Origin of the sequence: Halomonas sp. YLGW01, assembly GCF_014840935.1 — a bacterium.
Taxonomy (GTDB): domain Bacteria; phylum Pseudomonadota; class Gammaproteobacteria; order Pseudomonadales; family Halomonadaceae; genus Onishia.
In genome coordinates, this window is the sequence record NZ_CP062005.1 from 2776661 (window position 1) to 2830781 (window position 54121).

The 54121-nt window shown below is 66.5% G+C and carries 56 protein-coding genes (1 of these 56 only partly in view); 20 read left to right on the plus strand and 36 right to left on the minus strand.

The genetic code is table 11. The annotated features are described in order from the left end of the window. On the minus strand, positions 1-329 hold the 5' end (the start) of the coding sequence (locus tag IEJ03_RS12680) for an S-(hydroxymethyl)glutathione dehydrogenase/class III alcohol dehydrogenase (RefSeq protein WP_192035203.1). Its footprint begins 781 nt before the window's first position; the window shows 329 of its 1110 coding nt (coding positions 1-329); the start codon lies at positions 327-329; the stop codon falls past the left edge of the window. Between the two features lie 165 nt (positions 330-494). Between IEJ03_RS12680 and IEJ03_RS12685 the strand changes: the two genes are divergently transcribed. Then, entirely contained in the window at positions 495-1385 is an 891-nt protein-coding gene (locus tag IEJ03_RS12685; RefSeq protein WP_192035204.1) for a LysR family transcriptional regulator, read from the plus strand. A 109-nt stretch (positions 1386-1494) separates the two neighbouring features. Here IEJ03_RS12685 and IEJ03_RS12690 read toward each other — a convergent pair whose 3' ends face one another. Next, positions 1495-2874 (minus strand): L-serine ammonia-lyase, encoded by a 1380-nt coding sequence (locus tag IEJ03_RS12690; RefSeq protein WP_192035205.1) that lies wholly within the window; start codon positions 2872-2874, stop codon positions 1495-1497. Positions 2875-3037: 163 nt separating this feature from the next. On the opposite strand from IEJ03_RS12690, the gene IEJ03_RS12695 reads away from it, so the two are divergent. Both IEJ03_RS12695 and IEJ03_RS12700 read left to right on the plus strand, forming a co-directional pair. Then, entirely contained in the window at positions 3038-3961 is a 924-nt protein-coding gene (locus IEJ03_RS12695) for a LysR substrate-binding domain-containing protein (RefSeq protein ID WP_192035206.1), read from the plus strand. A 113-nt stretch (positions 3962-4074) separates the two neighbouring features. Beyond that, positions 4075-4719 carry a hypothetical protein gene (locus tag IEJ03_RS12700; RefSeq protein WP_192035207.1) on the plus strand — a complete coding sequence of 215 codons (645 nt, stop codon included), beginning with the start codon at positions 4075-4077 and terminating at the stop codon, positions 4717-4719. Positions 4720-4830: 111 nt separating this feature from the next. Here the strand turns inward: IEJ03_RS12700 and rpoD are convergent, their stop codons facing one another. The 3 genes from rpoD to rpsU all read right to left on the minus strand — a co-directional run bounded on the left by rpoD (position 4831) and on the right by rpsU (position 9107). Next, the gene (gene rpoD, locus IEJ03_RS12705; protein WP_192035208.1) at positions 4831-6675 is read right to left on the minus strand and encodes an RNA polymerase sigma factor RpoD; all 1845 of its coding nucleotides are present in this window, start codon (positions 6673-6675) and stop codon (positions 4831-4833) included. A gap of 233 nt (positions 6676-6908) precedes the next feature. Beyond that, entirely contained in the window at positions 6909-8756 is a 1848-nt protein-coding gene (gene dnaG / locus IEJ03_RS12710) for a DNA primase (protein WP_242457969.1), read from the minus strand. Positions 8757-8891: 135 nt separating this feature from the next. Next, positions 8892-9107, minus strand: a complete 216-nt coding sequence (rpsU, locus tag IEJ03_RS12715) for a 30S ribosomal protein S21 (RefSeq protein WP_016416934.1) — start codon at positions 9105-9107, stop codon at positions 8892-8894. A gap of 295 nt (positions 9108-9402) precedes the next feature. On the opposite strand from rpsU, the gene tsaD reads away from it, so the two are divergent. Beyond that, complete coding sequence (gene tsaD / locus IEJ03_RS12720; protein ID WP_192035209.1) at positions 9403-10434, plus strand: tRNA (adenosine(37)-N6)-threonylcarbamoyltransferase complex transferase subunit TsaD; 1032 nt, start codon at positions 9403-9405, stop codon at positions 10432-10434. A 281-nt stretch (positions 10435-10715) separates the two neighbouring features. On the opposite strand, the gene plsY is transcribed toward tsaD, so the two are convergent. Next, positions 10716-11336, minus strand: a complete 621-nt coding sequence (gene plsY, locus IEJ03_RS12725) for a glycerol-3-phosphate 1-O-acyltransferase PlsY (protein ID WP_242457970.1) — start codon at positions 11334-11336, stop codon at positions 10716-10718. 106 nt (positions 11337-11442) lie between these two features. Here plsY and folB point away from each other — a divergent pair, with 106 nt between their 5' ends. Genes folB through IEJ03_RS12740 form a run of 3 tightly spaced genes read left to right on the plus strand, consistent with a single transcriptional unit; the run spans position 11443 to position 13274 of the window. Further along, positions 11443-11799, plus strand: coding sequence for a dihydroneopterin aldolase (folB, locus tag IEJ03_RS12730; RefSeq protein ID WP_192035210.1), 357 nt, complete (start codon positions 11443-11445; stop codon positions 11797-11799). Continuing rightward, positions 11796-12299 carry a 2-amino-4-hydroxy-6-hydroxymethyldihydropteridine diphosphokinase gene (gene folK / locus IEJ03_RS12735; RefSeq protein ID WP_192035211.1) on the plus strand — a complete coding sequence of 168 codons (504 nt, stop codon included), beginning with the start codon at positions 11796-11798 and terminating at the stop codon, positions 12297-12299. Before folB ends, folK begins: the two co-directional genes overlap by 4 nt. Before the next feature lie 45 nt (positions 12300-12344). Next, the gene (locus IEJ03_RS12740) at positions 12345-13274 is read left to right on the plus strand and encodes an exopolyphosphatase (protein ID WP_192035212.1); all 930 of its coding nucleotides are present in this window, start codon (positions 12345-12347) and stop codon (positions 13272-13274) included. A 32-nt stretch (positions 13275-13306) separates the two neighbouring features. Here the strand turns inward: IEJ03_RS12740 and IEJ03_RS12745 are convergent, their stop codons facing one another. From IEJ03_RS12745 to IEJ03_RS12780, 8 genes are all read right to left on the minus strand, one after another. Beyond that, positions 13307-14467, minus strand: a complete 1161-nt coding sequence (locus tag IEJ03_RS12745; RefSeq protein ID WP_192035213.1) for a polynucleotide adenylyltransferase — start codon at positions 14465-14467, stop codon at positions 13307-13309. After that, positions 14464-14802 (minus strand): thiosulfate sulfurtransferase GlpE, encoded by a 339-nt coding sequence (gene glpE / locus IEJ03_RS12750; RefSeq protein WP_192035214.1) that lies wholly within the window; start codon positions 14800-14802, stop codon positions 14464-14466. Before glpE ends, IEJ03_RS12745 begins: the two co-directional genes overlap by 4 nt. A gap of 71 nt (positions 14803-14873) precedes the next feature. Next, on the minus strand, positions 14874-15731 hold the full coding sequence (locus tag IEJ03_RS12755; RefSeq protein ID WP_192035215.1) for a symmetrical bis(5'-nucleosyl)-tetraphosphatase: 858 nt from the start codon (positions 15729-15731) through the stop codon (positions 14874-14876). A gap of 133 nt (positions 15732-15864) precedes the next feature. Beyond that, positions 15865-16263, minus strand: coding sequence for a Co2+/Mg2+ efflux protein ApaG (gene apaG, locus IEJ03_RS12760; RefSeq protein ID WP_192035216.1), 399 nt, complete (start codon positions 16261-16263; stop codon positions 15865-15867). Then, positions 16260-17066: a 16S rRNA (adenine(1518)-N(6)/adenine(1519)-N(6))-dimethyltransferase RsmA gene (gene rsmA / locus IEJ03_RS12765; RefSeq protein WP_192035217.1), complete on the minus strand. Its 807-nt coding sequence runs from the start codon at positions 17064-17066 to the stop codon at positions 16260-16262. Before rsmA ends, apaG begins: the two co-directional genes overlap by 4 nt. 113 nt (positions 17067-17179) lie before the next feature. After that, positions 17180-18217: a 4-hydroxythreonine-4-phosphate dehydrogenase PdxA gene (pdxA, locus tag IEJ03_RS12770; protein ID WP_192035218.1), complete on the minus strand. Its 1038-nt coding sequence runs from the start codon at positions 18215-18217 to the stop codon at positions 17180-17182. Continuing rightward, entirely contained in the window at positions 18214-19206 is a 993-nt protein-coding gene (locus IEJ03_RS12775; RefSeq protein WP_192035219.1) for a peptidylprolyl isomerase, read from the minus strand. Before IEJ03_RS12775 ends, pdxA begins: the two co-directional genes overlap by 4 nt. 67 nt (positions 19207-19273) lie before the next feature. Next, on the minus strand, positions 19274-21706 hold the full coding sequence (locus IEJ03_RS12780; protein WP_192035220.1) for an LPS-assembly protein LptD: 2433 nt from the start codon (positions 21704-21706) through the stop codon (positions 19274-19276). Between the two features lie 189 nt (positions 21707-21895). Here IEJ03_RS12780 and IEJ03_RS12785 point away from each other — a divergent pair, with 189 nt between their 5' ends. The 4 genes from IEJ03_RS12785 (at position 21896) to speD (ending at position 25121) form a co-directional block, all read left to right on the plus strand. After that, positions 21896-22957, plus strand: a complete 1062-nt coding sequence (locus IEJ03_RS12785; RefSeq protein WP_192035221.1) for a phosphotransferase — start codon at positions 21896-21898, stop codon at positions 22955-22957. Continuing rightward, entirely contained in the window at positions 22954-23625 is a 672-nt protein-coding gene (murU, locus tag IEJ03_RS12790; protein WP_192035222.1) for an N-acetylmuramate alpha-1-phosphate uridylyltransferase MurU, read from the plus strand. Before IEJ03_RS12785 ends, murU begins: the two co-directional genes overlap by 4 nt. A gap of 122 nt (positions 23626-23747) precedes the next feature. Then, on the plus strand, positions 23748-24167 hold the full coding sequence (locus IEJ03_RS12795) for an OsmC family protein (protein ID WP_192035223.1): 420 nt from the start codon (positions 23748-23750) through the stop codon (positions 24165-24167). A 159-nt stretch (positions 24168-24326) separates the two neighbouring features. Continuing rightward, positions 24327-25121, plus strand: coding sequence for an adenosylmethionine decarboxylase (speD, locus tag IEJ03_RS12800; protein ID WP_192035224.1), 795 nt, complete (start codon positions 24327-24329; stop codon positions 25119-25121). Positions 25122-25208: 87 nt separating this feature from the next. Here the strand turns inward: speD and coq7 are convergent, their stop codons facing one another. The 6 genes from coq7 to phaR form a co-directional block, all read right to left on the minus strand. Then, positions 25209-25850 carry a 2-polyprenyl-3-methyl-6-methoxy-1,4-benzoquinone monooxygenase gene (gene coq7, locus IEJ03_RS12805; protein WP_192035225.1) on the minus strand — a complete coding sequence of 214 codons (642 nt, stop codon included), beginning with the start codon at positions 25848-25850 and terminating at the stop codon, positions 25209-25211. 261 nt (positions 25851-26111) lie between these two features. Next, positions 26112-26453 (minus strand): histidine triad nucleotide-binding protein, encoded by a 342-nt coding sequence (locus IEJ03_RS12810; RefSeq protein WP_192035226.1) that lies wholly within the window; start codon positions 26451-26453, stop codon positions 26112-26114. A 40-nt stretch (positions 26454-26493) separates the two neighbouring features. Then, positions 26494-27366 (minus strand): phosphoribulokinase, encoded by an 873-nt coding sequence (locus IEJ03_RS12815; protein ID WP_192035227.1) that lies wholly within the window; start codon positions 27364-27366, stop codon positions 26494-26496. Continuing rightward, positions 27366-27821: a thioesterase family protein gene (locus IEJ03_RS12820; protein WP_192035228.1), complete on the minus strand. Its 456-nt coding sequence runs from the start codon at positions 27819-27821 to the stop codon at positions 27366-27368. Before IEJ03_RS12820 ends, IEJ03_RS12815 begins: the two co-directional genes overlap by 1 nt. 55 nt (positions 27822-27876) lie before the next feature. Further along, on the minus strand, positions 27877-29163 hold the full coding sequence (gene purD, locus IEJ03_RS12825) for a phosphoribosylamine--glycine ligase (protein ID WP_192035229.1): 1287 nt from the start codon (positions 29161-29163) through the stop codon (positions 27877-27879). Positions 29164-29250: 87 nt separating this feature from the next. Continuing rightward, the gene (phaR, locus tag IEJ03_RS12830; RefSeq protein WP_192035230.1) at positions 29251-29721 is read right to left on the minus strand and encodes a polyhydroxyalkanoate synthesis repressor PhaR; all 471 of its coding nucleotides are present in this window, start codon (positions 29719-29721) and stop codon (positions 29251-29253) included. 104 nt (positions 29722-29825) lie between these two features. Between phaR and IEJ03_RS12835 the strand changes: the two genes are divergently transcribed. Then, positions 29826-30539 carry a 16S rRNA (uracil(1498)-N(3))-methyltransferase gene (locus tag IEJ03_RS12835; protein WP_192035231.1) on the plus strand — a complete coding sequence of 238 codons (714 nt, stop codon included), beginning with the start codon at positions 29826-29828 and terminating at the stop codon, positions 30537-30539. Positions 30540-30616: 77 nt separating this feature from the next. Here IEJ03_RS12835 and IEJ03_RS12840 read toward each other — a convergent pair whose 3' ends face one another. From IEJ03_RS12840 to IEJ03_RS12890, 11 genes are all read right to left on the minus strand, one after another. Next, complete coding sequence (locus IEJ03_RS12840; RefSeq protein ID WP_192035232.1) at positions 30617-31915, minus strand: lytic murein transglycosylase; 1299 nt, start codon at positions 31913-31915, stop codon at positions 30617-30619. 144 nt (positions 31916-32059) lie between these two features. Next, on the minus strand, positions 32060-32527 hold the full coding sequence (locus IEJ03_RS12845; protein ID WP_192035233.1) for a DUF3429 domain-containing protein: 468 nt from the start codon (positions 32525-32527) through the stop codon (positions 32060-32062). Beyond that, positions 32527-33966 (minus strand): DASH family cryptochrome, encoded by a 1440-nt coding sequence (locus tag IEJ03_RS12850; RefSeq protein WP_192035234.1) that lies wholly within the window; start codon positions 33964-33966, stop codon positions 32527-32529. The genes IEJ03_RS12845 and IEJ03_RS12850 overlap by 1 nt, the downstream gene beginning before the upstream one ends. After that, positions 33963-34115: a DUF2256 domain-containing protein gene (locus IEJ03_RS12855; RefSeq protein ID WP_192035235.1), complete on the minus strand. Its 153-nt coding sequence runs from the start codon at positions 34113-34115 to the stop codon at positions 33963-33965. The genes IEJ03_RS12850 and IEJ03_RS12855 overlap by 4 nt, the downstream gene beginning before the upstream one ends. A gap of 159 nt (positions 34116-34274) precedes the next feature. After that, complete coding sequence (gene mnhG, locus IEJ03_RS12860; RefSeq protein WP_192035236.1) at positions 34275-34682, minus strand: monovalent cation/H(+) antiporter subunit G; 408 nt, start codon at positions 34680-34682, stop codon at positions 34275-34277. Further along, positions 34675-34944: a monovalent cation/H+ antiporter complex subunit F gene (locus tag IEJ03_RS12865; protein WP_192035237.1), complete on the minus strand. Its 270-nt coding sequence runs from the start codon at positions 34942-34944 to the stop codon at positions 34675-34677. The genes mnhG and IEJ03_RS12865 overlap by 8 nt, the downstream gene beginning before the upstream one ends. An 18-nt stretch (positions 34945-34962) precedes the next feature. Next, positions 34963-35436 (minus strand): Na+/H+ antiporter subunit E, encoded by a 474-nt coding sequence (locus tag IEJ03_RS12870; RefSeq protein WP_192035238.1) that lies wholly within the window; start codon positions 35434-35436, stop codon positions 34963-34965. Further along, positions 35433-36950, minus strand: a complete 1518-nt coding sequence (locus tag IEJ03_RS12875; RefSeq protein WP_192035239.1) for a Na+/H+ antiporter subunit D — start codon at positions 36948-36950, stop codon at positions 35433-35435. The genes IEJ03_RS12870 and IEJ03_RS12875 overlap by 4 nt, the downstream gene beginning before the upstream one ends. Next, positions 36947-37294 (minus strand): Na+/H+ antiporter subunit C, encoded by a 348-nt coding sequence (locus IEJ03_RS12880; protein ID WP_192035240.1) that lies wholly within the window; start codon positions 37292-37294, stop codon positions 36947-36949. Before IEJ03_RS12880 ends, IEJ03_RS12875 begins: the two co-directional genes overlap by 4 nt. A gap of 9 nt (positions 37295-37303) precedes the next feature. Further along, complete coding sequence (locus IEJ03_RS12885) at positions 37304-37768, minus strand: Na+/H+ antiporter subunit B (RefSeq protein ID WP_192035241.1); 465 nt, start codon at positions 37766-37768, stop codon at positions 37304-37306. Next, the gene (locus tag IEJ03_RS12890; protein WP_192035242.1) at positions 37761-40106 is read right to left on the minus strand and encodes a putative monovalent cation/H+ antiporter subunit A; all 2346 of its coding nucleotides are present in this window, start codon (positions 40104-40106) and stop codon (positions 37761-37763) included. Before IEJ03_RS12890 ends, IEJ03_RS12885 begins: the two co-directional genes overlap by 8 nt. A gap of 248 nt (positions 40107-40354) precedes the next feature. Between IEJ03_RS12890 and IEJ03_RS12895 the strand changes: the two genes are divergently transcribed. From IEJ03_RS12895 to IEJ03_RS12920, 6 genes are read left to right on the plus strand one after another with little or no spacing between them, the layout of a single operon-like run. Beyond that, positions 40355-43189: a monovalent cation/H+ antiporter subunit A gene (locus IEJ03_RS12895; RefSeq protein ID WP_192035243.1), complete on the plus strand. Its 2835-nt coding sequence runs from the start codon at positions 40355-40357 to the stop codon at positions 43187-43189. After that, a complete protein-coding gene (locus IEJ03_RS12900) occupies positions 43189-43533 on the plus strand; it encodes a Na+/H+ antiporter subunit C (protein WP_192035244.1) in 345 nt (114 codons plus the stop codon). The genes IEJ03_RS12895 and IEJ03_RS12900 overlap by 1 nt, the downstream gene beginning before the upstream one ends. Then, positions 43530-45041, plus strand: a complete 1512-nt coding sequence (locus tag IEJ03_RS12905) for a monovalent cation/H+ antiporter subunit D (RefSeq protein WP_192035245.1) — start codon at positions 43530-43532, stop codon at positions 45039-45041. Before IEJ03_RS12900 ends, IEJ03_RS12905 begins: the two co-directional genes overlap by 4 nt. Further along, positions 45038-45535, plus strand: a complete 498-nt coding sequence (locus IEJ03_RS12910) for a Na+/H+ antiporter subunit E (RefSeq protein WP_192035246.1) — start codon at positions 45038-45040, stop codon at positions 45533-45535. Before IEJ03_RS12905 ends, IEJ03_RS12910 begins: the two co-directional genes overlap by 4 nt. Further along, the gene (locus IEJ03_RS12915; protein WP_192035247.1) at positions 45529-45798 is read left to right on the plus strand and encodes a K+/H+ antiporter subunit F; all 270 of its coding nucleotides are present in this window, start codon (positions 45529-45531) and stop codon (positions 45796-45798) included. Before IEJ03_RS12910 ends, IEJ03_RS12915 begins: the two co-directional genes overlap by 7 nt. 8 nt (positions 45799-45806) lie before the next feature. After that, positions 45807-46199, plus strand: coding sequence for a Na+/H+ antiporter subunit G (locus IEJ03_RS12920; protein ID WP_192035248.1), 393 nt, complete (start codon positions 45807-45809; stop codon positions 46197-46199). A gap of 159 nt (positions 46200-46358) precedes the next feature. Here IEJ03_RS12920 and hemH read toward each other — a convergent pair whose 3' ends face one another. Next, positions 46359-47459 carry a ferrochelatase gene (hemH, locus tag IEJ03_RS12925; RefSeq protein ID WP_192035249.1) on the minus strand — a complete coding sequence of 367 codons (1101 nt, stop codon included), beginning with the start codon at positions 47457-47459 and terminating at the stop codon, positions 46359-46361. Between the two features lie 113 nt (positions 47460-47572). Here hemH and IEJ03_RS12930 point away from each other — a divergent pair, with 113 nt between their 5' ends. Beyond that, a complete protein-coding gene (locus IEJ03_RS12930) occupies positions 47573-49225 on the plus strand; it encodes a cryptochrome/photolyase family protein (protein ID WP_192035250.1) in 1653 nt (550 codons plus the stop codon). Beyond that, positions 49225-49650 (plus strand): DUF393 domain-containing protein, encoded by a 426-nt coding sequence (locus IEJ03_RS12935; protein ID WP_192035251.1) that lies wholly within the window; start codon positions 49225-49227, stop codon positions 49648-49650. Before IEJ03_RS12930 ends, IEJ03_RS12935 begins: the two co-directional genes overlap by 1 nt. A 136-nt stretch (positions 49651-49786) precedes the next feature. Here IEJ03_RS12935 and IEJ03_RS12940 read toward each other — a convergent pair whose 3' ends face one another. The 4 genes from IEJ03_RS12940 to IEJ03_RS12955 all read right to left on the minus strand — a co-directional run bounded on the left by IEJ03_RS12940 (position 49787) and on the right by IEJ03_RS12955 (position 53848). After that, positions 49787-50089: a DUF6482 family protein gene (locus tag IEJ03_RS12940; protein ID WP_192035252.1), complete on the minus strand. Its 303-nt coding sequence runs from the start codon at positions 50087-50089 to the stop codon at positions 49787-49789. A 248-nt stretch (positions 50090-50337) separates the two neighbouring features. Continuing rightward, entirely contained in the window at positions 50338-50631 is a 294-nt protein-coding gene (locus IEJ03_RS12945; protein ID WP_192035253.1) for a hypothetical protein, read from the minus strand. Positions 50632-50759: 128 nt separating this feature from the next. Further along, on the minus strand, positions 50760-52148 hold the full coding sequence (dnaB, locus tag IEJ03_RS12950) for a replicative DNA helicase (protein ID WP_192035254.1): 1389 nt from the start codon (positions 52146-52148) through the stop codon (positions 50760-50762). 221 nt (positions 52149-52369) lie between these two features. Next, complete coding sequence (locus IEJ03_RS12955; protein ID WP_192035255.1) at positions 52370-53848, minus strand: carbohydrate porin; 1479 nt, start codon at positions 53846-53848, stop codon at positions 52370-52372. Positions 53849-54121: the final 273 nt, after the last annotated feature.

Genomic DNA, 54121 nt, shown 5'->3' on the forward strand with positions numbered 1-54121 from the left:
CGCACAGAACTGCACAGGTTGGTCTTGCCGGAGAGGCAGAACTTGCACTTGCCGCACTCGGCGGTATAGAGCGGAATGACATGATCACCCGGCGCAAGGCCGGTCACGCCCTCGCCGACCTCCTCGACGATGCCCGCGCCTTCATGGCCGAGCACCGAGGGGAAGAGGCCTTCCGGGTCGGCGCCGGACAGGGTGTAGGCATCGGTGTGGCAAACGCTGGTGGCGACCATGCGCACCAGCACCTCGCCGGCCTTCGGGCCCTGGACGTCGATTTCGGCAAGCTCCAGCGGCTTGCCGGCTTCCAGCGCAATGGCGGCACGAGATTTCATGGCGACTCCTGACAATGGATGAGCGGACATTCGGCGGCCAGGCAGACAAGGCCCTTGTCCGGCGAAAGTGAAACCAGTCTAGGCGACAGCGCCTGTCGCGATAAACTGGGTGGGCCGCACAAGATTGTTGTCACTCAGCAAAGATCAGGGAGCGCCGTCTACTACATGCAACGCTGGGATCGTATCGAAGCCTTCGTCGAGGTGGTCCGCCTGGGCAGCTTTTCCGCCGCGGCGCGAGCGCTCAAGGTCTCGACCTCGCACGTCAGCCGGCTGGTCGGCCAGCTCGAGAATCAGCTCGGCACCACCCTGCTCTACCGCACCACGCGGCAACTGCACCTGACCGACGCGGGCACCCTCTACTTCGAGCATTGCCGCCACCTGTTCGACGGCTTCCAGGAAGCCGAAGCAGCGGTTCACGACTTCCACTCGCGCCCCAAGGGGGTGCTCAAGCTGACCTCCTCGACCACCTTCGGCGAGCGCTTCATCGCCCCGCTGGTCAACGACTTTCAGCGCCTTCACCCCCAGCTCGAGGTGCACCTGCACTTCACCAATCGCCGGGTCGAGCTGATCGACGAGGGCTATGACGTGGCGATTCGCATGGGCGTGCTCAAGGATTCGACGCTGATCGCGAGACGCCTGTGCGAGCGCCGCGAGTACGTGGTCGGCTCACGGGACTACTTCGCCCAGGTCTCCCGGCCGCATTCACTGGCGGAGCTGTCCACTCATGCCTGCCTGCTCGGCTCCCGAGATCAGTGGCTGTTCGAGGTCGACGGCATGCGCCGCGAGGTGCGCGTCGGCGGCCGCTGGCAGGCCAACTCGGGGCCCGCCCTGCTCGATGCCGCCCTGAAGGGGCTGGGACTCGCCCAGCTGCCGGACTACTACGTCGAGGAGCACCTGGCGAGCGGCGCGCTGGTCTCGGTGCTCGATCACTTCCGCCACCGCGACACCGCGGTGTGGGCGGTCTATCCGCGCCACCGCCACCTGTCGCCCAAGGTCCGCCAGTTCGTCGACTACCTGGTCGCGCATATCCCCGAGGTGCTGCCGGTGCGGCGCTGAGCCGGGTGAAAGAAGCAGGAAACAGCGCACGGAAAAAACGCAAAAAAAAGGCGCCCAGCGGGCGCCCAAAGGGTTGATCGACGGCGGGACTAAACCTGGCCCGCCGGCATCAGCATTCGATGGCATTCACGGCCAGGCCGCCGCGGGAGGTTTCCTTGTACTTGTCCTGCATGTCGCGGCCGGTGTCGCGCATGGTGCGGATCGCCTTGTCCAGCGAGATGAAGTGCTCGCCGTCACCACGCAGGGCCATCTGGGCGGCGTTGATCGCCTTCACCGAGGCGATGGCGTTGCGCTCGATGCAGGGCACCTGCACCAGCCCCCCGACCGGGTCGCAGGTCAGGCCCAGGTTGTGTTCGAGGCCGATCTCGGCGGCATTCTCCACCTGGCCGATGCTGCCCCCCATAACCTCGGCGAGCCCGGCGGCGGCCATCGCGCAGGCCGAACCGACCTCGCCCTGACACCCCACCTCGGCGCCGGAGATCGAGGCATTCTTCTTGCACAGGATGCCCACGGCGCCGGCGGCCAGCAGGAAGTCGACCACGTCACGCTCGCAGGCATCGGGCTGGAACTTCATGTAGTAGTGAAGTACCGCCGGAATGATGCCCGCCGCACCGTTGGTGGGCGCGGTGACCATGCGTCCGCCGGCGGCGTTTTCCTCGTTGACCGCCAGGGCGAAGACGTTGACCCAGTCCATCGCCGAAAAGGTCGAGGTAATCAGGCTGTGGCTGCCCTCCATGGCCACCAGGCGACGATGCAGCGAGGCGGCGCGCCGCCTGACGTTGAGCCCACCGGGCAGCACGCCCTCCCCGGCAAGGCCGGTGTCGACGCAGTCGCGCATCGCCTGCCAGATGGACCACAACTCGCCGCGCACCTCGGCCTCGCTGCGCCAGGCCTTCTCGTTCTCGAGCATCAGCTCGGAGATCCGCAGGCCATGCATGCGACACAGCGCCAGCAGCTCGCCGGCGGAATTGAAATCATAGGGCAGCGGCGTGGTATCGATGTCCAGGGCGTCATCACGGGCCTGCGCCTCATCAATCACGAAGCCGCCCCCCACCGAGTAATAGGTGTTCTCGTAAAGCGGCTCGGCGTGGCCCTGGGCGATCAGGCGCATGGCGTTCGGATGGTGCGGCAGGCACTCGTCGTGCAGCTGCATGTCCCGCGCCCACAGGAAGGGGATCGCCAGGCGGTTGTCGAGCAGCAGGGTATGGGATTCCAGCAGCTCCTCGATGCAGGGACCGATCAGCGACGGGTCGATGCGATCCGGCCGCTCCCCCATCAGGCCCATGATCACCGCCCGGTCGGTACCGTGGCCGATGCCGGTGGCCGACAGCGAGCCGTAGAGACGCACCTCGATGCGCGCTACCCGCTCCAGCAGGTCCTGCGCCCGCAGTTCCTCGACGAAATCATGCGCAGCCCGCATCGGGCCCACGGTGTGGGAACTCGACGGCCCGACGCCGATCTTGAACAGGTCGAAGACGCTGATGGACATGGTTTACCTCATCGCTTGGGAGCATGACTCAGGTGCCCGGGGCGCCCCTGACATCAATCTAGCTAAAGGTGGCTCCCCGGCAAGCCAGAAAACCCTATAGTGGTCCGGGCAGCAGACCGATACAATCCAGAAATACTCGCCATCACTTTAGAATAACTAAACCATGAGCCGTTCCCTCAATTCTCAGACCCACGCCTGGCTGAAGGTCTTCGCGGTCAGCGCCCGCCACCTGTCCTTCACCCGCGCCGCCGAGGAGCTACACGTCACCACCGGCGCAGTCAGCCAGCAGATCAAGCAGCTGGAGGAGCGACTCGGCTTCAAGCTGTTCCGCCGCCTGCCGCGACGCCTCGAACTCACCGACGAAGGCCGACGGCTGGCGCTGGTGGTCGATGATGCCTACCAAGCGGTGGGCCTCGAGGTCCGACGGCTGCGCAGCGGCGTGATGAGCGGCATCCTCAGGCTACGCTCGGTGCCCTCCTTCCTCGCCAAGTGGCTGATGCCGCGACTGCCTCGCCTGCAGGCCCGCTTTCCCGATATCGAACTGCAGGTAGTCGCCGAGGACAGCAACATCTCGCTGCGCGAGGGGGACTTCGACCTGGCACTGGATCTCAACGACGGCCAGTACCCCGGGCTTGCCATCACCCCGCTGATGGACGAGGTGATCTTCCCGGTCTGCGCGCCGAGCCTGTTGCGCGACAAGCCGCCGCTGCGGCGCCCCGAGGACCTGGCCTGGTACCCGCTGCTGCATGACGTCACCGCCTGGCGCGGCAGCAGAGACTATGCGGAATGGGAGCACTTCCTGCGCGAGATCGAGGCACCCCATGTCCACGTGCAGCGGGGCTATACTTTCAACCGCAACCAGCTGACCATGGACGCGGCGATCGCCGGCATGGGCGTGGCCATCGCCCGCCAGACCCTGATCACCAACGAGATGCAGACCGGCGCCCTGATTGCCCCCTTCCCACAGCGGGTGGCGACCGGCAAGCGCTATGGTATCGTCCATGTGCCCGGCGCCCTGGATGATCGGCGGGTCAAGGCAGTGCATGACTGGCTGGTCGAGGAGGCCGGGCGCTCGAGGACGCGCTAGCCCCCAGAGCGGCGAACAGCGGCCAATGGCCCGAGTGGTCCCGCCCAGCACCCTGCTATAAAATAGCGGAATAACGGAATATTCTGCTCCACGCCCTTAAGGACCGGTTCTGCATGCCCCCTGATACCATCGGCTTTCGCGCCACCTGCCTTCGCGCCCTGCTCTATATCCTGCTGACCGCCGCCATGGTCCAGGGGGTCTATCTGGAGGCGCTCTACCTGCCCGAGACCCGACTCTCCGAACACGGCTTCACCGAATACGCCCAGTCGGCCACCCTGGCGGCGAGCGTCGCCCTGCTGGCCTATGTGCGCCTGGGGCTGCGCCAGCTGCCGACCCTCACCCTGCTGATGCTGGCCTTCCTCGGCGCCTCGCTGGTGCGCGAACAGGATGCCCTGCTCGATGCCCATGTCTTCGATGGCGCCTGGCAGGTGCTGGTGGCCCTGATCGTGCTGCCGAGCCTGTATGTGGTGATCCGCAACCGCCAGGCCTTCCTGACCGAATTCGAGCGTTACGCCAACAGCTTCTCGTTCGGCCTGTTCGCCGCCGGCTTCCTGGTCACCTATGTGTTCTCGCGCCTCTATGGCCGAAGCGAGATGTGGATGACGATCCTCGGCGATGCCTATGTCCGTGACTTCAAGAACGCCGCCGAGGAAACCACCGAGCTGCTCGGCTATACGCTGCTGCTCTTCGCGGTGATCGAACTCGCCCTACTGGCCCGGCGTCGCCTGGCCACTGCCCGGTCTACCCCCTCGAGCTGACCCTGCCTCATCCATAAGGGCCACTCACGCAAAAACGCCCGCAAGCCAGGCTTGCGGGCGTTTTCATGTACAGCCGATGGTCAGCCGCCTGATCGGCGGCCGACGTAGCCCTTACTCGTCGAGGAAGGAGCGCAGCGACTCGGAGCGCGACGGGTGACGCAACTTGCGCAGCGCCTTGGCCTCGATCTGGCGGATGCGCTCGCGGGTAACATCGAACTGCTTGCCGACCTCCTCGAGGGTATGGTCGGTATTCATGTCGATACCGAAGCGCATGCGCAGCACCTTGGCCTCGCGGGCGGTCAGGCCACCCAGCACGTTGCGCGTGGCCTCGATCAGGCCTTCGCCGGTGGCCAGGTCAATGGGCAGCAGCATGGTGCCGTCTTCGATGAAGTCTCCCAGGTGCGAGTCGTCGTCGTCACCGATCGGCGTCTCCATGGAGATCGGCTCCTTGGCGATCTTGAGCACCTTGCGGACCTTGTCCTCGGGCATCTCGAGACGCTCGCCGAGCTCTTCCGGTGTCGGCTCGCGGCCCATCTCCTGCAGCATCTGCCGCGACACGCGGTTCAGCTTGTTGATGGTCTCGATCATGTGCACCGGAATACGGATGGTGCGAGCCTGGTCGGCGATCGAGCGGGTGATCGCCTGGCGAATCCACCAGGTGGCGTAGGTCGAGAACTTGTAGCCGCGACGGTATTCGAACTTGTCGACCGCCTTCATCAGGCCGATATTGCCTTCCTGGATCAGGTCGAGGAACTGCAGGCCGCGGTTGGTGTACTTCTTGGCGATCGAGATCACCAGGCGCAGGTTGGCCTCGACCATTTCCTTCTTGGCCCGGCGCGCCTTGGCCTCACCGATCGACAGCCGACGATTGACCTCTTTCAGCTCCGGCACCTTGAGCTGAACCATGTCTTCTTCGAAGGCGATCTTGCGCTGGGCGCGGGCGACGTCGCCGCGGAACGGCTCGAGGCGGTCCTTGAAGCGCGCGTTGGCGTCGAAGAACTCGTCCAGCCACTCGCTGCGGGACTCGTTGCCCGGGAAGGACTTGATGAAGGTCTTGCGCGGCACCTTGCCCTTCTTGACGAAGAGCTGAAGGATCGCCTTCTCCTGATTGCGGACCTGCTCGACGCTGATCCGCACCTGACCCACCAGGCGCTCGAAGTGCTTGGGCACCAGCTTGATCGGCGAGAACAGCTCGGCCAGGCGTGCCTGCTCGGCGTTGGCCTGCTTGGAGCCGCGACCGTGAGTCTCGAGGGCAGCCTGAACGGCAGCGTTCTGCTCGCGGATCTGCTCGAAGCGCGCCTTGGCCTCCTCGGGGTCGGGACCGCTGGTGGTCTCCTCTTCCTCGGCGTCCTCGTCATCCTCGTCGCCTTCGCCATCGGCGGTCTCGCTCACCGGCTCCTCGACGACCTCGGCCTCGGCGACACCGGGAATGCCCTCGTCAGGATCGATGAAACCGGAGAACAGGTCGGACAGGCGTCCAGGCGCCTCCTCGTCCTGCGTGCCATCATAGACCTCGAGGACCGATTCGACCGCACCTGGCAGGTACGCGAGGGCCGACATCACCTCACGGGTGCCTTCCTCGATGCGCTTGGCGATCTTGATCTCGCCTTCGCGGGTCAGCAGTTCGACGGTGCCCATCTCGCGCATGTACATGCGCACGGGGTCGGTGGTACGGCCGACATCGCTCTCCACTGCCGCCAATGCCGCCACTGCCTCTTCGGCAGCGTGCTCATCGGTGGAGTGATCCGCCATCATCAAGGTGTCTTCATCGGGGGCTTCTTCAACGACATTGATACCCATGTCGTTAATCATGCCGATGATGTCTTCCACTTGATCCGGGTCGGCGATATCCTCGGGAAGGTGGTCGTTGACCTCGGCATAGGTCAGGTAGCCCTGTTCCTTGCCGCGCGCGATCAACTCCTTCAGACGTGACTGCTGCTGCGCATTTCCAGCCATAGAAACCCTATCTCGACGAAGAAGAATGAAGCACCCGAACGATCAGGCATGAAAAAACCATAAAGCCGATCAGTATAGCGGTAAGATGGGTCAATCCGCCAGTATTGCGTTTGCGGTGCCGTTCAGGTGTGTTAGGTTGTTCGGTTGTGCTCGGGGGAGGAGCCTTGCGTTACCCCTTAGATGGTGCTGGCTCGCAACAATTCAACCCCGCCCCGAAATCGTGTCGACGCCCGTCAGCGGTTGAGCGACATCAACAGCGCCATCAGGCGCTGCTTCTCTTCCCGCGACAGCCGCTGACCGCCCTTTTCCTTGGCCAACAAGGCGGCGTACTCGCTCTCCGGCGTCTGCCGGGACTGGGCGCGCCGAAAGTGCTCCACCAACCCGTCCAGTTCCGTGGCACGTGCCGCCGGCGGCATCAGCAGCTCGCGCCGCGCCAGCCCGGCCAGGCGCTCGCCTTCCTGACTGCCATGAAAGTGCGCCAGCAGCACCTGGACGCTGCGATAGCGCCCAGCCCGCAACAGCTTGACCAGATCCTTGAGCAGCACCCCATCGGGATCCCCCTCGGGACACCAGTCGAGCGAGTCGGGCAGCCGCTCGACCAGGGTCGGCTCATGCACCAGCAACTGCAGGGCGCGAGCGACGAAGCTCATGGCGCCGCTACGCCGCTCCCCGGACGGCGCGCCGCCACCCCAGGCGGCCGCTTCCTCGGGGGCGCCCCAGGCCTCGACGGGCATCTCGCCGCCCACCTCCTGGACAGCGGGCGCCGCCGGCGCCTTGGCAGCCAGCAGCGCAGTGAAGCGCGCCTGATCCACCCCGGTGCGCGAGGAAAGCTCGCTGAGCATCAGCGACTTCAGTACGCCTTCCGGCAGCTGCTCGATGGCCTTGAGCACCTGACTGACATAGCGCTCCCGATCCTCGACGCTGGCCAGGTCGCGTCCGCGCCCGGCCTGTTCGAACAGGAACTCTGACAGCGGGCTGGCACAGGTCACCCGATCCTTGAAAGCCTCGGGGCCTTCCCTGCGCACCAGGCTATCCGGGTCCTCGCCCTCGGGCAGGAACAGGAAGCGCGCCTGACGACCGTCGATCATCAGCGGCAGCACGTTGGCCAGCGCTCGACTGGCCGCCTGACGCCCCGCCTGGTCGCCGTCGAAGCAGAACACCACCTCGCCGACCATGCGGAACAGCCGTGTCAGGTGCTCCTCGCTGGTCGAGGTGCCCAGCGTCGCCACCGCGTTACGGATGCCGAACTGGGCGAGCGCCACCACATCCATGTAGCCTTCGACGATCAGCACCCGCTCCAGGTTACGATTCGCCTGACGCGCCTCGTAGAGGCCGTAGAGCTCACGCCCCTTGTGAAACACCGGACTCTCCGGTGAGTTCAGGTACTTGGGCTTGGCGTCGCCGAGCACCCGGCCGCCGAAGGCAATGGTGCGCCCCTTGAAGTCGCGGATCGGGAACACGACCCGATCGCGAAAGCGATCGTAGGTGCGGCCGCTGTCCTCGCGATGCACCAGCAGGCCATATTCGACCTGGACCGCCTCAGAGACGCCCTGACTGGAGAGGTGGCGCTTGAGCGCCTCCCAGTCATCGGGAGCATAGCCGATGGCGAACTCGGCCTGCACCTCGGGCGACAGGTCGCGCCGCTCCAGATACCCCCTGGCCTCCTGGGCTTCCGGCATCTTCAGCCGCTCGCGGAAGAATCGCGAGGCCAGCTCCAGCAGGTTAACGCCTTCCTTGCGCTTCTGCTCCCGCGCCTGGGCGCGAGGATCGTCGGCCCCCTCTCGGGGCACTTCTAGCCCCTGGCGCGCGGCCAGCTGCTCGACCGCCTCGGGAAAGCGCAGATTGTCGTATTCCATCAGGAAGCGCAGCGCGTTACCGTGCGCGCCGCAGCCGAAGCAGTGATAGAACTGCTTGTCCTGACTGACGGTGAACGAGGGCGATTTCTCCTGATGGAAGGGGCATAGGCCCGCGTGGTTGCGCCCGTTCTTCTTGAGCGTCACCCGCTCGCCGACGACCTCGACCACGTCCACGCGGGCGAGCAGGTCATCGATGAAGCGTTGCGGAATCTGGCCCATGGCCATCGCGAGGCATCCTGGAAAAACGACGGTTGGCGCCCGCCACGGGCTTTCCCGAGGCGACCACCAGAAAAACAAACGGCCACCGGATGGCGGCCGCTTGGCATCCCTCTAGGACGGCAGAGCCGCCCTTAGTACGGATTAATACAGCCGTTCGAAACGCTTGCGCTCGCGCTGGAGCTTCTTGGCGTGACGCTTGACAGCGGCAGCGGCCTTACGCTTGCGCTCGGCAGTCGGCTTCTCGTAGTGCTCGCGACGACGCACCTCGGACAGAACACCGGCTTTTTCGCAGGAACGCTTGAAGCGACGCAGCGCGACGTCGAACGGCTCGTTATCACGTACTTTGACAGAAGGCATTAAGCACTCACCTACCTTGGAATCATGAGTTCGGTTTGAACGCACGCCTCGAGCCACGGGCCTCGCTTGAAACATAACGTCTATATCGCCTTGGGGGCGACACAGGGAATCATGAGGAAGAAGCGAGAAAGCGAGTGGAGCCCGGGCGCACGACCCAGTCATACAGCGCACAGTATTCTAGTCGTGGCCCGCCGACTTTGCAAACCTCGGCGTCCCACCGGTGCCCGAGGAGAGGCAAAGCACGTATAATACGCGGTTTACTGTTAGCCAGTTACCATGAGCCTGGGGCCTTACCATGCGCGTATTAGGGATAGAGACGTCCTGCGACGAGACCGGCGTTGCCCTCTATGACACCGAGCGCGGCCTGATCGCCGACGCCCTCTACAGCCAGATCGCCATGCATGCCGAGTACGGCGGTGTGGTGCCGGAACTCGCCTCCCGGGACCACACCCGCAAGCTGCTGCCACTGATCGAGGAAGTACTCGACGACGCCGGCATGACCCGCCATGAGCTCGACGGCATCGCCTATACCGCAGGCCCGGGCCTGGTCGGCGCCCTGATGGTCGGCGCCTCCACCGCCCATGGCCTGGCACGCGCGCTGGATATCCCGGTGCTCGGCGTACACCACATGGAGGGCCACCTGCTGGCCCCGATGCTCGAGGACGAGCCGCCGGCCTTCCCCTTCGTCGCCCTGCTGGTATCCGGCGGCCACACCCAGCTGGTCGAGGTGCGCGGGCTCGGCGATTACCGCCTGCTCGGCGAATCGGTGGACGACGCCGCCGGCGAAGCCTTCGACAAGGCCGCCAAGATGCTGAGCCTTGAGTACCCGGGCGGGCCCAACGTGGCGCGCCTGGCCGAGCAAGGCGACCCGACGCGCTTCCGCTTCCCGCGCCCGATGACCGATCGACCGGGACTCGACTTCAGCTTCTCTGGACTCAAGACCCACACCCTGACCGCCACCCGCGCCCTGAAGGAGGCCGGCGAGCTCGATGATCAGGCCCGCGCGGATGTCGCACGCGCCTTCGAGGAAGCGGTGGTCGACACCCTGGTGATCAAGTGCCGGCGCGCCCTCGATGCCACCGGTTTGAAGCGCCTGGTAGTGGCCGGCGGGGTCAGCGCCAACACCCGGCTTCGCGAGCGCCTGGCCGTCGAGACCGACAAGCGTGGCGCCAAGGCCTTCTACCCACGGGGGCGCTTCTGCACCGATAACGGCGCCATGATCGCCTATGTGGGGGCCCAGCGGTTGCTGGCCGGCGAGCGAGATGACAGCGCCATGCGCGCCGTGCCCCGCTGGCCGCTGGATCAGCTGGCCCCGGCCGGACACTGACCAAACGCCATGATCGCGCTTGTGACGGTTCCAGAGCTCAACGCCTGCTGGCCGGCGAGCGTGACCACAGCGCCATGCGGGCGGTGCCCCGCAGGCCGCTGGATCGGCTCACGCCTGCCTGACACTGACCAAACGCCATGACCGCTCTCTCTAGGGTCACAGCGCACAACGCCTGCTGGCCGGCGAGCGGGATGACGGCGCCATGCGCCCCGTGCCCCGCTGGCCGCTGAATCAGTTAACGCCTGCGGGATCCGCCTCAGCCTGACCGACGTATCACGTCCCTACTCCTCGTCACGGGCGCCATCGACCGATAGCGCCTGCTCCCCGCCTCGCCCCAGGCGCTGGATATTCCACACATGGCGCACCAGCACCAGCAGCGCGAAAACGACGATCACCCCGCCATAATCAGGGGCCAGCCACAGGCTGACCAGTGGCGCCAGGGTCGCGCTGGCAAGCGACGCCACCGACGCGGTTCGCACGCGCCAGGCCAGCAGGGCCCAGCAGGCGGCGCTGATCAACGCAACCCCGGGCGCCAGCACCAACAGTACCCCGAAGGCACTGGCCACCGCCTTGCCGCCGCGAAAACGGTGCCAGGGCGGGTAGCTGTGACCCAGCAGCACGGCAAGCCCCACCAGCCCCTGCGCCCAGGGCGCCAACTCCAGCATCTGGGCAGCGATCAGCACCGGCATGCCCTTGGCGGCATCCAGCGTCAGGGTGGCCAACGCCAGGCGCGCCCCGTAGAGGCGCAGCACATTGGAGAACCCCGGGTTGCAGGAGCCGGCCAGGCGCGGGTCGCGCACCCCGGCGAGCCGGCACACGGCCAGGGCGCCCAGGGCACTGCCACTGAGATAGCCCAGCGCCAGCAGCACCCCCATGGCGAGAGCCAGTTGACTTGGCGGCATGAGGATCCTCCTGGGAGTCGCGGCGGCCAGCCATGATTCTGCCCGCGGACTCACGTACAATCGAGCGCCGGCAATTCTTACAGACCGACAGGTGGGGGATGCATTGATGGATTGCGTGCTGATCGAGGCGCTCGAGGTAGACACCGTGATCGGAGTCTACGACTGGGAGCGTGACATACTCCAGCGCCTGGTCCTCGACCTGGAACTGGCCACCGACATCCGGCCCGCCGCGGCGGATGACGACATCGCCAAGACCCTGGACTATGCGGCCATCAGCGAGCGCATCACCGTCTTCGCCCGTGAGCATGACTTCGCGTTGGTGGAGACCTTCGCCGAGCGCCTCGCCGCGACCCTGCGCCAGGAATTCTCCATCGCCTGGCTGGCCCTCACGGTGCGCAAGCCCGGCGCCGTGGCCAGCGCCCGGGCCGTCGGCGTGCGCATCACCCGGGGCGAGCGACCATGAACCGGGTCACGGTCAGCATCGGCAGCAACATCGAACGCGATCATCACGTACGGATCTGTCTCGACGCCCTTCACGCCACCTTCGGCGAACTGGCCGTGTCGCGGGTCTTCGAGAGCGAGCCGGTGGGCTTCGAGGACGGGCGTAACTTCTACAACCTGGTGGCGGCCTTCGACTGCGACTGGACAGTAGGCGAGCTGCAGGCCTGGTGCAAGCGCCTGGAATTCGCCAATGGCCGGAGCAAGAACAGCACCAAGTTCAGCCCCCGCACCCTGGATATCGACCTGCTGACGGTAGGGAATCTCATTGGCATGCAGGACGGCGTCGAGCTGCCTCGCGACGAAATCCTGCACCACGCCTTCGTGCTGCAGCCGCTGGCAGAACTGCTGCCCGACGCCACCCATCCGCTTACCCGCCAACCCTATCGCGACCTCTGGGCGAAGTTTCGCTCAACCGAGCAGCAGCTTTGGCCGATAGCGTTCTCATGGGAGCCGCATTCTTAACCGCAGGCTGACCCAACGGCCACAATGACACAACAAGGAGATCGCATGACGGCACAATATCGCCTAGTAACGCGTAGTGATTTCGATGGGCTGGTATGCGGGGCGCTACTCAAGCACCTGGGCATGATCGATGACATCCTCTTCGTTCACCCCAAGGACATGCAGGACGGCAAGATCGAGATCACTGCCCGCGACATCACCACGAACTTGCCCTATGTCCCCGGCTGCCATCTGGCCTTCGACCACCACCTTAGCGAGATGGTGCGCAATGAACAGCGCGCCGACCACCATATCATCGACCCCGACGCCCCCTCGGCTGCCCGGGTGTTATGGCAGCACTACGGTGGCCATGAGGTCTTCCCCGCCCGCTGGGACGACATGATGGCGGCGGTCGACAAGGGCGATGCCGCGCAATTCAGCCGCGACGAGATCCTCGACCCGCAGGGCTGGGTGCTGCTCAACTTCATCATGGATGCTCGCACGGGCCTGGGCCGCTTCCGCGACTTCCGCATCTCCAACTACGAGCTGATGATGAAGCTGATCGATTACTGCCGCGAGCATACGATCGATGACATCCTGGCGCTGCCGGATGTCCGCGAGCGCACCGACCTGTATCGGGAGCACACCGAGGCGGCCAAGGCACAGCTGCAGCGCTGCGCCCAGGTTCATGGCAACCTGGTGGTGCTGGACCTACGCGAGGAAACCACGATCTATGCGACCAACCGGTTCGTGATCTATGCCCTGTACCCAGCATGCAACATCTCCATTCATGTGCTGTGGGGACTGAAGCAGCAGAACACCGTATTCGCCATCGGTAAGTCGATCCTCGATCGCAGCAGCCAGACCAACATCGGTGAGCTCTGCCTCGCCTATGGTGGCGGCGGTCACCGCAACGCCGGCACCTGCCAGATCGACAACGGCAAGGCAGCCGAGACCCTAGAGGCGCTGATCGCCCGCATCACTACCGACGGCTGAGCCTCCTCTCCTCCTGCCGGCCCGCTCGAGGCTCATGGGCCCGACAGGACTCTCTGGATGCTGGCAAGGCGACGCCTCGCCAGCTCGTCCCCCAGCGCCTTGCCCTTGAAGCCTTCCTCGAGCAGTGCCTTGGGCGCGATCGCCTGCGCCGCCCGATAGGCCTCGTCCAGGCGCCGGGCGAGCTCCGGCGCGTCCAGCGACAGGAGTGCCAACTGCGGCGCCAGGCGCTCGTCGCGCCGCCAGGCATCGATGCCGTCCAGCCAGCCGAGTACCTGGGCGGCGGCGAGGGGCGCTGCCTCACTGTCCAAGCGCAACGCTCGGGTCCGGGATGCCTGGCGCGCCAGGTCGGCGTAGGCCTTGGGCAGCTTGAGACGCTCGGCAAGCGCGGCCCGGTCGCCTTCCTCGAGGTGCTCGAGAAGCCGCGCCCAGCGCCAGCGCCGCAGGTCACTGGCCTCGTCGTCCGCGCCATCGCTCGGCGGCGCCGGCAGGCGATGCAGCCGGTCCAGGGCCACGCTCAGGGCCTCACGGTCGACCACCAGCTCCGGCATCAGCACGTCGAGCGCCCCGCAGTCATCGAGGGCCGTGAAATAGGCCGCGGGAGACGGCTCGCCCAGCGCCTTCTCGGTCTCGGTCCAGACCCGCTCGGCGACCAGGTGCGCAAGCTCGCCACTCTCGGCGAGCTCGCGCATCAGGGCCTGAGTGTCCTCGGCGATATGAAAGCCAAGCCCCCGATAGCGGGCCAGGAAGCGCGCGGTACGCAGCACCCGCAGCGGGTCCTCGACGAAGGCCGGCGAGACGTGGCGCAGCCGCTTCGCGGCGAGGTCCTGCTGGCCCTGGAAGGGATCGGTCAGGGTGCCGTCGGCGGCCTCGGCCATGGCGTTGATGGTCAGGTCGCGGCGCGCCAGGTCATCTTCGAGGCTGACCTCTGGACTGGCATGCACGACGAAGCCGGTGTAGCCGTGACCGCGCTTGCGCTCGGTGCGCGCCAGGGCGTATTCCTCATGGGTCACCGGATGCAGGAAGACCGGAAAGTCGCGACCCACCGGGGTGAAGCCGCGCCGAGTCATCTCCTCGACGCTTGCCCCGACCACCACCCAGTCATGATCGACCACCGGCCAGCCCAGGCGCGCATCGCGCACCGCACCGCCCACGCAATAGACCTCGAGGCCTTCAAGGAAACGATCGCCGCTCATGCCGGTGCCGTGGCCACACGGGTAGGATGCCGGGCAGCCCAGTCAGTGAAGCCGCCATCCAGACTGTACACCCGGGCATAGCCCTGGCCGGCGAGCCAGGCCGCGGCCTGCTGACTGGAATGGCCGTGGTAGCAGACCACCACCAGCGGCGTGTCCTTGGACGTTTCGTCGAGCAGCGCGCCGACGCTTGCGTTATCCAGATGGCGGCTCGCCGGGATATGGCCCTGGGCGAAGCTCATCGGGTCGCGGATATCGACCAGCGCAAGCGACTCGCCGGCGTCCAGCCAGGTTTTCAGGGTGGGGATGTCCAGGTGCTCGAAGGGCGTATCGCTCATGGTAACTCCAGGAAAGAGAAGGTACGGGAAGAAAAGGGACGGAAGAGAAGGTGATGCAGGCCTCGGGGCGGTCAGGGCCGGGCCCGTCTGGGATCGCGGCTCGGCTGGTGATAGCGCTTGCCGGTGGAGAGATCCAGCGCGGTCAGGCTGCCGCCCCACACGCAGCCGGTATCCAGGGCCTCGGCGCGCACCCGGCTGCCGGGGGTGGCCCCTTCCAGCGCCGCCCAGTGGCCAAAGAGGATGTGGGGATCGTCCTCGCGGGGATAGATGAACCAGGGAGCGAAGCCCTCCGGCGCCGAGTCGAGCCCTTCCTTGGCGGAGAAATCGAGATGCCCCTCGGAATCGATGAAGCGCATGCGGGTGAAGGCATTGGTAATGAAGCGCAGGCGTTCGATGCCGTCGAGATCGTCCCGCCAACGGTTCGGACGGTTGCCATACATCCGAGCGAGGAAGTCACCGGCGTCCCCGGCGAGCCGCGCCTCGACCTCACCGGCCAGCGCCTGAGCCTTTGCCACCGACCACTGGGGCAGCAATCCCGCATGGCACATCACGGTATCGCCCGCCTCGCCTGGTTCTATACCTGACACGCCCACTCGCTCGCGCACCATCAGCGGCTGCTGCTGCAGCCAGTCGAGCAGCATCTCGCGATCTCGCGCCTCGAGAATCGGCGCCAGGGTGTCGGAGCGCTTGGTGGTCGCCCCGCCGCGGGCTACCGCCAGCAGATGAAGATCATGGTTGCCGAGCACCACCCGGGCCGAGGCGCCGAGCGCGATGACTTCGCGCAGGCAATCGAGCGAGCCCGGCCCACGATTGACCAGGTCGCCGGCCAGCCACAGCCGGTCGCGACCCGGGGCGAAGTCGAGCCGCTCGAGCAGCGCCACGAACTCCCGGTGGCAGCCCTGCAGATCGCCGATCGCATAGGTGGTCATGACGTCTCCTGGTGACAAGGGCTTGAAGGATGCGAACCGAAGATACCGCGAGGCCGGCAGGGCCACGACACGGCTCGCCGTATGCTCACCATATCAGGCGCCGAGCCCAGCCTTGCAGGACCGCCGATGGCGGTCAATGCACCTGGTGGGGGCTGGCCAGGCGGAAGGGCGTGATCGGCACCTCGACGTGCTGCTGGGTGGCGGCATCGACACAGGTGTAGTCGCCTTCCATCACGCCCACCGGGCCATCCAGTACCGCGCGACTGGTGTAGCTGAAGGTCTGACCGGGGCCGATCAGCGGCTGCTTGCCGACCACGCCCTTGCCGCGCACCTCCTGCACCTTGCCGCTGCTCTGGGTGATCTTCCAGTGCCGTGCCAGCAGCTGCACGCTGTGGGACGAGCGGTTGTGCACGGTCACGGTGTAGCTGAACACGTAACGGGACTCGGCCACGTCGGATTCCTCGGCACGATAGGCCGGCTCGACATCGACGGAGATCGCCGCGATCAGGGCCTCGCGGTGGCTTTCACTCATGCGACCTCCTCGGCCAGGTGATCGGCGATGCGCACGAACTCCTCGACGGAGAGGGTCTGCGGCCGCCGGGTCGGATCGATGCCCAGCGCCTCGAGGGCCTCGGCGGATACACGCCCCTTGAGGTTGTTGCGCAGGGTCTTGCGGCGCTGGCCGAAGGCCTCACGGACCACATCGAACAGCAAGGCCGGATCCTTGGCCGGATGCGGCAGGGTCTCGTGGGGCGCCAGCCGCACGATGGCCGACTCGACCTTGGGTTGCGGCACGAAGGCCTCCGGGGGCACCACGAACAGCGACTCGACCTGGCAATGGTACTGGGCCAGCACCGACAGCCGTCCCCAGTTGGTGCCGCCGGGCTCGGCGGCCAGGCGCTCGACCACTTCCTTCTGCAGCATGAAGTGCATGTCGGCAATCGCCCCGGAGGTCTCGAGCAGGTGCACGATCAGCGGCGTAGAGATGTTGTAGGGCAGGTTGCCGACCACCCGCAACGCCGGACCGTCGCCACGCAGGGCGGCGAAATCGAAGGCCAGGGCATCTCCCTCGTGGATCACGAAATCGGGATACTGGAAGAACTGCACCCTAAGGCCGGGGATCAGGTCGCGGTCGAGCTCGATCACTTCCAAAGCGCCGCCGGCGGCCTCGATCAGCGGCTCGGTCAGCGCGCCCTGGCCGGGGCCGATCTCGACCAACCGCTCGCCGGCGCGCGGATCGATGGCCCGCACGATGCGCGAGATGATGCCTGAATCGCGCAGGAAGTTCTGGCCGAAACGCTTGCGGGCCCGATGCATGGGAGGGCGTGAAGACATGCGATTGATGATCCTTTGGTTCTGACGGGTGTGGGGGCTTGCCGACACGGCAACCGACACGGATGGATGACGGGGACGGCCGCGGACGAAACTGAGCAGGTGGCCGAGGCCGGCTAGGCCTGAGTGCCACTCGCGGCCATCTCGGCCGCCAGGGCCACGGCGACTCGCAGGCTGCCGGTGTCGGCGATGCCGCGACCGGCGAGATCCAGGGCGGTGCCGTGATCCACCGAGGTACGCACCAGCGGCAGACCCAGGGTAATGTTGGCGGCGCGCCCGAAGCCCGCGTACTTGAGCACGGCAAGTCCCTGGTCATGATACATGGCCAGCACCGCATCGGCGTCATCGAGATGCCGCGGCGTGAAGAGGGTATCGGCGGGATAGGGGCCACGCACATCGAGCCCTTCGGCCGCCAGGCGCTCAAGCGTCGGGGTGATGGTCTCGAGCTCCTCGCGGCCCAGGTGGCCGTCTTCGCCGGCATGGGGATTGAGCCCGCAGACCTTGAGCCGCGGCGCGGCCAGGCCGAAGTAGCGTTTCAGGTCGCGATCGAGGATGCGCAATACACGGCTCAGCCCCGCGGCGGTGATGCCATCGGCCACCTCGCGCAGCGGCAGGTGGGTGGTGGCCAGCGCCACCCGCAGCGGACAGCGCGCCGGGCCATCGAGCTGGCCGTGCAGGGCCTGGTCGGTGGCGAGCATCATCACCACCTCCTCGACCCCGCAGGCATCCCGCAGGTACTCCGTATGGCCGGTGAAGCCGGCCTGGCCGCCCTCGATGATCACCCCCTTGTGCAGGGGCGCGGTGACCATGCCCTGAGCCTGGCCCTCGCGACAGGCGGCGATGGCCAGATCCAGCGTCTCGAGCACGTAGGCGCCATTGGCGGGCTCGAGTTCGCCGGCCCGGCATGGCGCCTTCAGCGCCACCGGCCACACCGGCAGCACCCCGGATTGCGGCGCCGGCGGCGTCTCGCCGGGGGTCAGCACCCGCAGCGTCACGGCGAGCCCCAGTTGAGCCGCCCGAGCCTCGAGCAGGTCCGGGTCCCCTACCGCCACCAGGGTAACGTAGGCCACGCCCTCGGCGGCCAGCTGAAGCGCCAGTTCCGGGCCGATGCCGGCGGGCTCGCCGGTTGTCAGCGCCAGTACCGGCGGCTTCATGATCCGCTGGCCCCGTTCAGGCGGTTATCGATGTAGGCGCCGGCGCGGATCTCCTGCAGCCAGACTTCCATCTCGTCGTTGGCCTTGCGCTGGAAGAGGGTCTGGCGCACCTGATTGCGCTGGGTCGGATTGCGGCCCTGGCCGCCCTCGCGGTCGGCGAGCCTGACCAGATGAAAGCCGCTGGGGCTTCTGATCGGCGCGGAGACCTCACCCACGTCCAGCGACGGCACCGCCTGGGTGAAGATGCTCGGCACCTCGGCGGCCGAGCGCCAGCCCAGATCGCCACCGTTGAGGGCCTGGCCGCCATCGGATTCCGCGGCCGCCAGACTGGCGAAGTCGGCGCCATTGTCGAGCCGACGACGCAGGCCCTCGATCGTGGCACGGGCCTCGTCGACCTCGGCCTGGCTGGGCGACTGGGGCAGCGCGACCATGATGTGCGACAGGCGATAGCGCACGTCGCCGTTGGCGCCCTGCTGCTCCAGGTAACGCTCCACCTCGCGCTCGCTGATGGTGACCCGGCTGGCCACGCGGCGCTGCTGCAGCTGGCGCATCAAGAGCTCGCGACGCACATCCTCGCGCACCGCGGCCAGCGTCAGGCCATCGGCCTCGAGGGTATCGGCGAACTGCTCGAGGCTCATACCGTTGCTCTCGGCGATGCCACGCACCGTGCGGTTGAGCTCGGTGTCGTCGACGCTCAGGTTGGCGTCACGGGCCATCTGCAGCTGAATCTCCTCGACGATCATGCGATCCAGCACCTGCTGTTCCAGGGCCGTATCGCTGGGCGGCGTGACGCCGCGCTTGGCCAGCTGATCGCGGGCCCGGGCGACCCGGCTCTCGAGCTCGCTGTGCATGATTGCGCCCTCGTTGACCACCGCCACGATGTGATCCAGAGGCCTGAGCTGCTGGGCCAGGGCCGTCAGCGGGGCCGCCCCCAGGGGCAGGGCCACCATCAGGGCCATGGCCAGCGGGGCGATCAGTCGACTGCGCATAAGTACCTCTTTCGTGATGATGTCTGGAACGCCGGTATCGATGCCTGCGCGCCGCGGCGCCCAAGGCTCAGAAATCGGTGGAGCGGTAGCCGGGAATGGCCTGCTCGAAGTAAGTGTCCGCTTCCTGCCCCACCCCGCCGAGGCCCTTGAAGATGAAGCGCAGGAAGATGCCGCGATCGGTGTAGTCATCGTCGATGGAATCGGCGGTATCGTTGTCCTCGACCCAGTCGCGCCACACCAGCTGCAGGCCATAGCAGCAGTCATTCCACTGCACCCCTGCCAGACGCTCCAGGGAGCGGCTGTTGGTATTGTCGTACAGGTAGCGCCCGATCAGGTCGAAGCGTGCGCCGGTACTCAGGGCGAAGGAGACATCGAACTCCTCCTGGTCATAGCCGACCTGATCTTCCTCGTCATCGGCGGAGGGGTCATAGCCCTGAAGCTCCCAGCCATAGCCGAGGTTCAGCACATGGCCATCGGGGTGGCGATAGGCGAGATCCACGCCGCTGCGCTCGGTCAGGTCGCGTTCGGTATCGTAGAGCCAGGTGGAGCCGGCGCTCCAGGCCTCATTGATCTGCCACTCGGCCTTAGTCACCAGGGGCGTGCGATCCCGGGTGGCGCGATACCAGGCGTCATAGTCGCTATCGCGATCCGGCACGTCGTTCGGGTCGCCGTCCATGTCGATGGTGCGATCCTCGAAGTAGACGCCCATGCCGATGCCGAGATCGAGGCGCTCGCGGCCGCTGTCGTCCGCCAGGAAGCGGGAACTGACGCCACCCGAGAGCCGGTTCAGATCACCGACCCGGTCCGCGCCCGAGAAGCGATAGGGCGACCACAGCTGCCCCCAGGAGAAGGCCTTCTCGCTGGTATCGAAGTCGGGGTACTCCTGCTGATCCTCGGCCGGCACATAGGCGTAGTTGAGGCGCGGCTCCAGGGTCTGACGATAGTCGCCACCGAAGGCCGACAGCTCGCGTTCGAACACCAGGCCGCCATCGATGGAGCTGACCGGCACGCTGCGGGACAGGGTGGTGGCGTTGTCGGTGTCCCGGTTGCCATAGTCGAGCTCGTAGTGGGTGGAGTCCAGGGTGACCTTCGGCTCCAGGAAGCCCCAGCTCGGGTCCGCACGCCACCCCAGCGCCGGCGCCAGGTGCACCCGGCTGCCGTTGGCGGCTTCATCGTCGTCGATGTCGCTGTCCGTCTCGTCGACGTCGCGCCAGAAGTAGGTCGCGTTGGAGCGCCACTGCTGATAGACACCGTTGTCCTGATCCCAGCGCGCGTTGGCGGTCAGGCTCGGCAGGCGGTAGAAGGGCTTGTCGTCATCATCCAGAGGATCCTCGAGCTTCTGATACCCCTGGGCGCTGGCCTCGAGCTGCCACGTCTCGCCACCATAGCCGAGGCGCGCCAGACGCGACAGCTTGTCGGTCTCGGACTCGCCGAAGTCGCGGCCGAAGTCGTCGAAGTAGGCGCCGTCGCTGGCCGCGCCATAGGCTAGCTCGTAGCCGAGCCGGGAACTCAGCTGGCCCTGGTGGTGATAGTCCATATACCAGCGGGTATCGCCATCCTCGAGTGCCGTGCTGCCATCATCGTCGCCGGCGTTGCGATCGCGGGACAGGTAGGCGCCTTCCAGGGTGCCGGAGAAGTCCCGTTGCAGGTAGCGATACTCGCCGCCCAGCAGCAGGCCGCTGTCGCTGACCCAGCGCGGGGTGATGGTGGCATCCTGATTCGGAGCGATGTTCCAGTAGAAGGGCTGCGAATAGTCGAGGCCATTGCCGGAGACACTGATCGCCGGCCACAGGAAGCCGGTCTGACGGCGGTCATCGATCGGGAAGCGCACCCAGGGCCAGTAGAAGACCGGCACCTCCTGCACCTCGAGGCGGGCGTGTTTGGCAGTACCGAAGCCCGACTCGCGATCCAGCACGATGTCGCTGCCCACCAGTCGCCACAGCGCATTGCCCGGCTCGCAGGTGGTGAAGCTGGCGTCGCTGAGCTGGTAGCGTCCGTCCTCGAGACGGGCGAGCCGCTGCGCATCGCCCCGTAGGCGGGCATCGTGAGTCACGTAGTGGGCGCTGTCGACCGAGGCGGCATCGCTGTTCAACGCCACCTCGGCGGACGCGCCGCGCACCAGCAGGCCCCGGTCGCGCAGGGCCAGCGGCCCCGAGACCTGGGCACGCTCGCGCGCAGGGCCCAGCAACACCTCGGGCGCCTCGACCTGGCTGTTGCCGCGGCGCAGCAGCACCTCGCCGGCCAAGCGCACCGTGCCGTCCTCGTCATAGCGGGCGCTGTCCGACGAGGAGCGGATAGCCTCGGGGTTCTCACCGGCCGGCAGCCGGTAGTCCGGCATCACATAGTGACCCCGGCACAGCGCATCCGCGGGTGCCTCGTCGCCCCAGGGCTGCCAGTCGAGCTGAGCCGCCGGCAGCGATGCCGGCGGAGCCGCCAGGGCATGATTGCCGGCGACGGTGGCGAGACCGGCCAGGGCACTCCAATAGTGTCGCTTGCCCATCTTCCTCGCTGTCCTTGACGGGTGAAATCGGTATTATACAGATCGCATTCCGGCTGTCTGCCACCGCTCGGCCGGCACCGCTGCCGCCCGCCGAGGTCCCGGCGGACGGCGCGCAAGACATTCAGCATGTGATGCCCCGAGGAGAGCGTCAACCCGCACACCGCGGTCGGTATCACTACAGGAGAGCCCATGCCCCCGGCCGACCCCGCACGCCTCGGCGCCCTCACCGCCTGGGCCGCCGAGCAATATGGCCTGTCGCCCGACACCCTAGAGTTGGCCCTGGCCGCCGGCGACGCCAGCTTTCGCCGCTACTACCGCCTGACGCTGCCCGACGGCGCGACCCGAATGCTGATGGACGCCCCGCCGGCCCAAGAGGACAGCCGTCCCTTCCTGGCCATCGCCACGGCCTGGCAGGCCGCCGGGCTGCCGGTGCCTCGGGTGCATCATGCCGACCTCGCGGCCGGCTTCCTAGCGCTGGACGATCTGGGCGATACCCCGCTGCAGGAACGCTTCACCTCCCCCTCGACCACCCGCGCGGGCTATGAACAGGCCATCGCGCTGATTCATGAGCTGCAGGCCAAGGCCCCCGCCGACGCCCTGCCGGCCTATGATGCCGCCCTGCTCACCCGCGAGCTCGATCTCTTCCCCGACTGGTGCCTCGAGCGCCTGCTGGGCATCGCCCCGCCGCCGGGATGGGAGTCGCTGGTGGCGCAGCTGGTGGACAGCGCCCTCGCGCAGCCGCGTGTCACCGTGCACCGGGACTTCGATGCCATGAACCTGATGGTCCATGACGATGCCCTGGTGCTGATCGATTTCCAGGACGCCGTGGCCGGCCCGCTGAGTTATGACCTGATCTCGCTGACCCGCGGACGCTACCGGCGCTTCGACACGGCAACGCTCAGGCTCTGGCAGGACGCCTTTCGTCAGCGCGCCATTGCCGATGGCCGCCTCGACCCGACCGTCGACGCCGAGCGGTTCCACTTCTGGTGCAATGCCATGGCGGCCCAGCGCTGCCTCAAGGTGCTCGGTATCTTCTGCCGCCTGACCCTGCGCGATGGCAAGGCCGGCTATCTCGCGCGCCTGCCGCACTTCCTTGCGCATCTTGATGACAGCCTAGCGCCCTGGGCCGAGTTTGCGGATATCCGTCGCTGGCTTCACGCCACCTTCACCCCGGCGCTCGAGAAAGCGCTGGCGGCGCGAGGCATCGACGCGCCGACCAGTGAAGTAATGGTCCAGGAGACGACGGCATGAAGGCAATGATCCTGGCCGCGGGGCTCGGCAAACGCATGCGCCCGCTGACCGACACCTGCCCCAAGCCGCTGCTGCCGGTGGCCGGCAAACCGCTGATCGTTCACCACCTGGAACGCCTGGCGGCCGCCGGCATCGTTGATGTGGTGATCAACATAAGCTACCGGGCCGACCAGATCATCGAGGCGCTGGGCGACGGTGCAGCTCATGGCGTCAACATCGCCTGGAGCCGGGAAGATAGCCCGCTGGAGACCGGCGGCGGCATCCACAAGGCGCTGCCGCTGCTCGGCGAGGCCCCCTTTCTGCTGATCAACGGTGACGTCTGGTGCGCGCCGGATCTCACCCGGCTGCCCATGCTGAAGGACGACCTCGCCCACCTGTGGCTGGTCGACAATCCGGACCATCACCCCGAGGGCGATTTCCACCTGGATGGCGCGGGCCGTGTCCAGGCAAGCGGCACGCCGCGCCTGACCTTCGCCGGCCTCAGCCTGATCGACCCGGCACTCCTCGCCGATACGCCCCCCGGCGCCTTCGCCCTGGCGCCGCTGCTCAGGGACGCCATGACCGCAGGCCGGGTCGCCGGCCATCATCATCGTGGCCCCTGGGTCGACGTGGGCACGCCCGAGCGCCTGGCCGCACTGGATACCCGGCTGCGCGCCATGGCAGAGTGAGCGTCTCGTTACGCCTTTGGTGCCCCTTGGCCGCGCCCCTTTTCCTCAAGCGCCGTTCGCGTGGATAGCCATTTTACCTCAGGTTTTACCCCAGCTTTTACCCCAGATGGAGAGATAGCCTCATGAAAGCCAGCGTCAAGTGGACCGATGGTCGCCAGTTCGTCGCCGAATCGGGCAGCGGCCACAGCGTGGTGATCGACGGACCGCCCGACCACGGCGGCCGCGACACCGGTCCCCGCCCCATGGAGATGCTGCTGATGGGGCTCGGGGCCTGCACCTCCTTCGACGTGCTGCAGATCCTCGAGAAGTCCCGCGCCCCGATCAGCGACTGTGTGGCCAGCATCGAGGCCGAGCGCGCCGACAGCGTGCCCAGTGTCTTCACCAAGATCCATGTCCATTTCACCGTCAGCGGCCAGGGCCTCAAGGAGAAGCAGGTCGAGCGGGCGGTGGCCCTGTCAGCGGAGAAATACTGCAGCGCCTCCATCATGCTCGCCAACGGCGGGGTCGAGGTGACGCACTCCTTCACCATCGTCGAGGACTGAATTCCGCCAAAACACCCCGGAGCGGGTGCGCCCGTGCTTCGGGGTGTGCATAATACGCGCCTTTCATGCAGCCCCGGCCAAGTCCGCCAGCCATGTCGGCTTGCGCTTGCGACACCGCCAGGCATACCACGCACTCAAGCACCTGAGGGAGGCTCGGACGTGAGCGACAATCTCCGACTCCACGGCTTCAACAACCTGACCAGTTCGTTGAGCTTCAACATCTATGACATCTGCTATGCCAAGACCGAAGATCAGCGTCGGGCCTACATCGATTACATCGACGAGCTCTACAATGCCGAGCGGCTGACGCAGATCCTCAAGGATGTCACCAATATCATCGGCGCCCATGTGCTCAACATCTCGCGTCAGGACTACGAGCCCCACGGTGCCAGCGTGACCATCCTGATCGCCGAGCATGAGCTCGAGGATCCCGCGCCGGAGCAGACCGCCCCCGGCCCGGGCCCGCTGCCGGAGACCGTGGTCGGCCACCTGGACAAGAGCCACGTCACGGTGCACAGCTACCCGGAGTCCCACCCGGACAACGGCATCAGCACCTTCCGTCTGGACATCGATGTCTCGACCTGCGGCATGATCAGCCCGCTCAAGGCGCTGAACTACCTGATCCACAGCTTCGATTCCGACATCGTCACCATGGACTACCGGGTGCGGGGCTTCACCCGCGACGTCGACGGCAAGAAGCTGTTCATCGACCACGACATCACCTCGATCCAGGACTACCTGGCCGAGGACACCAAGAACGCCTACCAGATGGTCGACGTGAACGTGTATCAGGAAAACATGTTCCACACCAAGATGTTGCTGAAGGACTTCGAGCTCGACAATTACCTGTTCGGCACCTCGCGCCGGGACCTGACCTTCGAGGAGGCGCGCGACATCGAGAGCCGCCTGCGCAAGGAGATGCTCGAGATCTTCTACTCGCGCAACATGGACTGACGAGCACTCGCCCCCGCGACACGCTCTCATGACGACGCCCCGCCAGGCTGCCTGGCGGGGCGTCGTCTGTGGGCAGTACGGTAAGCGTCAGAGCCGATAGACGCTGGTGGTCATCAGCTTGGAGACCAGCCGCATGCCGGCCTTGACCGGGGCCGGGAACTCGGCGCCACCGGCTTCCAGCGCCCAGCGTTCGTGATGGGCCTCGTCCTCACGCATCTTCTCGAGCACCGCCCGGGAGCGGCGATCTCCCGCCGGCAAGGCCTCCAGGTGCTCGTCCAGGTGCTCACCAACCTGCTCCTCGGTGGCGGCCACGAAGCCCAGGCTCACCCGGTCGCCCACCGCCCCGGCCACGGCGCCCAGCCCGAAGGAGGCGCCGTAGAAGAGCGGGTTGAGCAGGCTGGTGCGGCCGTCGAGCTCCTCGAGACGGGCATCGCACCAGGCCAGGTGATCGATCTCCTCCTGGGCGGCCTGCTCCATCTGGCTGCGAATATCGGGCAGCTTGGCGGTCAGCCCCTGCCCCTGGTAGAGGGCCTGGGCACAGACCTCGCCGGTGTGGTTGATGCGCATCAGGCCCACGGCGTGGGCGCGCTCGGTCTCGTCGAGCGCGCCGTCCTGCACCCCCGCCGCCGGGCTCGGCCGCGACGGCTGAGCGGCGTGGGGCACCAGGGTGCGAAGAATGGTATCGAACTGCTGGATCAGGTGATCGTTGCGGGAAAACTGGCGGTTCATAGGGCCCCCGTGGATGACATCTCTAGTCTACCCGAGCCGCGACGCGACCAGAAGTTCCGGCCCGCGACGAACTGCCCGACTCCTCTCCAACGCCTCGACCGACCTCATGCACCCCGGGTCCTGATCCCCCGCGATTACAGACCCGCCCGGCTAATGCAAAAGGCCCGGGGGAGTTCCCCGGGCCAAGCACCGATGCATCGGACTCGTCTGCGCCTCGACAGGCCCGCGGCCTGATACCGGCTACCGGCTACCGGTTTCCCGCTACCCCGCCGGCCAAGTGAAGTCGCGACCGCCCATCAGATGCATATGGACATGATAGACCGTCTGGCCGCCACGCTCATTGCAGTTCATCACCACCCGATAGCCCTCGTCGGCGAAGCCCGCCTGCTTGGCCAGCGAGGCGGCAGTGAACTGCAGCCGGCCGATCAGCGCCAGGTCCTCCTCGGCGATATCGTTGAGGGTCGGGATATGACGCTTGGGAATCACCAGCTGATGCGTGGGCGCCTGGGGGCTGATGTCGTTGAAGGCCAGCACCTCATCGTCTTCATAGACGATATCGGCGGGAATCTCGCGGTTGATGATCTTGCAGAACAGGCAATCCATGGTGCCCCTCCCTTCTGGAACGGTCGGTGGTGGTCGGCCTTCAGCGGAAGCGCCGCTGGGCCAGCAGGTGGCGGACCAGTGGGCCCAGGATCAGCTCCATGGCCAACGGCATGCGCGCCCCGGGCACCACCAGGGTGTGGGGGCGGCTCATGAAGGCATCCTGAATCATCGCCAGCAGGTAGGGGAAGTCCACCGTGGAAGGATCGCGGAAGCGAATCACCACGAAGGACTCGGCGTCGGTGGGGATGTCCTGGACCTCGAAGGGGTTGGAGGTATCCACCGTGGGCACCCGCTGGAAATTGATGTGGCTGCGCGAGAACTGCGGCTGGATATAGCGCACATAGTCGTGCATCCGCCCGAGGATGGTGTCGATCACCGCCTCCTGAGAGTAGCCCCGCAGCTTGGTGTCGCGATCGATCTTCTGGATCCACTCGAGGTTCATGGTCGGCGCCACCCCCACCAGCAGGTCGACGTGGCGCGCGATGTCGTGCTCAGGCGTCACCAGGCCACCATGCAGCCCCTCGTAGAACAAGAGATCGGTGCCGCTGGGCAGCGGCTGCCAATCGGTGAAGGTGCCGACCTGGTGCCCAAGCTCGATCATCCGCTTGTCTTCGGCGTGGATGTAGTGGCGGAAGGTGCCGGAGCCCTGGTCACCATACTCCTGGAACAGCGCCTCGAGGCGATCCAGCAGGTTGGCCTCCACCGCGAAGTGCGACAGCTCGTCGGTGCGCTCGGGTTCCTCGCGGAAGATCCGGGCCAGCTCGTCCTTGGTATAGCGATGGAAGGCGTCACCGTCGACGGTGGCGGCATGCACGTCCTCGCGGGTGAACATGCGCTCGAAGGTCCGGCGCACCGTGGTGGTCCCCGCCCCGCTGGAGCCGGTCACGGCGATGATCGGATATTCCCGGGACATCAGGCACCACCTTCGGGGCGAGGCCACGCCGGCGACAGGGCCTCCTGCACAGACTCGGGCACCGGCACCGGCTTGCCGGTGGCGGGGTCGAGCAGCACCAGGTTCAGTCGGGCGGTGGCCACGGGACGCTGGTCATGCTCGCGCACCACCCGGTGATAGACGCACAGCGCCTTGCCCTCGACGGGCGGAATCGCGGTCTCGACGATCAGGGCGTCGGGCCAGGCGGCCTCGCCCTGATACTGGATGGCAAGATCGGCGACCACACTCGGGCAGCCCTCCAGATCCCATTCCCGAAGCCCTCGGGAGGCCAGCGCCTCGGTCCTGGCCTCGTGCAGCAGCGATACCAGGGCATCGTGGCCCAAGTGGCGGCCGTAATTCATGTCGGTGATGCGCACCGACAGAGAGTGGCGATGCAGGATGGCGTCTGCCGGAAATTCCAGGCGTACTCGTGGCATGTCAACTCCCTGTCGTCGAAGCTCTCGTCGGGCCTATCGTCAGACCTGGGGGCGCTCAGCGCCCCCGGGCGATGGCGCGGAAGGCGATGTCGCGGCGATAGCTCATGTCCGGCCAATCGATGGCCGCCACCCCTTCGTAGGCCAGCGCCTGGGCATTCGCCACCGTGTCGCCCAGGGCGGTCACACATAGCACGCGCCCGCCGCTGGTCGCGACCCGACCTTGGTCATCCTGGGTGGTACCGGCATGGAATACCTTGCAGCCGGTATCCTCGGCGGCTTCGATGCCATCGATCACATCGCCCTTGCGGTAGCTGCCCGGGTACCCGCCAGCGGCCAGCACCACGCCGACCGCGGCTCGCTCGTCCCACTCGATGGTCGCGCGATCGAGCTCGCCCTGGCTGCCCGCCAGGCACAGCGCGGCGAGATCGGATTCCAGGCGCATCATGATCGGCTGGGTCTCCGGATCACCGAAGCGGCAGTTGTACTCGATCACCTTGGGCGCGCCGCTCTTGTCGATCATCAGTCCCGCGTAGAGGAAGCCTGTGTAGGGGTGTCCCTCGGCCGCCATGCCCTTGACTGTGGGCAGGATCACCTCGTCCATGATGCGCTGATAGACCGCCTCGGTGACCACCGGGGCCGGGGAATAGGCGCCCATGCCACCGGTATTGGGGCCGGTGTCACCGTCGCCGGCGCGCTTGTGATCCTGGCTAGTGGCCATCGGCAGCACGTGCTCGCCGTCGACCATGACGATGAAGCTGGCCTCCTCGCCATCGAGGAATTCCTCGATCACCACCCGGGCGCCGGCATCGCCGAAGGCGTTGGCCTCGAGCATGTCGCGGATCGCCGCTTCGGCCTCGGCCTCGGTCATGGCCACAATGACGCCCTTGCCGGCGGCCAGGCCGTCTGCCTTGATGACGATCGGCGCGCCCTTCTCGGCGAGGTAGGCCAGCGCCGGCTCCACGGCGGTGAAGGTCTGGTAGTCCGCGCTGGGAATCGCGTGGCGGGCCAGGAAGTCCTTGGTGAAGGACTTGGAGCCTTCGAGCTGGGCGGCGGCCTGGGTCGGGCCGAAGATCGCAAGCCCCGCAGCCTGGAAGCGGTCGACCACGCCCTCGACCAGCGGCGCCTCGGGACCGACGATGGTCAGCTCGATGGCGTGGTCGCGGGCGAAGGCCTCGAGGGCCGCCAGGTCGGTGGCCGCGATGTCGACATTGGAGACCTTGGGCTCGACCAGGCTGCCGGCGTTGCCGGGAGCCACGTAGACCGCCTCGACGCGAGGAGACTGGGCGACCTTCCAGGCCAGGGCATGTTCGCGGCCGCCGCCGCCGATGATCAGAACCTTCATCTTCAGACCTTGCTCGACTGATGGGTAGGGAGAATGCGCAATAGGTCGCGCATTATGCCAGAAAGCCGGCGGCCTTGTCGGGCGGGCTCAATCCTTGTCGCTGCCCTTGTCACCGTCCTTTTCACTGCCCCGAGGCCCCTGCTGGAAGGTCTGCTGCCAGAAGCGCATGTTTTCCTCGGCCATCTCGCGCATCATTTCCATTGGCGTATGGCGCATGGCCTCCTTCCACTGGTCCTGCATGCGCTGCTGCTGCTCCATCATCAACTGGGTACCCTGCTCCAGATACCGGGCCAGCGGCAGCGGCTGCGCCATGTCGTAGACGCGGATGAACTGGGCCAGCAGATCGTTGGAGAAGACCTCTGAATCGCCGCCGGCCTGTTCCTGTTCGATGATGATCGACAAGAGGATGGTGCGGGTCAGGTCCTCACCGGACTTGGCATCCTCGACGCGAAAGGGCACTTCCTCGAGGATCAGGTTGCGCAGGTCCTCGAGCGTCACATAGCGGCTCTGTTCGGTATCATAGAGCCGGCGGTTGGCATACTTGCGAATCACGCGCACGGACGGTGCTCCTGTTATCGGCTTTGCTGGTATTGTGCACCGCGTCTGGCGTTCTAGCCACCGTCGCCGTCTCCCTGTCATCCGCTGCGCGCCGCCGAGGCCACATGAACCTGATCCTGCTCGACCCCGCCGACCTGACCGACGACCATCACGCCTGGGTGCGCGACCCTCGGCGTCTTCGCCACCTGCGCGAGGTGCATCGCGCCCGCCCCGGCGATGAACTGACCCTTGGCGTGCGCGGCGGGGCCATCGGCCGTGGCCGGCTGGTGACGCTGGATGAAGACGGCGCCCGCTTCGCCCTCGATGCCCTCGACCAGGCCCCGCCGCCGGCGCTGGACATCGAGCTTGTCCTGGCCCTGCCCCGTCCGCGCATGCTGGCCCGATCGCTTGAGCACGTCACGGCTCTCGGCGTGAAGCGCATCACCCTGCTACACACCCGGCGAGTGGAAAAGAGCTATTGGCAGTCGCCCGAACTGTCCGAAGAGAAGATCCATCAGCACCTGGTGCTGGGCCTCGAGCAGGCCCGCGACACGGCCCTGCCCGAGGTACACCTGGAAACCCGCTTCAAGCCCTTCGTCGAAGATCGCCTGCCGGCGCAGCTCAAAGGGCGCACCGGCCTGCTCGCCCATCCCGGCATGGAGGCGGCCTGCCCCCGCGGGCTCGAGGCCCCGGCGACCCTGGTGGTGGGCCCCGAGGGCGGTTTCATCCCCTATGAGGTGGAGGCGCTATTGGCGGCCGGCTGCCAGGGCATTCACCTGGGCCGCCGTATCCTGCGGGTCGAGACGGCGGTCGTCGCCCTGCTGGCACGGCTCGGCTAGCTCGGTTCGACTAGCTCGGCTCGACGGGGCACGCACGGGTGAGCCGAGGCCTCCGGCAAAGGGCCGGCGGGCCACCCTCACTCCTGCAGCCGCTCGAGCAGCGACACCGTGGCGAAGCCGTCTGGCGTCAGGCCCTGGGAGGCCTGGAAGGCGCGCAGCCCGGCGCGGGTATTGGGTCCCATGATGCCATCCGGCGTGCCGGTGGCGAAGCCGCGGGCGTTGAGCGCGCGCTGCAGCTCGCGCACCTGAGCTCGGGAAAGCGGTGTCTCCTGGCGCGGCCAGTCGGCACGGATGCCCGGCTCCCCCGCCACGCGGCGCGACAGCGTGCCCACAGCCAGCGCATAGCTGGTGGCGTTGTTGTAGCGCAGGATAGCGCGATAGTTGCCACCGACCAGGAAGGCGGGGCCCCGGGCGCCAGCGGGGGCGAGGATCGACGCCTGGCCGAGCGTCGGCAGCGCGCCGCCGTCCACCGCGCGCACGCCCTGCTTAGCCCAGGCCTCGCTCGCGCGCCGGGTGGCGAGCTCGGTCTGGGCGTAGTCGAAATCGGGCGGCAGACGCACCTCGATGCCCCATGGCTCGCCGGCCTGCCAGCCGGCCCGGGCCAGGTAGTTGGCGGTGGAGGCCATCACGTCGGGGATACTGCCCCAGATGTCACGGCGGCCGTCACTATCGCCGTCTTCGGCATAGGCCAGGTAGCTCGAGGGCAGAAACTGGGTGTGCCCCATGGCCCCCGCCCAGCTACCGATCATGCGCTCCGGGGCGATATCGCCGGCCTCGATGATGCGCAGCGCGGCGATCAGCTCGCCGCGGGCGAAGTCGCGGCGGCGGCCGTCGAAGGCCAGGGTCGCCAGGGCGTCCAGGGTCGAGAAACTGCCGAAGTGGCTGCCGTAGTTGCTCTCCACGCCCCAGATCGCCACCACCACCTCGGCCGGCACGCCATAGCGACCGGCCATGCGCTCGGCGGTGGTGCGGTGCTCGGCCAGGCGCTCGCGCCCGGTGTTCACCCGGGTCGACGACACGGCACTGTCCAGGTATTGCCAGATGGGGCGCACGAACTCGGGCTGGGCCCGGTCGTACTCGAGAATCTTCGGCCGGTAGCGGACATCGGCCAGGACGCGATCGAGGGTCGACGCGGCGATGCCCTCGGCCCGCGCCTGGCGGCGGAAAGAAGCGAGCCAGGCATCAAAAGACGCCGGCCGCTCGGCGGTGACTGGCTCAGCGGACGTATCGCCGAGGGACGTCTCGGAAGACACGGATGAAGCCTGGTCTTGAGTCTGGTTTCGAGCCGAGTCTTGAGCCTGAGCCTGGCTCAGGGGACTGCCCTGACAGCCGGCCAGCGCGCCGAGCAACAGCGCGCCTACGAGGATCCTGCGCATCGCGGGTGATACTCCATCATCACGGGGGTAGGCAGGCATCATCGCGCAGATCCCCCTACGTCACCAGCCTTACCCACCCCGGCTTTGGTTCACTCCATCTAAGGCCCCGCACGGCGCACGCTCAAGGCTTCTCCCAACGCCTGCTCAGGACACTGGCCACAGGCGGGCGATCACCAGCAGATGGCAGACCACCACCACCGCGGTCAGAACGTTGCGCAGCCTGCGGTACCAACTGGGCAGGCCGGCCACGCTCGCCGGACTGGCCTCAAGGCCTCGCACCGCCAGGAACCCCAGCATCATGACCAGGGCCCCCGGCAGCCCGCCCCACAAGAGCCCCGGCCAGGCGATCAGGCTCGGGGCCATGCTCGCCACCAGTCGGCGGCGAAAGGCGGGGCTCGAGGGGGCATCACGGCCCATGGCCAACCCCCAATGGATGCCACCGAGGAAGGACAGGATCACCGCGCCGTAGGCGAGAAAGGCCGCCAGCGCCGGCACCTGCCAGGCAACCGGTGCCCACCAGCCGCCCAGGGCCGTGACCACGAAGGGGATCAGGCCGGCCAGGCCGAGCAGGATGGGCAGACGGGGCTCACCGGAGGGGAACAAGAGGCGCATCAGGTCTCCTTGGCAGGGTCATCGTTTGCGAGGACATCATGACGCCTGGCTTGCGGCATCAGCTCGGTCTCCCAGGCGGCAGGCATGACGCCGGGCGGAGAGAAGGTTTCGGGCGCCGCCCGCCAGGGCTGGTGGCGGGTGGCGCCTTGAGCCAGGCCTGTGAGCTCGGGTAGCCAATGGCTCACATAATCGCCAGCCGGATCATAGCGGCGCGCCTGCCAGAGCACGTTGAAGTAGCGCTCCCGGCCCGCCTCACGCCCCACGCCGGCCACATAGCCCCAGTTCCCCCAGTTGCTGGCCACGTCGAAGTCGATCAGGCAATGCTCGAACCAGGCCGCCCCCAGCCGCCAGTCGATGCCCAGATCATGAACCAGGAAGCTCGCCACGTTCTGGCGCCCCCGGTTGGACAACCAGCCAGTCGCGGCGAGTTCGCGCATGCCGGCATCGATGAAGGGCACCCCGGTCTTGCCGCGACACCAGTCGATAAAGGCGGGGGGCGGCGCGGGCAGCGCACGGGAGCCAAAGAGCCGATCGCCTTCCCCGCGGGCAACCCAGTGGAAGTAGTCCCGCCACAGCAGCTCGAAGATGACCCAGTAGCTCGACGCACAGGCACCCTGCTCCGCTTCCCAGGCGCGTACCCGATCATGGACCTGGCGCGCCGAGAGACAGCCCGTGGCCAGCCAGGGCGACAGCCGGGTCGAGAAGTCGCTGCCCTTGAGGCCGTTGCGGGTCTGCTTATAGCGGGCGATGGCGCCGCTGTGCCAGAGATAGTGCTCGAGTCGCGCCAGGCCGGGCTCTTCACCGCCGTGGAAGCGGAACTCGCCGCGGGCATCCGCCTGCCAAGCCGCGGCCTCGGGGCAGAGTCGCTTGAGGGGCGGCAGGCCACGGGGCGCCCGTTCCGGCCACAGGGGCAGGGTGACCGGCGCGGGGCTAGCCGCCGGCACCGCCCACCCCGCCTCCATGTGGCGACGAAAGGCCGAGAAACTGCTCGGCAGGGCCTCGAGGGCGAAGGGCAGCGCTTCTTGCTCGAACAGGGTGCCGCTTTCGCATCGCCGAAGGTCACAGCTCGCGGGCAGCCGTTCGGCCAGGCTCGACAGGTCGGCGGTCTCGTCATGACCGGGGGCGTCGCGCACATGAACGCGACAGACATCTAACCCAGCGGCAAGCTCCGAGATCACCGCAGGCGGGTCGCCGATGCGTACCAGCAGGTCGCTGCCTCGCGTCAGCAGCTCGCCTCGCAGGGCGATCAGGCTCTGCCAGAGAAAACTCAGCCGCGCCGGGCCGATGCGCCTGACGGTCAGCCCCGGTGCCAGAGGCGCCAGCCAGCGCTCGTCGAGCACGTAGACACACAACAACGAGGCCGGCGGCGCATCGAACTGAAACAGGGGGTTGTCGCCCAGGCGCAGGTCATCCCGCAGCCACACCAGTTCGGGGCTCACGAGGCCCTCCTGGCGCGACGCGCCTCGCGGCGGCAGCGCTCGCTGCAATGCTGCACCTCATCCCAGCAACGAGCCCACTTGCGCCGCCAGCGGAAGGGACGCTCGCACTGACGGCAGGTCTTGACGGGAAGCTCGGCCTTGCGTCGCATGCCACCCCCTTGGCCATGCCCGACGGCAGGCCCGCACAGTTGGACAAAAAAATATATAAGTACAGCTATTGTACATGATAATGACCGGGCAGGAAGGCATCACGAAGAAGGCCGCCCGAGGGCGGCCTTCACGAGGGCGAAATGCGACGAAGAGCCGGCTCAGCCGGCCTCATCGGACTCTCCGGGGGCACGGGCGGCATTGGCCTCGGTCTCCCGATGGCTGCTGAGCCGGTGGGTGACCGGGTCATAGTTGGGCCTGAGCTCATCTTTGATCGTGCCGCTCCACAGGCGCGTGCCGACGAAGTACCCCGCCCGCCCGATCACATGGGCGGCCACCGGTGCGGTCAGCAGGATGAAGAGTATGACCCCGAAGGCCCGGGCCACCACGGCCTCGACGGCGAAATGCAGCGCCACCGCCAGCATGATCAACGAGACACCGAGGGTCGCGGCCTTGGTGGTGGCGTGCATGCGAGTCATCAGGTCGGGCAGGCGCAGCACGCCGAGGGCGGCCACCAGCATGAAGGCGGACCCGGCCAGGATCAGGACGCTCTCGATCGGTTCAATCATCCCGCGGCCCTCCTCGCTCCAGGAAACGGGCGAAGCCGATGGTGGCCATGAAGGCCATCAGCGCCATGACGATGGCCACATCCAGCAGGCTCGGCACATCGGTGGCGATGGCAATCAGGCCGATCATGCCGACGAGGATCGCCGAGAAGAGCTCCAGCGCTACCACCCGGTCCGGCAGGCTGGGGCCTCGATAGAGGCGCACGAAGGCCAGGCACAGTGCCAGCGCCATCATGGCAAGACTCACAAGGATGATGCTCGACAAGGGACTCTCCTCCCGTCGCTAGTGAAACAGGGCCAGTGCCCGGCGCTCCAGTTCGGCCAGGCTGCGCCGAAGCGCCGGCTCGTCGTCCAGGAACATGGCATGGATATAGAGCACCTGCCGATCGTCGGACACGTCCAGGCTCAGGGTCCCCGGTGTCAGCGAGATGAGGTTGGCGACGAAGGCGATCTCGAACTCGGTCCTGGCCTTCAGCGGCATGGCGATCACCCCCGGCGTCATGTACCAGGGCGGCGTCACGATGTCATAGGCGACCTTGAGGTTGGCGGCCACCAGCTCCTTGAGGAAGAAGCCGATGAAGCGGACCAGGCGCGGCAGGCGCTGCGCATAGCCGGCCAGGGCCGGCACCTGAGGCTGGATAAGCGCCAGCGCCAGATAGCCGAAGACCAGCCCGGCCAGCAGGCTGCCCCCGCTGAAGTCGCCGGTGAGCACCACCCAGGCCACGCCGAGCAACAGGTTCCAGGCGGCTCCGGTCATGGCATCTCCTCCCCGGTTGCGCCTAGCACGGCCTCGATATAGCGATCGGGCGCCAGCAGCTGACCCGCAGAGGCCTCGGCCAGGGCATAGAGGGGCTCGGCGTTGAGGCCGATGAACAGGGTACAGAGCGAGAGCCCTACCACCGGCGTGGCCATCAGCCACATCTCCCGCTGGCCCACCGCCCTGAGGGCGCCGGCGTCCTCTTCCTCAGGCGGCGCCTTCCAGAACACCTCGGCCCAGATCTTGATCATCGAATAGAGCGTCAGCAGCCCCACTAGCAGGGCGATGAAGGTCACCCCATAGGCCTCTGCCTCGAGGCCGGCGCGGATGACGATGAACTTGGCGAAAAAACCAGAGAGGGGCGGCATGCCCGCCAGCGACAACGCCGGGATCAGGAACAGCACGGCAAGCCAGGGGTGGCTGCGATACAGCCCGCCCAGCGACTCGAGCCGATAGCTGCCCTGGAGCCGGTGGACGATGCCGCTGATCAGGAAGAGGGTCGTCTTCACGATGATGTGGTGCATGATGTAGAAGACCCCGCCGATGATCGCCAGCGGCGTGAACAGCGCCAGCCCCAGGAGCATGTACCCGATCTGGCTGACGATATGGAAGGACAGGATGCGCCGGAACTCGAACTGCGCCGCCGCCCCCAGCACCCCGGAGAGCATGGTCAGGCCGGCGCCCCACAGCAGAATCTCGTGGGTATAGCCCGGGCTTTGGTGAAAGATCAGCGTGAAGACCCGAAACAGCGCATAGACGCCGACCTTGGTCAGCAGGGCGGCGAACAGCGCCGAGACCGCCACCGGCGGGGTGTGATAGGAGGCCGGCAGCCAGAAAAACAGGGGAAAGGCGGCGGCCTTGATGCCGAAGGCCACCATGAACATCATCGCCAGGACATCGGCCATGCCGCCGTCCTCGCGGGTCGCCAGACGGCGGGCGATGTCGGCCATGTTGAGCGTGCCCACCATGCCGTAGAGCAGCCCCACCGCGACCAGGAAGATCACCGAGGAGACCAGGTTAAGCGTGACGTACTTGATCGCCCCTTCCATCTGCGCCTTCTCGCTACCCAGGATCAGCAACGCGAAGGAGGCCACCAGCATCACTTCAAACCAGACATAGAGGTTGAAGATGTCGCCGGTGAGAAAGGCGCCGGCCACGCCGGCCAGCAGCAGATGCATCAAGGGAAAGTAGCCATAGGCCTCGTGACCGCGTCCCACCGTCGCCAGCGAGAAGAGCGCCACCGCGAAGCCGATCATGCCGGTGAGCACCACCATGATCGCGCCGAGCAGGTCGGCCACCAGGCTGATGCCGAAGGGGGCCGCCCAGCCGCCCATGTGCATGACCTGGATGCCGTCGCCCCGTACCGTGGCGAGCAGCCACAGGCTGGTGACCAGCAGGCCGGCCGTCCCGGCCACCGCGATGAATCGCTGCATGCTGCGGGAGCGCCAGAACACCAATGAGACGGCGCCCGCGAACAGCGGGATGAGAATGGGCAGCGCGACCTGGGGCATCATGTGTCAGTGTCCTTCATCTGATCCAGATCATCGGCGCCCACGATCTCCCAGGCGCGACGCACCAGCACCACGGCGAAGGACAGCACCCCGAAGGCGATGACGATCGCCGTGAGCACCAGCGCCTGAGGCAGCGGGTCGGCCACCGCCGCCTCGGGGGCGGCCAGGCCCTTCGGCACCAGGGGCGGGGCGCCCCGCACCATCCCCGCCGTGGCGAAGATCAGGAGGTTGGCGGCATTCGAAAGCAGGATCAGCCCGATCACCAGCTTGACGATCGAGCGCCGCAGCATCATGTAGATGGCGGCGGCAAACAGGATGCCGATGGTGATAGCCATCAAGGGCTCCATGGGATCTCCTTAACCGTCGTGGTTGGCCGGGTCGTGGTCGGTCTGCTCATGGTCGGCGTGGTCGGTATCGACCAGGGCGGTGATGGCGGTCAGCACCGAGCCCACCACCACCAGGTAGACGCCGATATCGAAGATCAGGGGCGTCGAGGCCTTGAAATCGATGACCGGAATCGTCCACCACTGGGCGGTGAAGAACGGCTCGCCGGCCCACCAGCCGGGCAGCGTCGAGATCACGCCGAACAGGAGCCCCATGCCGATCAGGTCGCGGGGCGACACCTTCAGCATCTCGGCCAGCGCATGCCGTCCCTGGGAAAAGAGGTAGAGGGCGAAGGCGCCCGCGGCCACCAGTCCGGCGATGAAGCCGCCGCCCGGCTCGTCGTGCCCCCGCAGCAGCAGGAACACCGAGAACAGCAGCTGCAGCGGTAGCAGCAGGCGTGCCGCCGCATTGAGGATCAGGGTGCCCGATCTACCCATGGTCGTCCTCCGTCGGCGCGAGGTTGCGTCGGCCATCGCGATCGCCGCCTTCGGCCGGTTCGGCATGGAAGCGCAGCATGGCGAAGACCCCGATGGCGGCCAGGGCCAGGACGAACATCTCGCCCAGGGTGTCCAGCGCCCGGAAGTCCACCAGGATGACATTGACGATATTGTGGCCGTGCCCCAACGGCTGGCTGTTGGCAACCATGTAGTCCGAGATCCGGGGCAGTCGCTCGCCCGAAAGCACCGCGAGCATCAGCAGCGTGATCAGTCCCCCGGTGAGGCTCGCCACCACCAGGTCGCGCAACCGCTCCAGCGGCGTGGACAGGGTGGCGAAGCGCGGCAGGCGGAACAGCACCAGCACCAGCAGGATCACCGTCAGCGTCTCGACCAGCAGCTGGGTGATGGCCAGGTCCGGCGCGCTGAAGAGCACGAAGGTCAGGGCGATGGAGAACCCCATGACGCCGAGCGCGGCCACCGCCGCCAGGCGTGAGCGCATCACGCAGGCCGCCACGGCACCGGCGATCATCAGGCCGGCGATGACCGCCTCATGGAAGTAGACCGACAGGGCCACATCGAGGGCGAGGCCGTGCCGGAAGAGCAGCGCATGCCCGACGAGCCCCACCAGCACCAGCAGGGTCATCACCAGGTAGTTGCGGATATAGCCGTTCTGCAGGAAGCGGGTCTGGCCATCCGCCAGGGCCACCAGCCCCGCCATCAGCGCCTCGTAACCGGCCTCGGGACCGTAGCGCATCAACGGCGTGAGGCGGGCGAGTCCGACGCATAGCCGATCCCAGTGGCGATAGGTCAGAAGGCCCAGCACAAGGCTCACAAGGGATAGCCCGAGCGGCAGGTTGAAGCCGTGCCACAGTGCCAGGTGAACCCCGGCCCCCGAGACGCCTCCAGCCTCCATGACGGCGGCGACCAGGGGATCCAGCAGTCCCGGCGCCAGGCCGAAGACCAGCGACAGCGCGGCCAATAGCCCGGGGCCTGCCAGCATGGCACGGGACGGATCATGAGGGGTTTTCGGCGTGGTTTGCCGATGGCCGAAGAAGGGTCGCAGGATAACGATGGCCGCGACCGCCAGGGTCAGGAAGGCCGCCGTGAAGGCCAGCAGCAGGATCAGGGGGCGCCAGGCGGGTGCCTCCAGCACCGACGTCAGCATCAGCTCCTTGCCCACGAAGCCCAACAGGGGCGGCAGGCCGGCCAGCGACAGGCCGGCGACCCCGGCCACCACTGCAGTCGCCGGCATGACCCGGCGCAGCCCGCCCATGGCCGTGACGTCCTTGGTGCCGGTCTCGTGATCGAGGATGCCGGCCACCATGAACAGCGCCCCCTTGTACAGCGAGTGTGCCAGCAGGAAGACCGCGAAGGCGGTCAGCGCACCAGCGGTGCCGATCCCCAGCAGCAGGGTCAGGGTACCGAGCGCCATCACCGTGGAGTAGGCGAGCAGTTTCTTGACGTTGGTGTGCTGGATCGCCAGGACGGCCCCGGTGGCCATGGTCAGCGCGCCCACCAGCGACAGGCTGAGCATCCAGGCTTCGGTACCGCCCAGGGCGGGGTGCAGCCGCGCCAGCAGGTAGATGCCGGCCTTGACCATGGTCGCCGAGTGCAGGTAGGCGGAGACCGGCGTCGGCGCCGCCATGGCGTTGGGCAGCCAGAAGTGGAAGGGAAACTGCGCCGACTTGGTGAAGGCGCCCAGCAGCACGCAGATCAGCAGAGGCGTATAGAGGGCGTGACCGCGCAGGGCATCGCCGCGCTGGACGAGTTCATGCAGCGACCAGCTGTCACCGGCCAGGGCCAGCAGCACGAGGCCGGCCAGCAGCGCCAGGCCACCACCGACGGTAACGAACAGGCCCTGCAGGGCCGCCTTGCGGGCGCCAGGGTCGGTATGGTTGAAGCCGATCAGCAGGTAGGAGGTGATGCTGGTCAGCTCCCAGAACACGAACAGCGTGATCAGGTTGTCCGCCAGCACCAGGCCCAGCATCGACATCATGAAGGCGGTGATCACCACCAAGAAGCGCGGCAGGTCGCGATGGCCGCGCAGGTACTCGCCCGAATAGATCAGCACCAGGGCACCGATGCCAGTGATCAGCAGGGCAAACAGCCAGGAGAGGCCGTCGATCAGAAAGGTCAGGGTGATATCGAGGCCGGGCACCCAGGCCCATTCGAGCAGCAGAACCTCACCCGAGGCGATGCTCGGCCACAGCCCGACCAGCCAGGCCGCCAGAGCCGCGGGCAGCAGCGCCATCACCAGCGGGGTGCGCGCGCCAAACCAGTGATGCAGCAGCGGGGCCATGGCCGCCACCGCGAAGCCTCCCAGCACAGCCAGTTGCATGCAGATGCACCTCCCTCGCCAGTGGAGGAATCCGGCGCGATAGACCCGCCGATTCGCTTGGCCGAGTCTATAGAGATAACGCATTGAAAGGCAAGGAGGCAGCGAGCGGGCGAGCTTTGAGGTAGAGTGGCAACTTAGCCATGGGAGGGCAGGCGCCCCGCCCCGGGGCGCCCATGATCATCGGTCACGGACGTCTCCTTAGTGCGCCTGTCGCTCCTGTATCACGTCCCGTGCAGGAAGACCGATCGATGACATTGCTGTGGATAGCCCTGTTGCCCCTGCTAGGGGTGCTGGTGCCCGCGCTCACCGAGCGACGCGGCCGACGTTTCTGCTCCTTGGCGACGGGGGTGCTGCCCGCCCTCGCCCTGTGGCTGACCCTGAGCCAACTGCCCGCGCTGGCGGACGGCGAGACGCTGCGCTTTGCCGTCGACTGGATTCCCGCCCTGGGCCTCGATCTGGCCTTCCGGCTGGATGGCCTGTCGGTGCTGTTCAACCTGCTGATTCTGGGAATCGGCCTGTTGATCCTGCTCTATGCCCACCATTACCTCTCGCCGGAGGAGCCCTTCGGACGCTTCTATGCCTATCTGATCCTGTTCATGGCCTCCATGGTCGGGATCGTGATGGCCGACAACCTGCTGCTGCTGTGGCTGTTCTGGGAGATGACGAGCCTCTCCTCCTTTCTGCTGATCGGCTTCTGGTCACGGCGCAGCGACGCCCGCAAGGGCGCGCGTATGGCGCTGACCGTGACCGGCGCCGGTGGCCTGGCCCTGCTCGCGGGGCTCCTGCTGCTGGGCGACATGGTCGGCAGCTTCGATATGAACGTGGTGCTCGACAGCGCCGATATCATCCTCGCCGACCCGCGCTACCCCCTGATGCTGGGGCTGGTACTGCTGGGCGCCTTCACCAAGTCGGCGCAGTTTCCCTTCCAGTTCTGGCTGCCTCACGCCATGGCGGCGCCGACGCCGGTCTCCGCCTATCTTCACTCCGCGACCATGGTCAAGGCCGGCATCTTCCTGATGGCCCGCCTGCACCCGGCCGTCGCCGACAGCGAGCTGTGGACGGTGACCGTGTCCCTGGTCGGCATGACCACCATGCTCTATGGCGCCTGGTTCGCCCTGCTCAAGACCGACCTCAAGGGTATCCTGGCCTTCTCGACGGTCAGCCACCTGGGCCTGATCACCGTGCTATTGGGCATCGGCAGCCCCATGGCGGTACTCGCGGCCCTCTTTCATATCCTCAACCACGCCGCCTTCAAGGCCGCCTTGTTCATGAGCGCGGGGATCATCGATCATGAGACCGGTACTCGCGAACTCGGCCGCCTGGGCGGACTGGCGCGCGCCATGCCGGTCACCGCGCTACTGACCAGCGTGGCAGGGGCCGCCATGGCCGGCGTGCCGCTGCTCAACGGCTTCATCTCCAAGGAGATGTTCTTCACCGAGGCCCTGGCCACTCCGGTGCTGGGGGGCCTGAGCTGGCTGCTGCCGGCCCTGGCCACCCTGGGCGGGGTGCTCTCGGTGGCCTATTCGCTGCGTCTGGTGCATGCGGTGTTCTTCAAGCCGGCCAAGGAGGCGCCCCCCCATGAGCCCCATGAGCCGCCCTGGCTGATGCGCGCCCCGGTGGTGCTGCTGGCCCTGGTATGCGTGGCGGTAGGCCTGGCACCGGTACTGGCGGAAGGCCTGCTGAGCCTGGCCGTGGCGTCGGTGCTGGGCGAGCCCTTCGCCTTCCACCTGGCGATCTGGCACGGGGTCAACCTGCCGCTGCTGATGAGCCTGGTGGCGCTGGTGGTGGGGGGAATCCTCTACTGGCGCCATGCCGATCTGCGCCGGGGCCTGCGGGGCTTTCGGCCGGTGGACGCCCGGCTGGTGTTCGAGGCCTCGCTGCAGCGACTCGGCCGCGGCGCCGAGGGTCTCCTTGCCCACTTCGACGGCGCCTCGCTGCAACGCTACATGGCGCTGCTGCTGACCGCCGCGCTGGTGATGGGAGGGCTCGGGCTGGCCGAGATGCCCAAGCTCACCGGTAGCCTGGGCAACCAGCCCGTCGACGGCATCCTGCTGCTGGGGGCCGGACTGCTGATCTTCGGTGGACTGGGCACCGCCGCCACCCATCGCTATCGCCTGATCTCGCTGCTGATGCTCTCGGTGGTGGGACTGGTGGTCGCCCTGACTTTCGCCCGCTTCTCGGCCCCCGACCTGGCGCTGACCCAGCTCTCGGTCGAGGTGGTGACCATGATCCTCTTGATGCTGGCGCTATTCTTCCTGCCCCAGAAGACCGCGCGAGAGTCCTCCCATCGCCGCAACCTGCGCGACCTGGTGCTGGCCGGCACCCTGGGCATGGTGGTGGCGAGCCTCAACTACGCGGTGCTGACCCGAGACAATGCGCCCATCTCCAGCTTCTTCCTGGACAACAGCGTGCCCGGCGGCGGCGGCCACAATGTGGTCAACGTCATCCTGGTCGACTTCCGTGGCTTCGATACCCTCGGCGAGATCACCGTGCTGGCGCTGGCGGGGCTGGCCATCTTCAAGCTGCTCAACCGGCTGCGGCTGTTCATGCCCCATAGCGACGGCGAGGGACGGCTATGGTCGCCAGACCGCTACCCGGCCATCCTGACCTCGATCTCCATGGCGCTGCTGCCGCTGGCGCTGCTGGTGTCGGCCTTCATCTTCCTGCGCGGCCACAACCAGCCCGGCGGCGGCTTCATCGCCGGCCTGATCACGGCGGTGGCCCTGATCCTGCTCTACATGGCGCGAGGCGTGGACTGGGCGCAGCAGCGGCTCAACTTCCCCTATCAGCCGGTGGCCATCGCCGGCGTGGCCATCGCCACGCTGACCGGGCTGGGCAGCTGGCTGTTCGGCCATCCTTTCCTGACCTCGGCCTTCGGTCACTTCCACCTGCCGCTGGTCGGCGACTTCGAGCTGGCCACCGCCATGCTCTTCGATCTCGGCGTCTATCTGGCCGTGGTCGGCGCGACCCTGATGATCCTGGCCAACCTGGGCAAGGTCACCACCCCGCACCGTCCGGTCAAGGAGGCTACCAGTGCCTCCGAGGCCGACGCCTCTTCTCGATCCGGCAAGGAGAAACGCTGATGGAAAGCCTCTATGCCATCACCACCGGCGTGCTGACCGCCTGTGGCCTCTATCTGGTATTGCGCGGCAGCACCTTTCCGGTGGTGGTCGGCCTGACCCTGCTCTCCTATGCGGTGAACCTCTTTCTGTTCTCCATGGGCGGGCTGACCACCGACGGCGCCGCCATCCTCGACGGGGCGGGCGACTACGCGGACCCGCTGCCTCAGGCGCTGGTACTGACCGCCATCGTGATCGGCTTCGCCATGACCGCCTTCGTGGTGATCCTGGCCATGCGGGCCCGCAGTGAGGCCGGCAACGATCACGTAGACGGTCGCCGGCATGAAGACGGGGAGGGCCGCTCGTGATGCAGCATCTGATCGTCCTGCCCGTGGTGCTGCCGCTGATCGCCGGCATCCTGCTGCTGTACCGCGGCCATGGCGCCACCCACTTCAAACGCCTGGTGGGAGGCCTGGCCACCGCCCTGCTGGTGGTGATCGGCATCGTGCTGGTGGCGCGCGCCAGCAGCGGCGAGATCACCTACTATGCCTTGGGCGACTGGCAGCCGCCCTTCGGCATCGTGCTGGTGCTCGACCGGCTATCCGCCATGATGGTGCTGCTCACCGCAGTGCTCGCCCTGGGCGCCGTGGTGTTCGCCAGCGCCGGCGACGACGAACGGGGCAGCAACTTCCACGGCCTCTTCCAGTGGCAGCTGATGGGCATCAACGGCGCCTTCCTCACCGGCGACCTGTTCAACCTGTTCGTGTTCTTCGAGGTGCTGCTGCTGGCCTCCTACGCCCTGCTGCTGCACGGCGGCGGCAAGGCACGCATCATGGCCGGAGTGCACTATGTGGTGCTCAACCTGGCCGGCTCCTCGCTGTTCCTGATCGCGGTGGGGGTGCTCTATGGCGCCACCGGCACCCTGAACATGGCCGATATGGCCATGCGCCTGGGCGAGCTGCCCGCGGAGCGGGCCGGGCTGGTCACCGCCGGCGGCCTGATGCTGCTGGTGGTCTTCGGCCTCAAGGCCGCGATCCTGCCCCTCTACTTCTGGCTGCCCCGCGCCTATGCCGCCGCCCCGGCCCCGGTCGCGGCGCTGTTCGCGATCATGACCAAGGTCGGCATCTACGCCATCCTGCGGGTCTATTCGCTGGTCTTCGGCGACGAGGCCGGCGCCCTGGCCCAGCTGGGCCAGGGCTGGGTCTGGTGGCTGTCGCTGGGCACCCTGGCGGCGGCCGGGGTAGGCGTGCTGGCCGCCCGCGACCTGCGCCTGCTGGTGGCCTACCTGGTGCTGGTCTCGGCGGGCACCCTGCTGGCCGGCATCGGCATGGGCTCGCCATCCGCCATCGCCGCCCTGCTCTACTACCTGCTGCATACCACCCTGGTCACCGGCGGCCTCTTCCTGCTGGCCGAGCTGATCGGGGTGCAGCGTGGCAAGGCCGGCACCCGGCTGGTCAAGGGCCGCCCGCTGCGCAACGGCGGCCTGCTCGCCGGCCTGTTCCTGATGGGCGCCGCGGCGGTGGCCGGTTTGCCGCCCCTGTCCGGCGCCATCGGCAAGGCCCTGCTGATGATGGCGGCGAGCCCCGCCCAGCAGCCCTGGCTGTGGCCGCTGCTGCTGCTGGTGGGACTCTGTTCGCTAGTGGCACTGTCCCGTGCCGGCTCGACGCTGTTCTGGCGCAGCCATGAGGGCGAACCCAGCGATACGCCGCTGAAGCGGCGTCAGCTGTTCGGCGTGCTGTGGCTGCTCGGCGCCTCCCCGCTGCTGGTGGCCCTGGCCGGCCCGGTCAGCGACTATACCCGGGCGACCGCCGACCAGCTGGCCGCACCCCAGATGATGATCGATGCGCTGATCAACGACGCAGGAGACACGCCATGATCAAGCCCCGTCCCTGGCTCCCCACGCCCCTGCTTTCGATCCTGCTGCTGGTGGTCTGGCTGCTGCTGGCGCGCAGCACCGCCTTCGGCCAGGTGTTGCTGGGCGGATTCCTGGCGATCGTGATTCCCCTGGCCACCCACCGCTTCTGGGATGCCCAGCCTCACGTGGCCAAGCCCTTCCTGCTGCTGCGGTTCGTGCTGCGGGTGCTCTGCGACATCCTCGTCGCCAACATCGAGGTGGCCTGGCTGATCATCAATCCATGGCGGCGGCTGCGGCCCCACTTCGTGGAATACCCCCTGATGCTCGAGGACCGCTTCACCATCACGCTGCTGGCCAACACCATCAGCCTCACGCCGGGCACGGTGTCGACCAACCTGCGCCTGGATGGCAAGACGCTGTTGATTCACGCCCTGGACGTAGACGACGAGGAGGCACTGATCGCCCATATCCGCCGACGCTACGAACAGCCGCTCAAGGAGATCTACGAATGCTAGACACTGCCCTGTGGATCAGCATGGCACTGGTGGTCGCGGCCCTGCTGCTCAACGTCTACCGCCTCGCGGTCGGGCCGGACATGCCCGACCGGCTCCTGGCCTTGGATACCATGTACGTGAATTCCATCGCCCTGATCGTGCTGATGGGACTATGGCTGAACACCAAGACCTACTTCGAGTCGGCGCTGCTGATCGCCATGCTCGGTTTCATCAGTACCGTGGCGGTCTGCAAGTACCTGTTGCGCGGCGACATCATCGAATAGGAGGCGTCATGACGCTGTATGTGATTCTGGAAGGCGTGATCGCCTTCCTGCTGGTCGCCGGTGGCGCATTCGCCTTCATCGGCTCGCTGGGCATGGCCCACCTGCGGGATTTCTACATGCGCCTGCACGGCCCCACCAAGGCCACCACCCTGGGCATCGGCTGCATGCTGATCGCCTCGATGCTCTATTTCTGGGTCCTCGAGGGCAAGCCCGACATTCAGGAAATGCTGATCACGCTGTTCCTGTTCATCACCGCCCCGGTCAGCGCGCACCTGCTCGCCAAGACCGGCCTGCACCTGAAGCTCAGGCACGCCGACAAGACCCGAGGCAAGCCGGTGGAACTGCAGCGCGAGGAGGTCGGCGAGAAGCCGGTGCTGCACCCGGACAGGGGGCATGGCTGATCCTGCCCGCCCCACCAGGACCCGCACCACCAGGGCCCGCACCACCACGACCCGCACCACCACGACCCGCACCATCACAATAAGGCCCCGTACATCGCGTTCGGGGCCTTCGTCTATCGGGACGGCGCCGCGCCGGCGCTCTTCATACTCATACCGGGCCTAGAGCCAGCCGCCAAGTTCCTGCTTCACGATGGCCGTCAGCACATCGATGTGCGCCTCATCGGCATTGAGGCAGGGCACATAGGTGAAGGTCTCGCCCCCGGCGGCGAGGAAGGCCTCGCGAATCTCCTGCTGGACCTCCTCGAGGGTCTCGACGCAGTCCGAGGCGAAGGCCGGGGAGATCACCGCGATGTGCTTCTTCCCCGCCCGGGCGAGTTCGACCACCGTATCCACGGTCGCCGGCCCCACCCACTTCTCCGGCCCGAACTTGGACTGGAAGGCGGTGATGATCTCGTCGTCCTCCATCCCCAGGTGCTCCTTCACCAGGCGTGTGGTCTTGTGGCACTGGCAATGGTAGGGATCTCCGTCGAGCAGGTAGCGCTCCGGCACTCCGTGGTAGGACGCCACCAACACCTCGGGGCGGGTGCCATGGGCGGTGCGGGCATCATCGTAGGCCTCCCGAACCGAGCTGCCCAGCGCCGCGATATAGTCCGGGCGATCGAAGTAGGCCGGCACGGTACGCAGCGCCGGCTGCCACTTCAGCGTCATCAGGGTGCGGAACACCTCATCGTTGGCGCTGGCGGTGGTGGGCGAGCCGTATTGCGGGTAGAGCGGGAAGACCAGCAGCCGTTCGCAGCCCTGCGCCTGCAGGCGCCGGATCACGCTATCGGTCGAGGGGTTGCCGTAACGCATGCAGAAATCGACCAGCACCTCATCGCCGAAGGCCGCCTCGAGGCGCGCCGCGACCTTCTCGGTCTGCTCGCGGGTGATGGTCAGAAGCGGGCTCTCGTCGCGCTCGGTGTTCCAGATGCTTCGATAGGCCTTGCCGGAGATGAAGGGTCGGCGGGTCAGGATGATGCCCTGCAGCAGCGGCTGCCACAGCCAGCGGGAGTAATCGACCACCCGCCGATCGGAGAGAAACTCGGACAAATAGCGGCGCATCGACCAGTAGTCGGTGGCATCCGGCGTCCCCAGGTTGGCCAGCACCACACCGACCTTCTTGCGCGGCACCGGCGGGTGATCGGCCCCGGCATGGACGAGGCGCCCCTCGCCGGGCTGATCGAGGGCGGCGGCAGACGAACGGGGAGTGGCTGCGGACATCATGAAATCCTTGTGACGTGACCGACGGATGGCTCAATAGCTTACCAAAGGGATGCCATCGTGAAGAATGGAGTTATACTACCATTCACATTTGTATAACTTCAGGTTAAATCATGTCGAAGCCATTGATCCTGGTGCTGGGTGATCAGCTCAGCCCATCACTGGCGAGCCTCCAGGCGCTACCGGACGAGGCCGTGGTGGCTCTGTGCGAGGTCGCCGAAGAAGGCCACTACGTGCCCCATCACCCGCAGAAGATCGCGATGATGTTCGCCGCCATGCGCCACTTCGCCGCCGAGCTCGAGGCGACGGGGCTCAAGGTGCATTACAGCCGCCTCGACGATGCCGACAACCGCCAGCGGCTGCTCGAAGAAGCCGAACGCTTGGCGGCACACTACGACTGCGACGAGATCCGTGTGGCACGGCCAGGGGAGTGGCGACTCTACGAGGCCATCCGGGCGCGCACCGACATCGGTACCCAGGAGGCGAAGCATGCCCCCCTGCCCTGGCGAGTCATCGAGGATGATCGCTTCTTCACCACCCCCGAGGACTTTGCGGCCTGGGCACGAGGCCGCAAGACCTATCGCCTCGAGCACTTCTACCGGCATCTTCGCGAGCGCACCGGGCTCCTGATGGACGACGGCCAGCCGGCCGGCGGCAAGTGGAACTTCGATCATGACAACCGTGAGCCGCTGCCCGACCACCCCGCCTTTCCCACGCCGCCGATCCATGAGCAGGATGCCACTACCACGGCGGTGCTCGATCTGGTGGCGACACGGTTCGCTGAGCATTTCGGCTCGCTCGAGGGCTTCCACTGGCCGGTGACCCGCGCCCAGGCCCTCGACGAGCTCGAGCACTTCCTTACCGAACGCCTGTCGGACTTCGGCCGCTACCAGGATGCCCTGAGCGACGCCGCCCCCTTTCTCTATCATTCGCGCCTGGCCGCGGCGCTGAACATCGGCCTGCTCTCGCCCATCGAGGTCTGCGAGGCCGCCGAACGGGAGTATCGCGAGGGGCGTGCGCCGCTCAACTCGGTGGAGGGCTTCATTCGCCAGATCCTCGGCTGGCGGGAGTATGTGCGCGGGCTCTATTGGACCCGCATGCCCGACTACAAGCGCGGCAATGGCCTCGGCGCTCGCCGCGACCTGCCGGCCTTCTACTGGAGCGGCGATACCGAGATGCGCTGCCTGAAGCGCGCCATCGAGATGACTCGCGATCACGCCTATGCCCACCACATCCAGCGCCTGATGGTCACCGGCAACTTCGCCCTGCTGTGCGGGGTCAAGCCCGAGGCCCTGTGCGACTGGTACCTGGCGGTGTATGCCGATGCCTGCGAATGGGTCGAGCTGCCCAACACCCTGGGCATGGTGCTGCACGCCGATGGCGGCCTGATGGGCTCCAAGCCCTACTGTGCCTCGGGCAAGTACATCGACCGCATGGGCGATCACTGCAGGCACTGCCGCTTCGATCCCAAGCAGGTCACCGGTACTCATGCCTGCCCCTTCAACAGCCTCTACTGGCACTTCCTCGAGGAGCACCGGGAGGCGCTCGATACCAACCCGCGCATGAAACTGATCTACGGCTCGCTCGATCGCATGAAGGACGAGAAGCGCGAGGCCATGCGCCAGCAGGCCGAGGCCTTCCTGGCTCGCCTGGACACCGCCCCCGCCTATGGCCGAGGCACACACCTGGCCGGCTATCGCGAGACCGGCGACACCCCTGATGCCACCGCCCCGTCGACCCGCCCCGGTGCCCAGGAGCCTTCCTGATGTCCCGCCCCGTCACTTCCCCCTACCACGCCACCGCCCCGGTAACGCTCTTCCACGACGGCCACTGCCCCTTCTGCCAGCGCGAGGTCGCCTGGCTGGCGCGCCACCCGCGTCGCGAGCGAGTCGTGCTGATCGACATCCAGGCAGATGACTTCGATGCCGCCGCCTGGGGACGCTCGTTCGAGGCCATGATGGGACGCCTGCATGTGCGCGATGCGAGGGGCGCCTGGTTCGTGGGCATGGACGCCAGCCGGGCCCTCTATGCGGTGCTGGGCTATCGGCGGCTCGTAGGGCTGACGATGCTGCCGGTCCTTGCCTGGTGCTTCGACCGCGGCTATGTCGTCTTCGCCCGCCATCGGGTACGGCTGGGAGCATGGTGGGAAGCAAGGCGTCGCCGGCGCGAGAAAGCCAGGCGTGAGGCATGACGTCTACAGGCGCGACGCTCTGCCCGGGGCAAGGTCGGGAGTCTGCTCAAGGATGGAGCGATGGCCCGTTAAGGACGTGGACGACATGCCCGTTCAGGCGTCATGTACATAGGGAGATCAAAGACAGAAGGGGCGCCTAGAAGACCAGCGGCATGCGCGAACTGAGCGCATCGTGGTAGTGGGCGTCGCGGCCGATCATCTCGTCATGAGCCACGTACTGCACCAGATAGGCCCGGTGGATGCCGACCCGCTTCAGCTCGAGATAGACATCGTCGAGGGCGCGGAACAGCATCGGCTTGCCGCGCTGGGTCAGCAGATGACGCTCCCCCTCGATATCCTCCAGCTCGACCTGGTAGAAGCGGCTGCCGGCGTGGCTGATGACGCGAATCTCGAAGTTGTCGTGTCGCTTGGCGAAGACCTTGAAGTCGTGAAGTTCCATGCTGTCCTCCTGGGCATCATGCCGATGACCGGACGCGATGACGTCCTGCCATGAAAGATCCTGAGACGGTGGTTCCAGATATAGCGGGTCCGGACATGTCGGGGCTGAAAATGACTGGGGCACAGCTTGGCTGTGCCCCATGACGACAATATGACATGCCGCCTCACCGTTATGACCCTGGCCGCTACGCCATGTTCCACTCAGACAGCACTTCAGACAGCACTAGCGCCATCAGTGATAATCCGCCATCACTGATAATCGGCGGGATCGATGGCCTTGCCCAGGGAGTTGCGATCGACCCAGTTGCCGGCCTTGGTTTCCTTGTAGCGGAACACCACCTTGTCGCCGACCGCTACCGGAATCTCGGTGTCCTCGGTCTGATAGCTGAAGGTTTCGCCATCGACCACCAGTCGATAGCGATACAGGTCGGGCATGCCGAGCCATTCCTTGAACGGCCCTTCCCGCTCGACTTCCTGAAGCTCGCCGCGCCCCTCGAGCTTGGGGGTCCGCTTGCGGTTGCCGCGTCGAAATCCGCCTGCCATAAGCTATCCTCGTCCACCTGACTGATTCATCTGACTGGTTCATTAAACTGGTTCATGGGACCAAGCCGGGCATTATACGGGGGCCCGGTGCAGTCTCAACCATGATCCCGACGCCGGGACCGGGCCGACTACTCGCCGAAGTGCTGACCGTAGCTGTCCGGCGCCAGGTCCTCGAAGCGGGTGTACTTGCCGATGAAGGCCATGTGCACCGTGCCGATCGGGCCGTTACGCTGCTTGCCGATGATCAGCTCGGCCAGCCCCTGATTGTCCGGGTTATCGGGGTTGTAGACCTCGTCACGGTAGACGAAGGCGATCACGTCGGCGTCCTGCTCGATGGCCCCCGATTCGCGAAGGTCCGACATCACCGGGCGCTTGTTGGGGCGCTGTTCCAGGGAGCGGTTGAGCTGCGACAGCGACACCACCGGACAGCCGAACTCCTTGGCGATTCCCTTCAGCGAGCGCGAGATCTCGGAGATCTCGCCGGTGCGGTTCTCGGAGAAACCGGGAATCTGCATCAACTGAAGGTAATCGATCATCACCAGGCCGATGTTGCCGTGCTCGCGTACCACCCGACGGATCCGCGAACGCATCTCGTTGGGCGACAGGGCCGCGGTGTCATCGATGAACAGCTGCTTGTCCTTCAAAAGGTTCACCGCCGAGGTCAGTCGCGGCCAGTCCTCGTCCTCGAGCTGGCCGGTGCGCACCCGTGTCTGATCGATGCGACCCAGCGAAGACAGCATGCGCAGCATCAACGACTCGGCGGGCATCTCCATGGAAAACACCATCACCGGCTTGTCGCTGGAGATCACCGCATGCTCGACCAGATTCATGGCGAAGGTGGTCTTGCCCATCGAGGGACGTCCGGCAATGATCACCAGATCCGAGGGCTGCAGCCCCGAGGTCATGTCGTCGAGATCGCGAAAGCCGGTGGAGAGCCCGGTCATCTCGCCTTCCATGTTGAACATCTCGTCGATGCGATCCACCGCCTTGGCCAGCAGCTCGCTCATGCCGATGGGGCCACCGCTCTTGGGGCGGTCCTCGCTGATCTGGAAGACCAGCCTCTCCGCCTCGTTGACCAGCTCGTCGGCCGGCCGCCCCTGAGGGGCAAAGGCGCTGTCGGCGACCTGGCTGGCCGCCTGGATCAGCTTGCGCAGCGTGGCTCGCTCGCGAACGATCTCGGCATAGGCACGGATGTTGCTCGCCGACGGAGTGTTGCGGGCGAGCTCGGCCAGATAGGCGAGGCCGCCGACGGTATCCAGCTGATCGCGGTTCTCGAGCGCCTCGGACAGCGTCACCACGTCCAGGGGATGCGCCCCCTCGGCCAGGCCCGCCATGGCATTGAAGATCAGCCGGTGCTCATAGCGATAGAAATCGCCGGCCACCAGCTGCTCGGAGACCGCGTCCCAGGCCGAGTTGTCCAGCATCAGGCCACCCAGCACCGACTGCTCGGCCTCCAGGGAGTGGGGCGGCACCTTCAGTGCGGCAGTTTCCTGATCGAGCTCGACAGATTCATTCATGGGGTCGGGCACCTTCGGTGAGTCGGTAAGCGGCGCTCATTCTACCCCATCCCCACGGCGCACCCCATTCCCGTCCGGCGTCCCTGCCAACGAAAATCCCCGCATGCCTTGTGGCACGCGGGGAAGGATCGAAACACTCATTGGCGGGCATCGGCTGGCGGCACAGCGACCGTCGCGACACGGCCGGCCCGCCGTTCTATGCAGTATGGGTGACGTTTACATTAGAACCAGACTTCCGTCTGTACACCGAAGCTCCACTCACTGCCATTGAAACCATCTTCGCCGAAGTCATCATCGGCCGAGTATTCGTTCAGATCCTCGTCCCAGTCGGAGTAAGTCGCAAATACGCGGATCTCGGGACGCTGCCAGAAGCCGCCCACCTGAGGCTTGAAGGTCGGCGCGACGGTGTATTTGGTGTAATTGCCATCGGCGGCATTACCCGACGGCCCCTGATCGAGGTCCATGTACTGGTAGCTGGCCTCGTACTGCATCTCGAAGTTCTCGGTCAGCTCGTTGGCGAGGCGCACATTCAGGCCGGCCCACTGGTACTCGTCTCCCTCGTCGTAACGGTCCTCGCTGGTTTCCGCGAACACGGAGGGCGCGATCCGCCATTGGGGCGCCAGATAGGTGGTGCCATAAACAGCGAGGCGCGTCGCGGTGGCATCCTCGGTCAGATCACCGTCGGTGCCCAGGGATTTGACCTCGGCACCCAGGCCCTGACCGTGCAGCAACGCGGCCTTGAAGTTGCCCTCGCCGAGCCCGAAGAAGCTATCGCCATGGTAGGCCAGCATGGTGTGGGCACCGCTATCGGCGGCCGTGGAGCCATTGTCCAGGTCGCGGGTATCGTTGTCGGCTGCCGACATGGCGTTGAGCATCCACTGCCAGTTGCCGAAGTAGTTATTGGCGGTGAAGATCAGGTTATCGGTATCGCCGGTAAGATCGGGATTGGTACTGTCGACAGGGAATTCGCTGAAGCTGCGACCATAGACGGAGAAGTTGGCCTTCCAGCTGTCGGCGAGCTGGACGTCGTAGATCCCGCCGCCGGTCCCTGAGAGAAAGATGACATCGGAATCGATCCAGTGGATATCGAAGTTGTCGCGATCGAAGCGCTTCCCGGCCCAGATGGAGGCGTTCTCGAAGGCGCCAGTGAAGCTTGGCAGGTCGCTGAGCTCAACAAAGACCTGGCGCACGTTGAGCTGGGATTCATCAGCGGTCCAGTCATTACTGGTCTGGACACCGTCGGCGATCATGGTGCGATAGAGGGCCTTGGCACCGTTGTCATAGGCCTGGCGGTAGTTGAGGATCGCTTCGGCATAAGTATCCGGCTCGTTGCCCAGCCGACCGACGTGGCCACCTAAGCCTCCCGCGGGTGTCACATTTGGGCCACCTGGAAGGCTCTTGCCGTCCTCGCCGATCAGCAAACCGGAGCGGGCATAGGCGTTGAAGGAGAATCCCTCCTCGCCGCTGGCCTGGCGGGCCACCTCGTCCAGGCGCTCCTGGCCGGCATCGACGGTCTCCTCGACTGACACGGCACGGGCCTCGGCGGCATCGGCACGGGCCTCGGCGGCGGCGACACGGGCTTCGAGATCGGCCAGACGCTGCTCGAGATTGCTGTCCTGGGCGCTGGCCAGGCCGCTCATCGCGAAGCTGGCGACGGCAACGGCGGCGGCGAGCGGAGTTCTCAACATGGCTGCATTCATGACGGCGTGTCCTTTTATGCTTGTTGTGACAATGACCGGGGCCAACAGTCTTTATCGATTAAGATGACAGGCGAAAACGCATGTCTCCACTGTCATCGGGGAGCCCCTGAACGACCCCTTCCGCCGGAGGAGAGAGATCGTACAGAGCACGAACTTAATCGTTTAAGCGCTGCCTCGTAAAAGGAAATCGCCTCTTTTTCTACCAATGTCTAAGCACGATCGAGGAACTTGTTCGCCGGGTAACAATTCCTGACGGAGGGCTGGAAACCGCCA

Bases quoted from the DNA above. Each gene is read 5' to 3' on its own strand.
- IEJ03_RS12685 (WP_192035204.1), top strand. From the start codon at position 495: ATGCAACGCTGGGATCGTATCGAAGCCTTCGTCGAGGTGGTCCGCCTG.
- IEJ03_RS12690 (WP_192035205.1), bottom strand. From the start codon at position 2,874: ATGTCCATCAGCGTCTTCGACCTGTTCAAGATCGGCGTCGGGCCGTCG.
- IEJ03_RS12695 (WP_192035206.1), top strand. From the start codon at position 3,038: ATGAGCCGTTCCCTCAATTCTCAGACCCACGCCTGGCTGAAGGTCTTC.
- IEJ03_RS12700 (WP_192035207.1), top strand. From the start codon at position 4,075: ATGCCCCCTGATACCATCGGCTTTCGCGCCACCTGCCTTCGCGCCCTG.
- rpoD (WP_192035208.1), bottom strand. From the start codon at position 6,675: ATGGCTGGAAATGCGCAGCAGCAGTCACGTCTGAAGGAGTTGATCGCG.
- dnaG (WP_242457969.1), bottom strand. From the start codon at position 8,756: ATGGCCATGGGCCAGATTCCGCAACGCTTCATCGATGACCTGCTCGCC.
- rpsU (WP_016416934.1), bottom strand. From the start codon at position 9,107: ATGCCTTCTGTCAAAGTACGTGATAACGAGCCGTTCGACGTCGCGCTG.
- tsaD (WP_192035209.1), top strand. From the start codon at position 9,403: ATGCGCGTATTAGGGATAGAGACGTCCTGCGACGAGACCGGCGTTGCC.
- plsY (WP_242457970.1), bottom strand. From the start codon at position 11,336: ATGCCGCCAAGTCAACTGGCTCTCGCCATGGGGGTGCTGCTGGCGCTG.
- folB (WP_192035210.1), top strand. From the start codon at position 11,443: ATGGATTGCGTGCTGATCGAGGCGCTCGAGGTAGACACCGTGATCGGA.
- folK (WP_192035211.1), top strand. From the start codon at position 11,796: ATGAACCGGGTCACGGTCAGCATCGGCAGCAACATCGAACGCGATCAT.
- IEJ03_RS12740 (WP_192035212.1), top strand. From the start codon at position 12,345: ATGACGGCACAATATCGCCTAGTAACGCGTAGTGATTTCGATGGGCTG.
- IEJ03_RS12745 (WP_192035213.1), bottom strand. From the start codon at position 14,467: ATGAGCGGCGATCGTTTCCTTGAAGGCCTCGAGGTCTATTGCGTGGGC.
- glpE (WP_192035214.1), bottom strand. From the start codon at position 14,802: ATGAGCGATACGCCCTTCGAGCACCTGGACATCCCCACCCTGAAAACC.
- IEJ03_RS12755 (WP_192035215.1), bottom strand. From the start codon at position 15,731: ATGACCACCTATGCGATCGGCGATCTGCAGGGCTGCCACCGGGAGTTC.
- apaG (WP_192035216.1), bottom strand. From the start codon at position 16,263: ATGAGTGAAAGCCACCGCGAGGCCCTGATCGCGGCGATCTCCGTCGAT.
- rsmA (WP_192035217.1), bottom strand. From the start codon at position 17,066: ATGTCTTCACGCCCTCCCATGCATCGGGCCCGCAAGCGTTTCGGCCAG.
- pdxA (WP_192035218.1), bottom strand. From the start codon at position 18,217: ATGAAGCCGCCGGTACTGGCGCTGACAACCGGCGAGCCCGCCGGCATC.
- IEJ03_RS12775 (WP_192035219.1), bottom strand. From the start codon at position 19,206: ATGCGCAGTCGACTGATCGCCCCGCTGGCCATGGCCCTGATGGTGGCC.
- IEJ03_RS12780 (WP_192035220.1), bottom strand. From the start codon at position 21,706: ATGGGCAAGCGACACTATTGGAGTGCCCTGGCCGGTCTCGCCACCGTC.
- IEJ03_RS12785 (WP_192035221.1), top strand. From the start codon at position 21,896: ATGCCCCCGGCCGACCCCGCACGCCTCGGCGCCCTCACCGCCTGGGCC.
- murU (WP_192035222.1), top strand. From the start codon at position 22,954: ATGAAGGCAATGATCCTGGCCGCGGGGCTCGGCAAACGCATGCGCCCG.
- IEJ03_RS12795 (WP_192035223.1), top strand. From the start codon at position 23,748: ATGAAAGCCAGCGTCAAGTGGACCGATGGTCGCCAGTTCGTCGCCGAA.
- coq7 (WP_192035225.1), bottom strand. From the start codon at position 25,850: ATGAACCGCCAGTTTTCCCGCAACGATCACCTGATCCAGCAGTTCGAT.
- IEJ03_RS12810 (WP_192035226.1), bottom strand. From the start codon at position 26,453: ATGGATTGCCTGTTCTGCAAGATCATCAACCGCGAGATTCCCGCCGAT.
- IEJ03_RS12815 (WP_192035227.1), bottom strand. From the start codon at position 27,366: ATGTCCCGGGAATATCCGATCATCGCCGTGACCGGCTCCAGCGGGGCG.
- IEJ03_RS12820 (WP_192035228.1), bottom strand. From the start codon at position 27,821: ATGCCACGAGTACGCCTGGAATTTCCGGCAGACGCCATCCTGCATCGC.
- purD (WP_192035229.1), bottom strand. From the start codon at position 29,163: ATGAAGGTTCTGATCATCGGCGGCGGCGGCCGCGAACATGCCCTGGCC.
- IEJ03_RS12835 (WP_192035231.1), top strand. From the start codon at position 29,826: ATGAACCTGATCCTGCTCGACCCCGCCGACCTGACCGACGACCATCAC.
- IEJ03_RS12840 (WP_192035232.1), bottom strand. From the start codon at position 31,915: ATGCGCAGGATCCTCGTAGGCGCGCTGTTGCTCGGCGCGCTGGCCGGC.
- IEJ03_RS12845 (WP_192035233.1), bottom strand. From the start codon at position 32,527: ATGCGCCTCTTGTTCCCCTCCGGTGAGCCCCGTCTGCCCATCCTGCTC.
- IEJ03_RS12855 (WP_192035235.1), bottom strand. From the start codon at position 34,115: ATGCGACGCAAGGCCGAGCTTCCCGTCAAGACCTGCCGTCAGTGCGAG.
- mnhG (WP_192035236.1), bottom strand. From the start codon at position 34,682: ATGATTGAACCGATCGAGAGCGTCCTGATCCTGGCCGGGTCCGCCTTC.
- IEJ03_RS12870 (WP_192035238.1), bottom strand. From the start codon at position 35,436: ATGACCGGAGCCGCCTGGAACCTGTTGCTCGGCGTGGCCTGGGTGGTG.
- IEJ03_RS12875 (WP_192035239.1), bottom strand. From the start codon at position 36,950: ATGATGCCCCAGGTCGCGCTGCCCATTCTCATCCCGCTGTTCGCGGGC.
- IEJ03_RS12880 (WP_192035240.1), bottom strand. From the start codon at position 37,294: ATGGAGCCCTTGATGGCTATCACCATCGGCATCCTGTTTGCCGCCGCC.
- IEJ03_RS12885 (WP_192035241.1), bottom strand. From the start codon at position 37,768: ATGGGTAGATCGGGCACCCTGATCCTCAATGCGGCGGCACGCCTGCTG.
- IEJ03_RS12890 (WP_192035242.1), bottom strand. From the start codon at position 40,106: ATGCAACTGGCTGTGCTGGGAGGCTTCGCGGTGGCGGCCATGGCCCCG.
- IEJ03_RS12895 (WP_192035243.1), top strand. From the start codon at position 40,355: ATGACATTGCTGTGGATAGCCCTGTTGCCCCTGCTAGGGGTGCTGGTG.
- IEJ03_RS12900 (WP_192035244.1), top strand. From the start codon at position 43,189: ATGGAAAGCCTCTATGCCATCACCACCGGCGTGCTGACCGCCTGTGGC.
- IEJ03_RS12910 (WP_192035246.1), top strand. From the start codon at position 45,038: ATGATCAAGCCCCGTCCCTGGCTCCCCACGCCCCTGCTTTCGATCCTG.
- IEJ03_RS12915 (WP_192035247.1), top strand. From the start codon at position 45,529: ATGCTAGACACTGCCCTGTGGATCAGCATGGCACTGGTGGTCGCGGCC.
- IEJ03_RS12920 (WP_192035248.1), top strand. From the start codon at position 45,807: ATGACGCTGTATGTGATTCTGGAAGGCGTGATCGCCTTCCTGCTGGTC.
- hemH (WP_192035249.1), bottom strand. From the start codon at position 47,459: ATGTCCGCAGCCACTCCCCGTTCGTCTGCCGCCGCCCTCGATCAGCCC.
- IEJ03_RS12930 (WP_192035250.1), top strand. From the start codon at position 47,573: ATGTCGAAGCCATTGATCCTGGTGCTGGGTGATCAGCTCAGCCCATCA.
- IEJ03_RS12935 (WP_192035251.1), top strand. From the start codon at position 49,225: ATGTCCCGCCCCGTCACTTCCCCCTACCACGCCACCGCCCCGGTAACG.
- IEJ03_RS12940 (WP_192035252.1), bottom strand. From the start codon at position 50,089: ATGGAACTTCACGACTTCAAGGTCTTCGCCAAGCGACACGACAACTTC.
- IEJ03_RS12945 (WP_192035253.1), bottom strand. From the start codon at position 50,631: ATGGCAGGCGGATTTCGACGCGGCAACCGCAAGCGGACCCCCAAGCTC.
- dnaB (WP_192035254.1), bottom strand. From the start codon at position 52,148: ATGAATGAATCTGTCGAGCTCGATCAGGAAACTGCCGCACTGAAGGTG.
- IEJ03_RS12955 (WP_192035255.1), bottom strand. From the start codon at position 53,848: ATGAATGCAGCCATGTTGAGAACTCCGCTCGCCGCCGCCGTTGCCGTC.